52 protein-coding genes and 2 pseudogenes (1 of these 54 only partly in view) are annotated in these 55800 nt (G+C 71.6%); 27 read left to right on the top strand and 27 right to left on the bottom strand.

The window, feature by feature from the left end; genetic code table 11:
* The 3 genes from ACFY1J_RS43945 to ACFY1J_RS43935 form a co-directional block, all read right to left on the bottom strand.
* Positions 1-53 carry the 5' portion of a hypothetical protein gene (locus tag ACFY1J_RS43945; protein ID WP_390712782.1) on the bottom strand. Its footprint begins 79 nt before the window's first position, so the window shows 53 of its 132 coding nt (coding positions 1-53); its start codon is at positions 51-53; its stop codon lies beyond the left edge, outside the window.
* Between the two features lie 168 nt (positions 54-221).
* Entirely contained in the window at positions 222-1343 is a 1122-nt protein-coding gene (locus tag ACFY1J_RS43940; protein WP_390712783.1) for a lipid II:glycine glycyltransferase FemX, read from the bottom strand.
* Positions 1340-1528, bottom strand: a complete 189-nt coding sequence (locus tag ACFY1J_RS43935) for a hypothetical protein (RefSeq protein ID WP_390733170.1) — start codon at positions 1526-1528, stop codon at positions 1340-1342. Before ACFY1J_RS43935 ends, ACFY1J_RS43940 begins: the two co-directional genes overlap by 4 nt.
* A gap of 128 nt (positions 1529-1656) precedes the next feature.
* Between ACFY1J_RS43935 and ACFY1J_RS43930 the strand changes: the two genes are divergently transcribed.
* Positions 1657-2367 (top strand): MerR family transcriptional regulator, encoded by a 711-nt coding sequence (locus ACFY1J_RS43930; protein WP_390712785.1) that lies wholly within the window; start codon positions 1657-1659, stop codon positions 2365-2367.
* 17 nt (positions 2368-2384) lie between these two features.
* On the opposite strand, the gene ACFY1J_RS43925 is transcribed toward ACFY1J_RS43930, so the two are convergent.
* The gene (locus ACFY1J_RS43925; protein ID WP_390733169.1) at positions 2385-5354 is read right to left on the bottom strand and encodes an FAD-binding and (Fe-S)-binding domain-containing protein; all 2970 of its coding nucleotides are present in this window, start codon (positions 5352-5354) and stop codon (positions 2385-2387) included.
* Positions 5355-5497: 143 nt separating this feature from the next.
* Between ACFY1J_RS43925 and serC the strand changes: the two genes are divergently transcribed.
* Positions 5498-6616, top strand: a complete 1119-nt coding sequence (gene serC, locus ACFY1J_RS43920) for a phosphoserine transaminase (RefSeq protein ID WP_390712787.1) — start codon at positions 5498-5500, stop codon at positions 6614-6616.
* 122 nt (positions 6617-6738) lie between these two features.
* The gene (locus ACFY1J_RS43915) at positions 6739-7488 is read left to right on the top strand and encodes a hypothetical protein (RefSeq protein WP_390733168.1); all 750 of its coding nucleotides are present in this window, start codon (positions 6739-6741) and stop codon (positions 7486-7488) included.
* 26 nt (positions 7489-7514) lie between these two features.
* Here ACFY1J_RS43915 and ACFY1J_RS43910 read toward each other — a convergent pair whose 3' ends face one another.
* Positions 7515-8498, bottom strand: a complete 984-nt coding sequence (locus tag ACFY1J_RS43910) for a WD40 repeat domain-containing protein (RefSeq protein WP_390712789.1) — start codon at positions 8496-8498, stop codon at positions 7515-7517.
* A gap of 110 nt (positions 8499-8608) precedes the next feature.
* Between ACFY1J_RS43910 and ACFY1J_RS43905 the strand changes: the two genes are divergently transcribed.
* The 3 genes and pseudogenes from ACFY1J_RS43905 (at position 8609) to ACFY1J_RS43895 (ending at position 10458) form a co-directional block, all read left to right on the top strand.
* Positions 8609-9292: a GDSL-type esterase/lipase family protein gene (locus ACFY1J_RS43905; protein WP_390712790.1), complete on the top strand. Its 684-nt coding sequence runs from the start codon at positions 8609-8611 to the stop codon at positions 9290-9292.
* Between the two features lie 88 nt (positions 9293-9380).
* Positions 9381-9968 (top strand): Uma2 family endonuclease, encoded by a 588-nt coding sequence (locus tag ACFY1J_RS43900; protein WP_390712791.1) that lies wholly within the window; start codon positions 9381-9383, stop codon positions 9966-9968.
* Positions 9969-10015: 47 nt separating this feature from the next.
* Positions 10016-10458, top strand: a pseudogene (locus ACFY1J_RS43895) (Uma2 family endonuclease).
* Between the two features lie 16 nt (positions 10459-10474).
* On the opposite strand, the gene ACFY1J_RS43890 reads toward ACFY1J_RS43895, so the two are convergent.
* Positions 10475-11098 (bottom strand): hypothetical protein, encoded by a 624-nt coding sequence (locus ACFY1J_RS43890; RefSeq protein ID WP_390712792.1) that lies wholly within the window; start codon positions 11096-11098, stop codon positions 10475-10477.
* A 172-nt stretch (positions 11099-11270) separates the two neighbouring features.
* Between ACFY1J_RS43890 and ACFY1J_RS43885 the strand changes: the two genes are divergently transcribed.
* Positions 11271-12263 (top strand): aldo/keto reductase, encoded by a 993-nt coding sequence (locus ACFY1J_RS43885; RefSeq protein WP_390712793.1) that lies wholly within the window; start codon positions 11271-11273, stop codon positions 12261-12263.
* Positions 12264-12396: 133 nt separating this feature from the next.
* Here the strand turns inward: ACFY1J_RS43885 and thpR are convergent, their stop codons facing one another.
* Positions 12397-12969, bottom strand: a complete 573-nt coding sequence (gene thpR / locus ACFY1J_RS43880; RefSeq protein WP_363298348.1) for an RNA 2',3'-cyclic phosphodiesterase — start codon at positions 12967-12969, stop codon at positions 12397-12399.
* Between the two features lie 38 nt (positions 12970-13007).
* Between thpR and ACFY1J_RS43875 the strand changes: the two genes are divergently transcribed.
* The gene (locus tag ACFY1J_RS43875; RefSeq protein ID WP_390712794.1) at positions 13008-13523 is read left to right on the top strand and encodes a GNAT family N-acetyltransferase; all 516 of its coding nucleotides are present in this window, start codon (positions 13008-13010) and stop codon (positions 13521-13523) included.
* 21 nt (positions 13524-13544) lie between these two features.
* Here ACFY1J_RS43875 and ACFY1J_RS43870 read toward each other — a convergent pair whose 3' ends face one another.
* Together ACFY1J_RS43870 and ACFY1J_RS43865 are read right to left on the bottom strand one after the other, a co-directional pair.
* Positions 13545-14813, bottom strand: a complete 1269-nt coding sequence (locus ACFY1J_RS43870; protein WP_390733167.1) for an MFS transporter — start codon at positions 14811-14813, stop codon at positions 13545-13547.
* A gap of 155 nt (positions 14814-14968) precedes the next feature.
* On the bottom strand, positions 14969-15406 hold the full coding sequence (locus ACFY1J_RS43865; protein WP_390712796.1) for a MarR family winged helix-turn-helix transcriptional regulator: 438 nt from the start codon (positions 15404-15406) through the stop codon (positions 14969-14971).
* Positions 15407-15561: 155 nt separating this feature from the next.
* Between ACFY1J_RS43865 and ACFY1J_RS43860 the strand changes: the two genes are divergently transcribed.
* Positions 15562-15744 (top strand): ribbon-helix-helix protein, CopG family, encoded by a 183-nt coding sequence (locus tag ACFY1J_RS43860; RefSeq protein ID WP_390712797.1) that lies wholly within the window; start codon positions 15562-15564, stop codon positions 15742-15744.
* A gap of 7 nt (positions 15745-15751) precedes the next feature.
* Here ACFY1J_RS43860 and ACFY1J_RS43855 read toward each other — a convergent pair whose 3' ends face one another.
* On the bottom strand, positions 15752-17203 hold the full coding sequence (locus ACFY1J_RS43855; protein ID WP_390733166.1) for an NCS2 family permease: 1452 nt from the start codon (positions 17201-17203) through the stop codon (positions 15752-15754).
* 181 nt (positions 17204-17384) lie between these two features.
* Here ACFY1J_RS43855 and ACFY1J_RS43850 point away from each other — a divergent pair, with 181 nt between their 5' ends.
* Positions 17385-17651, top strand: a complete 267-nt coding sequence (locus ACFY1J_RS43850; protein ID WP_390712799.1) for a DUF2530 domain-containing protein — start codon at positions 17385-17387, stop codon at positions 17649-17651.
* Between the two features lie 111 nt (positions 17652-17762).
* A complete protein-coding gene (locus ACFY1J_RS43845; RefSeq protein ID WP_390712800.1) occupies positions 17763-20162 on the top strand; it encodes an HAD-IC family P-type ATPase in 2400 nt (799 codons plus the stop codon).
* A gap of 6 nt (positions 20163-20168) precedes the next feature.
* Here ACFY1J_RS43845 and ACFY1J_RS43840 read toward each other — a convergent pair whose 3' ends face one another.
* From ACFY1J_RS43840 to ACFY1J_RS43825, 4 genes are all read right to left on the bottom strand, one after another.
* Positions 20169-20999, bottom strand: a complete 831-nt coding sequence (locus ACFY1J_RS43840; RefSeq protein WP_390733165.1) for a hypothetical protein — start codon at positions 20997-20999, stop codon at positions 20169-20171.
* Between the two features lie 194 nt (positions 21000-21193).
* Positions 21194-22057 (bottom strand): hypothetical protein, encoded by an 864-nt coding sequence (locus ACFY1J_RS43835; protein WP_390712802.1) that lies wholly within the window; start codon positions 22055-22057, stop codon positions 21194-21196.
* 191 nt (positions 22058-22248) lie between these two features.
* Positions 22249-25380, bottom strand: coding sequence for a sacsin N-terminal ATP-binding-like domain-containing protein (locus ACFY1J_RS43830; RefSeq protein ID WP_390733164.1), 3132 nt, complete (start codon positions 25378-25380; stop codon positions 22249-22251).
* Between the two features lie 753 nt (positions 25381-26133).
* Positions 26134-27060, bottom strand: a complete 927-nt coding sequence (locus ACFY1J_RS43825) for a DUF3027 domain-containing protein (RefSeq protein WP_390712804.1) — start codon at positions 27058-27060, stop codon at positions 26134-26136.
* 358 nt (positions 27061-27418) lie between these two features.
* Here ACFY1J_RS43825 and ACFY1J_RS43820 point away from each other — a divergent pair, with 358 nt between their 5' ends.
* From ACFY1J_RS43820 to ACFY1J_RS43805, 4 genes are all read left to right on the top strand, one after another.
* A complete protein-coding gene (locus tag ACFY1J_RS43820) occupies positions 27419-28762 on the top strand; it encodes an MFS transporter (protein WP_390712828.1) in 1344 nt (447 codons plus the stop codon).
* A gap of 61 nt (positions 28763-28823) precedes the next feature.
* Positions 28824-29297, top strand: a complete 474-nt coding sequence (locus tag ACFY1J_RS43815) for a DUF2771 domain-containing protein (protein ID WP_390712805.1) — start codon at positions 28824-28826, stop codon at positions 29295-29297.
* Positions 29267-30013 carry a futalosine hydrolase gene (locus tag ACFY1J_RS43810; RefSeq protein WP_390712806.1) on the top strand — a complete coding sequence of 249 codons (747 nt, stop codon included), beginning with the start codon at positions 29267-29269 and terminating at the stop codon, positions 30011-30013. Before ACFY1J_RS43815 ends, ACFY1J_RS43810 begins: the two co-directional genes overlap by 31 nt.
* Entirely contained in the window at positions 30003-30857 is an 855-nt protein-coding gene (locus ACFY1J_RS43805) for a 1,4-dihydroxy-6-naphthoate synthase (RefSeq protein WP_390712807.1), read from the top strand. The genes ACFY1J_RS43810 and ACFY1J_RS43805 overlap by 11 nt, the downstream gene beginning before the upstream one ends.
* An 11-nt stretch (positions 30858-30868) precedes the next feature.
* On the opposite strand, the gene ACFY1J_RS43800 is transcribed toward ACFY1J_RS43805, so the two are convergent.
* On the bottom strand, positions 30869-31252 hold the full coding sequence (locus ACFY1J_RS43800) for a cold-shock protein (protein ID WP_390712808.1): 384 nt from the start codon (positions 31250-31252) through the stop codon (positions 30869-30871).
* Between the two features lie 165 nt (positions 31253-31417).
* Here ACFY1J_RS43800 and ACFY1J_RS43795 point away from each other — a divergent pair, with 165 nt between their 5' ends.
* The gene (locus ACFY1J_RS43795; RefSeq protein WP_390712809.1) at positions 31418-31669 is read left to right on the top strand and encodes a hypothetical protein; all 252 of its coding nucleotides are present in this window, start codon (positions 31418-31420) and stop codon (positions 31667-31669) included.
* 106 nt (positions 31670-31775) lie between these two features.
* Here the strand turns inward: ACFY1J_RS43795 and ACFY1J_RS43790 are convergent, their stop codons facing one another.
* The 3 genes from ACFY1J_RS43790 to ACFY1J_RS43780 all read right to left on the bottom strand — a co-directional run bounded on the left by ACFY1J_RS43790 (position 31776) and on the right by ACFY1J_RS43780 (position 33770).
* Positions 31776-31901 carry a hypothetical protein gene (locus tag ACFY1J_RS43790; RefSeq protein WP_390733163.1) on the bottom strand — a complete coding sequence of 42 codons (126 nt, stop codon included), beginning with the start codon at positions 31899-31901 and terminating at the stop codon, positions 31776-31778.
* Positions 31902-32044: 143 nt separating this feature from the next.
* Positions 32045-32680 carry an HAD family hydrolase gene (locus ACFY1J_RS43785; protein WP_390733162.1) on the bottom strand — a complete coding sequence of 212 codons (636 nt, stop codon included), beginning with the start codon at positions 32678-32680 and terminating at the stop codon, positions 32045-32047.
* An 88-nt stretch (positions 32681-32768) separates the two neighbouring features.
* Entirely contained in the window at positions 32769-33770 is a 1002-nt protein-coding gene (locus ACFY1J_RS43780; protein WP_390733161.1) for a hypothetical protein, read from the bottom strand.
* 156 nt (positions 33771-33926) lie between these two features.
* On the opposite strand from ACFY1J_RS43780, the gene ACFY1J_RS43775 reads away from it, so the two are divergent.
* Together ACFY1J_RS43775 and ACFY1J_RS43770 are read left to right on the top strand one after the other, a co-directional pair.
* Positions 33927-36479, top strand: a complete 2553-nt coding sequence (locus tag ACFY1J_RS43775) for a helicase-associated domain-containing protein (protein ID WP_390712812.1) — start codon at positions 33927-33929, stop codon at positions 36477-36479.
* Between the two features lie 117 nt (positions 36480-36596).
* A complete protein-coding gene (locus ACFY1J_RS43770; RefSeq protein ID WP_363298370.1) occupies positions 36597-38240 on the top strand; it encodes a DNA repair helicase XPB in 1644 nt (547 codons plus the stop codon).
* Here the strand turns inward: ACFY1J_RS43770 and ACFY1J_RS43765 are convergent.
* Together ACFY1J_RS43765 and ACFY1J_RS43760 are read right to left on the bottom strand one after the other, a co-directional pair.
* A complete protein-coding gene (locus ACFY1J_RS43765; protein ID WP_390712829.1) occupies positions 38198-39283 on the bottom strand; it encodes a glycosyltransferase 87 family protein in 1086 nt (361 codons plus the stop codon). The genes ACFY1J_RS43770 and ACFY1J_RS43765 overlap by 43 nt on opposite strands.
* 126 nt (positions 39284-39409) lie before the next feature.
* Positions 39410-39589, bottom strand: a complete 180-nt coding sequence (locus tag ACFY1J_RS43760) for a hypothetical protein (RefSeq protein ID WP_363298371.1) — start codon at positions 39587-39589, stop codon at positions 39410-39412.
* A 350-nt stretch (positions 39590-39939) separates the two neighbouring features.
* Between ACFY1J_RS43760 and ACFY1J_RS43755 the strand changes: the two genes are divergently transcribed.
* A complete protein-coding gene (locus tag ACFY1J_RS43755) occupies positions 39940-41988 on the top strand; it encodes a HelD family protein (protein WP_390733160.1) in 2049 nt (682 codons plus the stop codon).
* Here ACFY1J_RS43755 and ACFY1J_RS43750 read toward each other — a convergent pair.
* A complete protein-coding gene (locus tag ACFY1J_RS43750) occupies positions 41985-42707 on the bottom strand; it encodes a copper homeostasis protein CutC (protein ID WP_390712814.1) in 723 nt (240 codons plus the stop codon). The genes ACFY1J_RS43755 and ACFY1J_RS43750 overlap by 4 nt on opposite strands.
* 95 nt (positions 42708-42802) lie before the next feature.
* Positions 42803-43541, bottom strand: a pseudogene (locus ACFY1J_RS43745) (maleylpyruvate isomerase family mycothiol-dependent enzyme).
* 49 nt (positions 43542-43590) lie between these two features.
* Here ACFY1J_RS43745 and ACFY1J_RS43740 point away from each other — a divergent pair.
* Together ACFY1J_RS43740 and ACFY1J_RS43735 are read left to right on the top strand one after the other, a co-directional pair.
* Complete coding sequence (locus ACFY1J_RS43740; RefSeq protein WP_390712815.1) at positions 43591-44253, top strand: hypothetical protein; 663 nt, start codon at positions 43591-43593, stop codon at positions 44251-44253.
* A gap of 10 nt (positions 44254-44263) precedes the next feature.
* Positions 44264-45334 carry a GNAT family N-acetyltransferase gene (locus ACFY1J_RS43735; protein ID WP_390733159.1) on the top strand — a complete coding sequence of 357 codons (1071 nt, stop codon included), beginning with the start codon at positions 44264-44266 and terminating at the stop codon, positions 45332-45334.
* A 6-nt stretch (positions 45335-45340) separates the two neighbouring features.
* Here the strand turns inward: ACFY1J_RS43735 and ACFY1J_RS43730 are convergent, their stop codons facing one another.
* Positions 45341-45625: a DUF4031 domain-containing protein gene (locus tag ACFY1J_RS43730; RefSeq protein WP_390712817.1), complete on the bottom strand. Its 285-nt coding sequence runs from the start codon at positions 45623-45625 to the stop codon at positions 45341-45343.
* Entirely contained in the window at positions 45622-46005 is a 384-nt protein-coding gene (locus tag ACFY1J_RS43725; RefSeq protein WP_390712818.1) for a hypothetical protein, read from the bottom strand. The genes ACFY1J_RS43730 and ACFY1J_RS43725 overlap by 4 nt, the downstream gene beginning before the upstream one ends.
* 55 nt (positions 46006-46060) lie before the next feature.
* Here ACFY1J_RS43725 and ACFY1J_RS43720 point away from each other — a divergent pair, with 55 nt between their 5' ends.
* The 4 genes from ACFY1J_RS43720 (at position 46061) to ACFY1J_RS43705 (ending at position 50170) form a co-directional block, all read left to right on the top strand.
* Entirely contained in the window at positions 46061-46993 is a 933-nt protein-coding gene (locus ACFY1J_RS43720) for a MurR/RpiR family transcriptional regulator (protein WP_390712819.1), read from the top strand.
* Positions 46994-47128: 135 nt separating this feature from the next.
* A complete protein-coding gene (gene murQ / locus ACFY1J_RS43715) occupies positions 47129-48064 on the top strand; it encodes an N-acetylmuramic acid 6-phosphate etherase (protein ID WP_390712820.1) in 936 nt (311 codons plus the stop codon).
* Between the two features lie 16 nt (positions 48065-48080).
* A complete protein-coding gene (locus ACFY1J_RS43710) occupies positions 48081-49529 on the top strand; it encodes a PTS transporter subunit EIIC (protein WP_390712821.1) in 1449 nt (482 codons plus the stop codon).
* 71 nt (positions 49530-49600) lie between these two features.
* A complete protein-coding gene (locus ACFY1J_RS43705) occupies positions 49601-50170 on the top strand; it encodes a hypothetical protein (protein ID WP_390712822.1) in 570 nt (189 codons plus the stop codon).
* A 21-nt stretch (positions 50171-50191) separates the two neighbouring features.
* Here the strand turns inward: ACFY1J_RS43705 and ACFY1J_RS43700 are convergent, their stop codons facing one another.
* The 3 genes from ACFY1J_RS43700 to ACFY1J_RS43690 form a co-directional block, all read right to left on the bottom strand.
* The gene (locus ACFY1J_RS43700) at positions 50192-51667 is read right to left on the bottom strand and encodes an MFS transporter (RefSeq protein ID WP_390733158.1); all 1476 of its coding nucleotides are present in this window, start codon (positions 51665-51667) and stop codon (positions 50192-50194) included.
* Positions 51668-51823: 156 nt separating this feature from the next.
* Positions 51824-52951 (bottom strand): NADH:flavin oxidoreductase, encoded by a 1128-nt coding sequence (locus ACFY1J_RS43695; RefSeq protein WP_390733157.1) that lies wholly within the window; start codon positions 52949-52951, stop codon positions 51824-51826.
* 118 nt (positions 52952-53069) lie between these two features.
* Positions 53070-53489 (bottom strand): hypothetical protein, encoded by a 420-nt coding sequence (locus ACFY1J_RS43690; protein ID WP_390733156.1) that lies wholly within the window; start codon positions 53487-53489, stop codon positions 53070-53072.
* Positions 53490-53604: 115 nt separating this feature from the next.
* Here ACFY1J_RS43690 and ACFY1J_RS43685 point away from each other — a divergent pair, with 115 nt between their 5' ends.
* Together ACFY1J_RS43685 and ACFY1J_RS43680 are read left to right on the top strand one after the other, a co-directional pair.
* Positions 53605-54444 carry a Scr1 family TA system antitoxin-like transcriptional regulator gene (locus ACFY1J_RS43685; protein ID WP_390733155.1) on the top strand — a complete coding sequence of 280 codons (840 nt, stop codon included), beginning with the start codon at positions 53605-53607 and terminating at the stop codon, positions 54442-54444.
* Positions 54428-54628 carry a DUF397 domain-containing protein gene (locus tag ACFY1J_RS43680; RefSeq protein WP_390733154.1) on the top strand — a complete coding sequence of 67 codons (201 nt, stop codon included), beginning with the start codon at positions 54428-54430 and terminating at the stop codon, positions 54626-54628. The genes ACFY1J_RS43685 and ACFY1J_RS43680 overlap by 17 nt, the downstream gene beginning before the upstream one ends.
* Positions 54629-55800 lie beyond the last annotated feature (1172 nt).

The raw sequence follows: 55800 nt of genomic DNA, 5'->3' as shown, positions 1-55800 counted from the left end.
AGCTGCTTCGACTTGGGCTTGGGGGGCAGCGGGGCAAGCTTCTTGAAGCTCATTCCGACTCCTAGTGTTTCGCAGTTCAGGTGATTCGAGAATTCCGCGTCCGGCTCCCGATGAACAAGAAGCTACACGGCCCACATGTGCCGTGACGGCAAAAATGGCAAAGGAGCGCTGTGAATACCCTGGGAAAAGCTGGGAGTTGGTTTGGCAGGCTGAGTATTTCTTCAGCGGCGGGCCATGTAGACGTCCAGTGCCTTGTGCAGCAGCCGGTTCAGCGGGAAGTCCCACTCCCCCAGGTACTCGACGGCCTCGCCGCCCGCGCCCGCCTTGAAGCGGAGCAGGCCGAGCAGGTGGTTGGACTCTTCCAGGGTGTCGGTGATGCCCCGGAAGTCATAGACGGCCGCGCCCAGTTCGTGGGCGTCCGTCATCATGCGCCACTGCATGGCGTTGTTGGGCTGGACCTCGCGCTTGCGGCTGGTGGAGGCGCCGTAGGAGTACCAGACGTGGCCGCCGACGGTGATCATCGTGGCCGCGGCGAGGACGTCGCCCTCGTGGTGGGCGAGGTAGAGCCGCATACGGTCGGGGTGTTCGGCGGCCAGGGCGGTCCACATGCGCTGGAAGTAGGCCAGGGGGCGGGGGATGAACCGGTCGCGCTCGGCCGTCTCGGCGTACAGGCCGTAGAAGGCCGGCAGGTCCTCGTAGCCGCCGCGGACGACCTCGACCCCCGCCTTCTCCGCCTTCTTGATGTTGCGCCGCCACTGCTGGTTCAGGCCGCGGTGGATGTCGTCCAGGGACCGCCCGGCGAACGGCACCTGGAAGACGTACCGGGGCTGCCCGGCGGCGAAGCCGTCCTCGCCGCCGGGCTCGGTCTGCTGCCATCCCATGCGGCGCAGCCGGTCGGCGACGTCGAAGGCGCGCGGTTCGTACGAGGTCGCCTCGGCGTCCCGCAGCCGTCTGGCCTCGGGGTCGGCGATCGCCGCCTTGACCGCGTCCGCGCTCCAGCGCCGTATGACCACGGGCGGCCCCATCTTCACCGAGAAGGCGCCCCGCCCCTTGAGATACGCGAGCATCGGGTCCAGCCAGCGCTCCAGGTCGGGCGCGTGCCAGTCGATGACGGGGCCCTCGGGCAGATACGCGAGATACCGCTTCACCTTCGGCAGGGGCCGCAACAGCACCAGCCCCACCCCCACGAGGTGCCCCTCCGCGTCGAACCAGCCCAGGCTCTCCGCCTGCCAGTCGGGCTTCACATCGCCCCAGGACGGCAGTTGCATATGGCTTGCGGAGGGGCGGCTCGCGATGAAGGCAAGGTGCTCCGCACGGGTTGTCGGCCGGAGAGTGAGTTTCATGAATCCATGATCCGCCAGCGGCCGACCTCCTGGTATTCCGAGTCGTACACCGGCGAGCCGTCGCCCGGCCGGAGGGGGTAGTGGTGCAGGTTGCCGGCCCAGCAGCGGAGGATCCGGCCCAGTTCCCGGGCGAGGTCCTCGGTCACGCGTCCGGCGTCCACATCAACTTCCAGCAGGAACTTCACAGTTGACTCCTCCTGTCGGGTCTGCCGATATCTGCGGTATCAATTGTTTCATTCAAGTGCTATTCACTAAATTTGAGATGATCAATGCAGGTTCGACGATGAATATGTCCGGGAAGTCTCAACCGCCGATGAGGCTGCGCGTCGCCGACCTCGCGCGGGCGGCCGGGATCTCGGCCCAGCAGGTGCGGAACTACGTGGACACGGGGCTGCTCCCGCCGGTCGACCGCACCGCCGGCGGATACCGCGTCTTCACCGACGCGCACGCCAAGGCCCTCACCACGGCCCGGGAGGTGGCCGCCGGGCACGGCTGGCCGACCGCGCGGATCGTCATGCGTGCCGTGCACGACGGTGACCTGGAGGCGGCGCTGGCCGAGCTCGATGCCAGTCATGCCCGGCTGGACCGGGAGCGGGGCGAGTTGGCGGCCGTGCACGAGGCGCTGGAGACGGTGCTCGCCGGCGGGCCGGTCGCTCCGGGCCCCACCCGGCACGCCCTGCGCATCGGCGAGGTCGCCCGCGCCGTGGGCGTCCGACCCCCGGTCCTGCGGCTGTGGGAGGCCCGGGGGCTGCTACGGCCGGACCGGGAGCCGTCCACGGGATACCGCCGCTACACCCGCTCGGAACTCCAGGCGGCCCACGTCGTCGCCCTGCTGCGCCGCGGCCACTACCCCCTCGACGCCATCCGCACGGTCCTGGAGGAACTGCGCACCACCGACAACCCCGAGCGCCTCCGCGGCGAACTGACCCTCCGGGGCAAGGACCTGCACCACCGCAGCCTCCACCGGCTGAGGGCCTCGGCCGCCCTGCACACCTATCTGCGCTGCCTCGGCCACGCCGACTGACTCATGCCCAGGCCTCCTCAACTCCCCTCTCCCTCCAGCGCATCCGCCAGCACCTCCGCCAAGTGCCGCCCCCGTACCCCGGCCAGTTGCTCCAGCTGTGTGCGGCAGGAGAAGCCGTCGGCCAGGATCACCGTCCCCTCGGGGGCCGTTCGTACCGAAGGCAGCAGTTGTTCCTCGGCGCAGGTCTTCGACACCTCGAAGTGGCCCTTCTCGAAGCCGAAGTTGCCCGCGAGGCCGCAGCAGCCGCCGGTCAGTTCGCCGGTGAGGCCCGCCGCCTCGCGCAGGCTGCGGTCGGGGGCGTCACCCAGGACCGCGTGTTGGTGGCAGTGGGTCTGGCCGGCCACGGGGCGGTCCACCGGGGGCGGGGTCCACTCGGGCGCGTACCGCGCCAGGGCCTCCGCGAAGGTGACGACCGCCGACGCCAGGCGTGCCGCGCGCGGGTCGTCGTGCAGCAGCTCGGGCAGGTCCGTACGGAGGGCGGCCGCGCAGCTGGGCTCCAGGACGACGACCGGCGGGATGTCGTCGCCGAGTTCCGGCAGCAGATACGGCTCCATCAGGTCGAGCGTGCGGCGCAGCACCGCGCGGGCACGCTCCAGTTGGCCCGTAGAGACGTACGTCAGACCGCAGCAGACGCGCATGCGGCGGCCCGGCGCCCACAGGTTCATGCCCACCCCCGCCACCTCGCCCCGCGCCGACCGCCGCACCGTCATCCGTCTCGTCGGCGGGAGCATCACGACCAGTCCCGCCGCCTCCAGGACGCGTACGGCCGCCTTTCCCACCGACGGCGAGAAGTGCTCGGTGAAGGTGTCCGGCCACAGCAGGACGGTGGTCGGGGGCGCCTCGGCCTCGCGCTCGCCCGCTCGTCCCACTGCAGCCCACTCCCGCAGCTTCGCCCCGAACCGCCGCGCCCACCAGCGACTGAACGGCTCCCCCGCCACCCGCGGAATCTCCCGCTCCGGGGCGATCCCGCCCAGCCTCTTCGCCGCCCGCGCCAACGGCCGGACGGAGGCGAGCGCGTTGAGCACCGGCGCGGTGCGCGTGCGGGCCACCCAGCGCAGCCACAGCGGCAGCCACCCCATCGCGTAGTGGGCGGCCGGGCGCCGCCGTCCTTCGTAGTGGTGGTGCAGGAACTCCGCCTTGTACGTGGCCATGTCGACCTCGACCGGGCAGTCGGAGCGGCAGCCCTTGCAGGACAGGCACAGGTCCAGCGCGTCGCGGACCTCGGTGGAGCGCCAGCCGTCCGTCACGAGCTCTCCCGCGAGCATCTCGTGCAGCAGCCGGGCCCGCCCGCGCGTGGAGTGCGCCTCCTCGCCGGTCGCCCGGAAGGACGGGCACATGACGGAGGGGCCGGCCGCCGTGGTCGTACGGCACTTGGCGACCCCGACGCACCGGCGCACCGCCGCCGAGAAGTCACCGCCGTCGGCCGGGTAGCCGAAGGCCACGTCGACCGGGCGGCGGGGCAGTACGGCGAAGCGCAGGTTGGCGTCCAGCGGGGCGGGGCGGACCAGCATGCCGGGGTTGAGCAGGTCGTCCGGGTCCCATACGCCCTTGGCGCGCTCGAAGAGGGCGACCGTCTCCGCGCCGTACATCCTCGGCAGCAGCTCCGCGCGGGCCTGTCCGTCCCCGTGCTCCCCGGACAGCGAACCGCCGTGCGCCACCACGAGGTCGGCCAGTTCCTCGGAGAAGCGCCGGAAGCGGCCCACACCCGCGTCGGTCATCAGGTCGAAGTCGATGCGGACATGGATGCAGCCGTCCCCGAAGTGCCCGTACGGCGTGCCGCGCAGCCCGTGTGCGGACAGCAGCCCCCGGAAGTCCCGCAGATACGCGCCGAGCCGCGCGGGCGGCACCGCGCAGTCCTCCCAGCCCGGCCAGGCCTCCGCCCCGTCCGGCATACGGGTCGCCGTGCCGCTCGCGTCCTCCCGGATGCGCCACAGGGCCCGCTGGGCGGCATCCTCCGTCACCACCAGGGAGTCCACGACGTCGGCCGCGCGGACGATCGCCTCCGCACGCGTGCGTGCCTCTCCCGGGGACTCCCCGCCCGTCTCCACGAACAGCCAGGCGCCGCCCCCGGGCAGCCCGGCCGCGGAGGGCACCAGGTCGGCCGCCATGCCCTCGACGGTCAGCGGGCCTCCCCCACTCTCGGCTTCGCTCGAGCGGGGGGACCCCCATGGCAGCAGTCCCGCCGCGGCCTCGGCGGCCGCGCTCTCGTCGGCGTACCCCAGCACGGCCAGGGCACGCGCGCGGGGCGCCTCGACGAGTCGTACGACCGCCTCCGTGAGGATGCCCAAGGTGCCCTCCGAGCCGCAGAAGGAGCGGGCGACATCGGCGCCCTTCTCGGGCAGCAGCGCGTCCAGCGCGTACCCGGAGATGCGGCGGGGCAGGTCCGGGAAGCCCGTGCGCAGCCGGGCCAGTTCGCCCTCGGCCAGCGCCCGCAGGCCCTGCGGCGCGCCGGCCCAGTCCTGGCCAAGGCGCAGCCGTTCGCCGCGCGCGGTGACCACGGCCAGCTCCCGCACGCTGTCCGCGGTCGTCCCCCAGGCCACCGAGTGGGAGCCGCACGAGTTGTTGCCGATCATCCCGCCGAGCGTGCACCGGCTGTGTGTCGCCGGGTCCGGGCCGAAGCGCAGGCCGTGCGGGGCGACGGCCTCCTGGAGCCGGTCGAGGACGAGGCCCGGCTGCACGACGGCCGTGCGCGCCTCGGGGTCCACCGAGAGCACCCGGTTCATGTGCCGGGTGAAGTCCAGCACCACGCCCGTGCCCGTCGCCTGTCCCGCGATCGACGTGCCGCCGCCGCGCGCGACCACCGGCACCCCGTGCGCCCGGCACACGTCGAGGACCGCCGCCACGTCGTCAACATCGCGTGGCGCCACCACCCCCAGCGGGACACGCCGGTAGTTCGACGCGTCCATGGTGACCAGCGCCCGGGACGTGACGTCGAAACCCACCTCGCCCCGGACGGCTCCCCGCAGCTCCGCCGCCAGATCCGTCATGCGTCCAGGATGCATCCGACCACTGACAGTGACGGACCCCGCCATGACGTCGTAGCTCTTCACAAGTCCACGGGTCGGCGGAGGTCGTCTCATCGAACGGACACGTTTCCGCAGGGTTTCACCGAAGGGATACGCTCCGGCTCGTGGCTGAGATCCAGATTCCCTCTGACATCAAGCCCGCGGACGGACGTTTCGGCGCGGGTCCCTCCAAGGTGCGGACGGAGGCGCTGGACGCCCTCGCCGCCACCGGCACGTCCCTCCTCGGCACCTCCCACCGCCAGGCTCCGGTCAAGAACCTGGTCGGCAAGGTGCGCGAGGGCATCTCCGAGCTGTTCTCCCTGCCCGAGGGCTACGAGGTCGTCCTGGGCAACGGCGGGTCCACCGCGTTCTGGGACATCGCGACCCACGGTCTGATCGAGAACAAGTCGCAGCACCTCACGTTCGGCGAGTTCTCCTCCAAGTTCGCCAAGGCCGCCAAGCTCGCCCCGTGGCTCGCCGAGCCGACCGTGATCTCCTCCGACCCGGGCACCCACCCGGAGCCGCGGGCAGAGGCGGGCGTCGACGTCTACGCGTTCACCCACAACGAGACCTCCACCGGTGTCGCCACCCCGATCAAGCGGGTCGCGGGTGCCGACGAGGGCGCGCTCGTCCTGGTCGACGCCACCTCCGGCGCCGGCGGCCTCCCGGTCGACGTCGCCGAGACCGACGTCTACTACTTCGCCCCGCAGAAGTCCTTCGCCTCCGACGGCGGCCTGTGGATCGGCGTCTTCTCGCCGGCCGCGATCGAGCGCGCCGAGCGGATCCACGCGTCCGGCCGGCACGTCCCGGAGTTCTTCAGCCTGCCGACGGCGATCGACAACTCCCGCAAGAACCAGACGTACAACACCCCGGCCCTCGCCACCCTCTTCCTGCTGAACCAGCAGCTGGAGTGGATCAACGGCCAGGGCGGCCTCGCCTGGTCCACGGCCCGTACGAAGGACTCCTCGACCCGCCTGTACGGCTGGGCGGAGGAGTCCAAGTACGCCACCCCGTTCGTCGCCGACCCGGCCAAGCGCTCCCAGGTCATCGGCACGATCGACTTCGCGGACGAGATCGACGCGGCGGCCGTGGCCAAGGTGCTGCGCGCCAACGGCATCGTCGACACCGAGCCCTACCGCAAGCTCGGCCGCAACCAGCTGCGCATCGCGATGTTCCCGGCCGTCGACCCGGCCGACGTCGAGGCGCTGACGAAGTGCGTCGACTACGTCATCGAGAAGCTGTAGTCGTTCCTCGTACGGCCCTGAGGGCGCCCGGCACCTGCCGGGCGCCCTTTGCGTGTGCGGCAATCGCCCTTTGCGCATGCGACAATTACGGCATCGGACCATGAAACGCGCGGAGCTCTCCCATGCCGACCGTGCACGCAAGCCAGCGCCGCTTTTTCCTGGCCGCCCCGGTACTCGTGGGCGCCCTGGTCGCCCCCGCCCTTCTGCCGGTGGCGACCGCCTCGGCCACCCCCGCCACCCGCCCGGCTGCCGGTGCCCCGGCCGCCGGCGACCCGGCCGCCCGTTACGCGGGCAAGTCCGTCGCCATCGGCCAGAACATGGTGGCCGTCCTGCGCAACGACCCCGGCGCCGGCGGCCCCGAAGCGTGGATCCGCGCCGTGGGGCCGAACTGGCGGCAGGGCGACGCCTACATGTACCGCGTCCTGGACAAGCTCGACCGCTCGCACAGGACGGCCGAGCAGCGCGGTCTCTCCCTGAGTCTGGTGGGTGCCGAAAGCTCCGCCCCCGAGCTCAAGGTGACCGGCGCGGTGGCCGGCGCCAAGAGCGGGACGCACACCTACCCGCTTCCGAAGGCCGGCACCCCCGACGCCCGGGGCTGCACCCTCGTCGACGAGAGCTTCATCGGGGCCGGAACCGTCGCCGTGCTGAGCAACGGTCCCGGAGGACCGTCGGCCTACTTCAAGAACGAAGGCGACGGCACGCGCGTCGGCGGCGTCGTCGACCGGGCGCACCCCGCGCTGCCGAAGAGCGCCGGCTTCGTGGCCCGCATCATCGACCCCTACGGGCAGGCCCCCGAGCTGCTCACCAACATGGAGGGCGGCGGCCACCCCGCGGGCACGACGGCCTTCCCGGCCCCCGGTTGTGTGCGGTGACCCGGCCTCTCAGGTGACCCGGCCCCTCAGCCGCGTCGCCGCAGCCGTCGTAGGCCGAACACGGCGGCCGCGGCGACGGCCACGGCGAGGGCTCCGAACTTGACGCCGTCGCCCGTAGCGCCGCCACCGCTCCCGGCAGCCGCGGAACTCCCGCCTCCGGACGGCGACTTGTCGGACCCGGCTCCGCCGCCCGGCGCGCTCTGCGCCTCCACCGTGCTGTCCGCGCCCTCGCTGCCGTACATGAGCTTGGTGCCGTCGGCGGAGTAGGTGATCGACTCGCCCTGCCCCTGAAGGGGCACGTCCAGCCGCCCCTTCCGCTCGATCTTCCCGCCGTTCCAGTCGTAGTAGATGCCGCCGAAGTAGCCGCGCACGGCGAGCTGTTCACCGTCGGGGGAGAAGGCGGCGTCCGTGGCCCAGAGGTCGACGGCGGCGACGGGCTTGAAGATGTTGGCGCCGGAGGGCGACAGCTGGGCCGGGCCCTCGTACAGGTGCCCGCCGTTCTCCTTCTTGTCGATGATGTACACCCGGCCGGTCTTCGGATGGACGACGAGCGACTCGGCGTTCCGCGCCCCGTTGGAGTACTTCACGACGTACTGCGTGGCCTTGATCGTCTGGTTCTTGAGCACCTTGGGCTCGGGCAGCCGGTAGATCCAGACGTACGGCCAGCTGCCGTCGAGGTTGTCGCCGATGTCGCCGACGTAGATCTGGTTGCCGGGCCCGATGGAGATGGCCTCCACGTCGCGCGGCGAGCCGATGCCGCTGAGCGTGACCGTGGCGACGGTCCTGCCGGTGCTGCTGTCCACGGCGTAGATGTACGGCCCGTCGTCGCTGTCGTTGTGCGTCCAGTAGATGCCCCGGTGCAGGTGCGAGGCGGCGAGACCGCTGGACTCGGCGATCCGCGAGTCCTTGATCGTGAACCCTTCGTCACCGTCACCGCCTGCGGCGGAGGCGGGCAGGGCGAGGGCGCCCGTGAGCAGGACTCCGGCGAGGAGGGCGAAGGATCGACGCATGCCCCCAAGCCTGCCATCCCGCAGGGAGGTTCACCGGACGAGGTGGCCCGGTGGTGGGACGTGGTGGGCCTCACACCCCACCCGCCCCCGTGATCGTCCATCATGAGCGGATGCTCAGGTTCATGCCCGTCGGTGACTCCATGACGATCGGAAGCGCGGGCGAACACACTTGGCGCTACCGGCTGTGGCAGCACCTGTGCGCGACGTACGACGGCCCGTTCACGCTGGTCGGCCCGCGCGAGACGCTGTACGACAAGATGGCGGACGCCCCCACGTCGTACTACTACGCCGACCCCGACTTCCCTCGCGCACATCTGGCCGGCTGGGGCGAGGGCTGGCAGCACATGGCTCCGCTGATCGGCGACGCGGTGAAGAAGTGCCGGGCGGACGTCCTGCTGGTCTCCCTCGGCCTGATCGACCTGGGCTTCTACACGAACGCGGAGCAGACGGCGGAGAACGCACGGGCCTTCGTCGCGGCCGCCCGTGCGGCCAACCCGCGTATCCGTATGGTCCTGCTCCCGGTGATCCCGAACATCCGCGCCGCGGCCGACCCGCCCTTCGCCGAGCAGGTGGACCGGTTCAACGTCCTGCTGGCAAAGGCGGTCGCCGACCTGGACGAGCCCCGCTCACCGATCCTGCTGGCGTCACCACCGCAGTCGTACGACATCCACGCCGACACCTACGACGGCACACACCCCAACGAAAGCGGCGAGCACCGGATCGCGGAGGCGTTCGCGGGGGCGATGTGGGAGGCGTGGGGGGTCGGACAGGCGTACGTGGCTGGAACGAATTGACCTGATTCCGGCGTCTCCCGGTCACCGTGCGTATCGTTGAACCGCGCGGCCGCACTCATCGACGGAGCGGCCGGGGAGGAGCGCCACGATGACCGTCCTCGAAGACAGGATCGCGATGGCCGAGAGCGACAACGAGAGCACGCTGGACGAGATGTTTGAGCGGCTCGAGACGATGCCCGTCCCCGAGGGATACAAGGTCGAGATCGTCGAGGGGACCGTCTACATGACGCCGCAGCGGGACACCCACTGGGAAATCATCCTGGACATCGTCGAGCAGTTGCGGCCCAAGTACCCCCGGAAGCGGGTGAAGTCCGACGTCCGGATCGACTACCCGGGCCACCTCAACGGCTTCGCCACGGACGTGACGGTGATGGCTGAGGGTGCCACGAAGACGGAAACCGGCCATTGGCGCCACGAGGACGTCGAGTTCGTCGCCGAGGTCATCTCCAAGGGCACCGCGGCCAACGACTACGGCCCCAAGAAGACCGCCTACGCCACAGCCGAAGTCCCGGTCTACGTCATCGCCGACCCCTACCAGCGCAGGTGTCACATCTACACCCAGCCCAAGGAAGGCGACTACGAGATCGAGACCACGGTTCCCTTCGGCAGCGACCTGGACCTCACCAACACGGTCGTCGGCCTCACCCTCAGAACGGACGAGTTCCCGCGGGACTGATCGCCGTCAGGGGCCTTCGGGAGGACTCAGACAGGATCGAGATCCACATGGCCGACGAGAATGCCATGCGCTTGGACGACTGGTTCGAGCGCCTTGAGCGGATGCCCGTCCCCGAGGGTTACAAGGTCGAGATCGTCGGGAGCACCGTCCACATGACTCCGCAGCGAGACATCCACTGGGATACCGTTCGCCGGATCCTCCGGGCTCTCGAAGACCACTTCGGACGGCGGGGCACTCGGGACTTCTCGGACGTCCGTATCGACTTCCCCGGTCACCAGAACGGCTTCTGCCCAGACGTGGCGAGGCTCCGCGCCGGTGCCACGAAGAACGAGGAGGGCCGCTGGCGGTACGAGGACGTCGAGTTCATCGCGGAGGTGATCTCGGCGGGGACCGCGCAGAACGACTGCGTGTCGCCTACGGCACCGACGTCGACCTGACCACCACGCCCCTGGGCCTCACCCTCGAAACCGACGAGTTCCCGCGGGACTGATCGCCATCGGGGGCGTTCAGGAGGACTCGGTGTCGGTGGGGGCCGGCATGTGGAGGCTGTCGAGGAGTTGCTGGTACGTCGGGGCCATCGACGCCGCCTGCTTCTTTGAGCTGATGCTCAGCAGCTGGACGTAGTGCCTGCCGTCGTCGATGAAGCGTGTGGAGCCGACGGTTCCGTTCTTGGCGGAGAGCCGCGCGTCGAGGGTACGACGGCCGTTCATGTCGGTTTCCTTGGTGACTGTGCTGGTGAGCTTGACGCCGGGGGACCGGGAGTACTGGTTGTAGCCGTCCAGGAAGGCCCGGAGGTTGTCCTTGAGGTCCTTCGCGCCGTGGACGTCGAAGACCGCGAAGCCGGTGACCTGGTTGTCGTTGCCCGCCATGTAGATCCGACCGTCCATGCCGTCCTTGGCCTTCGTGTACTTCTGGACCTTGGGTTTTCCGGGCAGCTCGACCTTGATGCCGCTCGGGGCGTCGGTGACCACCACCCAGTGATCGGCCGTGACGGCACTGGCGGGCGGCGGTGACTCCGTGGCGGCGAGCGCGCTGCCGGGCAGCAGTACGCCTCCGGTGACGGCGACCGACGCGGCGAGCAGCGCATGGCGGTGGAATCGAGTACGAACAGTCCGAGTACGAAGAGTCATGGGGATGCACTTCCTGCAGTGGTGGGGTTGGGGGAGAGGCCGCCGGCCTCGTGTCCATTAGGCCGGGAGCCGCCCCGCCCGGTCATGCCACTGCATGCCGTGGCACGCGGGCTCGGGACTTGACACCGAGCGGCTTGCATAGAGCGCACTCCAAGTCGTTGGCTTGTGGACCATGAAGTACACGCAGCTAGGACGCACGGGACTCAAGGTCGGCCGACTCGTCCTCGGCACCATGAACTTCGGCCCGCAGACCGATGAAGCCGACAGTCACGCGATCATGGACGCGGCGCTGGACGCGGGCATCAACCTCTTCGACACCGCCAACGTGTACGGCTGGGGCGAGAACAAGGGCCGTACCGAGGAGATCATCGGGAACTGGTTCGCCAAGGGCGGCGACCGACGTGACAAGGTCGTGCTCGCGACCAAGGTGTACGGCAACATGGCCGCCGACGGCGAACCCTGGCCCAACCACGACAAGCTCTCCGCGCTCAACATCCGGCGCGCGGTGGACGCCAGCCTGAAGCGGCTGCGGACCGACCACATCGACCTGTACCAGTTCCACCACGTCGACCGCAGCACCCCCTTCGAGGAGATCTGGCAGGCCATCGACGTCCTGGTCCAGCAAGGGAAGATCCTCTACGCCGGTTCCAGCAACTTCCCCGGTTACAAGATCGCCCAGGCCAATGAGATCGCCGCCCGGCGCGGCGGCGCCATGGGGCTGGTCAGCGAGCAGTGCCTGTACAACCTCGCCGAGCGTCGCGCCGAGATGGAGGTCATTCCGGCCGCGCAGGAGTACGGCCTCGGGGTCATCCCCTGGTCGCCGCTGCACGGCGGGCTGCTGGGCGGTGTGATCAAGAAGGAGGCGCAGGGCGGACGGCGCTCCTCCGGCCGGGCCGCCGACTCGCTCGCCAACACCGCCATCCGCGGGCAGGTCCAGGCGTACGAGGATCTGCTCGACAAGCACGGGGTGGAGCCGGGTGAGGCGGCGCTGGCCTGGCTGCTGACCCGGCCCGGCGTGACCGGCCCGATCGTGGGGCCGCGCACGGCCGAGCAGCTGGAGTCGGCCCTCAGGGCCGTGGAGCTGGAACTGTCGGAGGAACTGCTGGCGGGGCTGGACGAGATCTTCCCCGGTCCGGGGCCCTCCCCCGAGGCCTTCGCCTGGTAGCCGCCACCGACGGCAGGGCGAAGCGGCGGCGGTCTACTTTCCGAGGGCCGCCGCCAGCGCCACCACCACGAACATCAGCACAAGCGCACCGGCCATGATCCGGTTCCGGGTTTTCGGGTCCACGCGGTCGAGCCTAACCGGCCCCGCCGAGTGGCCAGCGGGCGACCGCCTCGTACCGGGGTTCCTCACCGGGCACCCCGGACCTGGGCAGGTTGCTGCGCACCAGGGCCAGGTCGGCCACGGTCCAGGTGCGGCTGGTGAAGCCGCGGAGGTTCTCGACGTACGGCCGTACGTCCACCGAGTCCCGGCTGCGCGCCACCGTCAGATGGGCCTTGTACCGGCGGTGCTCCCCCATCGGCACCCCCGCCCTGCGCGCCGCGGCCTCCGCCCGGTCGGCGAGCAGCCGCAGTGTCTCCAGGTCGCCCTCGGCTCCGGCCCACAGGGCCCGTCCGTGCCCGAACTGGCCGCCGCCCGCGATGGCGAGGGGGAAGGACGCGGTGCGGTGGGCCGCGCGCTCCAGCCGGTCCGACAGGTCCGGCAGGAGTTCGTCGTCGACCTCGCCGTAGAAGGCGAGCGTGTAGTGCCAGCCGGGGCGGCCGGTCCAGCGCAGCCCGTCGGCGCCGGGCAGGCGGCGCAGTGCGTCCACCTCCGCGGCGAGTTCGTTCGTCACGTCCTCCGGGGGCAGTACGGCGGCGAAAAGTCTCATGCGGTCACCCTCCCAGACGGGGCGGGCATGATGGGTTCATGGTGATCGACATACGAGAAGGCAGCCTCGACGACGTTCCGCTGATCCTCGGCATGTTCGACAGCTCCGTGGCCTGGCTGGTCGCCCAGGGAAGGACCCGGCAGTGGGGCGTCGAGCCCTTGTCGGAGAACCCGCGTGCGGTGGCCATGATCGAGCGGACGGTCGGCGAGGGCTCCCCGTACATGGCCGAGGTGGACGGCGTCCCGGCCGCGACCCTCACCCTCACCGACTCGCCCGGCCCGTACCTGGCGCCCGCCGGCGAGCCCGAGCGCTACATCCACATCCTCGCCTCCGACCGCCGTTTCAAGGGCATGGGCGTCGGCGCCGCGCTCCTCACCCACGCCGCCGAGGAGACCCGCCGAGCCGGGATCTCCCTCCTCCGCGTGGACTGCTACGCGGGCGACGACGGCAAGCTGGTCGCCTACTACGAGAACAACGGCTTCACCCGAACCGAGGCCTTCACCTTCGGCAAGGACAAGTGGCCGGGCCAGGTGCTGGCCCGAAGGGTCCGGTAGGGACCTCCCGGACCGGGCACCTCATGCCGCAGTCGCCAGCTCCTGCTCGCGTGGTACGAACCGGACCCGGGGGTGGCCGTGGTTCCAGCCCACCGACAGGCGGAGGCCGCCCACGCGGGCGAGGATCAGGCCGACGGTGACCGCCGCGGCTGCCGCGATGGCGCCGCCGAGGGCGAAGCCGATGCGGGGGCCGTAGGTGTCGGTGACCCAGCCGACGACCGGTGCGCCCAGTGGCGTACCGCCCATGAAGACCATCATGAACAGGGCCATCACCCGGCCGCGCATGGCCGGGTCCGTGCCCATCTGGACCGCGGAGTTCGCGGTGACGTTGACCGTCAGGCCGAAGCTGCCGATCGGGATCATGAGCAGCGCGAAGAGCCAGTACGAGGGCGCCAGCGCGGCCACGATCTCCAGGGCGCCGAAGGCCGCCGCGGCCGCGATCAGGATGCGGAGGCGGGCCGTGCCGCGGCGGGCGGCGAGCAGCGCCCCGACCAGGGAGCCGACCGCCATCAGGGTGTTGAAGAGGCTGTAGGCGCCGGCGCCGCCGTGGAAGACGTCGTCGGCGTAGGCCGACAGCCACACCGGGAAGTTGAAGCCGAAGGTGCCGATGAAGCCGACCAGGACGATCGGCCAGATCAGCTCGGGGCGGCCGGCGACATAGCGCAGGCCTTCCCGCAGCTGGCCCTTGCCGCGCGGGGCGCGCTCGACCACATGCAGCTCACGGGCTCGCATCAGCAGCAGGCCGGCGATGGGGGCGACGAAGGACAGGCCGTTGAAGAGGAAGGCCCAGCCCGTGCCCACGCCGGTGATCAGCAGGCCGGCGACGGCGGGGCCGATCAGCCGGGCCGACTGGAAGTTGGCGGAGTTGAGGCTGACCGCGTTCTGCAGCTGCTCGGGGCCGACCATCTCGGAGACGAAGGACTGGCGTGCCGGGTTGTCGACGACCGTGGCGAGGCCGACGGTGAACGCGGCGAGGTAGACGTGCCAGACCTGGACGTGTCCGGTGAGGGTCAGCGCGGCGAGCGCGAGGCCCGTGAGCGCCATGGACGCCTGGGTGACGAGCAGCGTGGGGCGCTTGGGCAGGCGGTCGACGAGGACGCCGCCGTAGAGGCCGAACAGCAGCATCGGCAGGAACTGCAGGGCCGTCGTGATGCCGACGGCAGCGGAGGAGCCGGTGAGGCTGAGCACCAGCCAGTCCTGGGCGATGCGCTGCATCCAGGTGCCGGTGTTGGAGACGACCTGGCCGATGAAGAAGAGTCGGTAGTTCCGGATCCCCAGGGAGCTGAACATCGAGGATCTGCGGGTACGGCCAGGGGAGGTGGGAGTGGTCGGTGCGGGGGCGGAAGCTGCTCCGGATCCCGTACTCAAAGTGGGTTCGCCTCCTTATTCGTTTGCTCGTTCGCCTCCGGCGCGCCCCTCCGGCTCGTTCGCGGAGGGATACGTCCTTACAGGTGTGCGAGCTTCTCCAGCACGGGGGCGGCGGCGCGGAGTTTCGCCCACTCGTCCTCGTCGAGGCCCTCGACCAGGCCGGCCAGGAACGCGTTGCGCTTGCGGCGGCTCTCTTCGAGCATCGCCTCGGCCTGCTCGGTCCTGGTGACGACCTTCTGGCGTCTGTCCTCGGGGTGCGGCTCGAGACGGACCAGGCCCTTGGCCTCCAGCAGCGCCACGATGCGGGTCATCGACGGCGGCTGGACGTGCTCCTTGCGGGCGAGTTCGCCCGGTGTGGCCTTGCCGCAGTTGGACAGGGTGCCGAGCACCGACATCTCGGTGGGACTCAGCGACTCGTCGACCCGCTGGTGCTTGAGCCGACGGGACAACCGCATCACGGCGGAGCGCAGGGAGTTCACGGCGGCAACATCGTCGCCATGGGTAAGGTCCGGCATGTTCTTTAGCGTAACTCATTACTCTCGCTAAAGACCACCGGCGACACGCCCGAATGCCCGTGACCCTGGCCACTGAACCCTCGACTCACCCGTACGAGTGAGTCGAGCGCGGAAAGTGACGCGCCGGGCCTCCCCCTGTGGCGACCCTCATGTGCATGGGGACCACAGTGCTCAGCGTGCGGATGGACGGGGAACTGCTCGACCGGCTCCGGCACCACGCGGCGAAAAGGGGCATGAGCGTCCAGGACTATGTGGTCCGGACGCTCATACGGGACGACTTCGACGAGCGGTTCCAGGCCGCCGTCGAGGAGACGGAGAAGTTCTACGGTCTCACCTGAGCGCGGCTCAGGTGAGACCGAGGGCGGGCATCAGGTAGTAGAAGGTGAAGACGGCGGCGACGACGTACATCGGGGCCGGGATCTCGCGGGCGCGCCCGACCACGAGCCGCATCAGCACGAAGGTGATGAAGCCCATGCCGATGCCGTTGGTGATCGAGTAGGTGAACGGCATCATCACCATCGTGATGAAGGCCGGGACCGCGATCGTGTAGTCGGCCCAGTCGATCTCCTTCACCGAGCCGGCCAGGATCAGGAAGCCGACCGCGAGCAGCGCGGGGGTGGCGGCCTGGGACGGGACCATCGTGGCGACGGGGGTCAGGAACAGGGCGACGGCGAACAGCCCGCCGGTGACGACGTTGGCGAAGCCGGTGCGGGCGCCCTCGCCGACGCCGGCCGTGGACTCCACGAAGGCGGTGGTGGCCGAGGAGGAGGTGGCACCGCCCGCGGCGACCGCGAGACCGTCGATGAAGAGCACCTTGTTGATGCCGGGCATCTCGCCCTTGGCGTCGGTCAGCCTGGCCTCGTCACTGACGCCCATGATCGTGCCCATGGCGTCGAAGAAGCAGGACAGCAGGACGGTGAAGACGAAGAGGACGCCCGTCAGGACACCGACCTTGCCGAAGCCGCCGAAGATGCTGACCTGGCCGATGAGCCCGAAGTCGGGGGTGGAGACGGGGTTGCCCGGCCACTTCGGGGTGGTGAGACCCCAGGAGGGCACATGGGCGACGGCCTCGATGATCAGCGCGAGCACGGTCATGGCGACGATCGAGATCAGGATCGCGCCGGGGACCTTGCGCACGATGAGCGCGAGCGTGAGCAGCGCGCCGAGGATGAAGACGAGGACCGGCCAGCCGTTGAGGTGCCCGTCGGCGCCGAGCTGGAGCGGGACGGTGGTGTGGGCGGCGTCCGGGATGCGGGTGATGAAGCCGGAGTCGACGAGGCCGATCAGCATGATGAACAGGCCGATTCCGATGGAGATGGCCTTGCGCAGCCCGTAGGGCACGGCGTTCATGACGCGCTCGCGCAGCCCGGTGGCGACGAGCAGCATGACCACGAAGCCGGCCAGGACCACCATGCCCATGGCGTCGGGCCAGGACATGCGCGGCGCGAGCTGCAGGGCGACCACGGAGTTCACCCCGAGACCGGCGGCGAGCGCGATCGGCACGTTGCCGATGACGCCCATCAGCAGGGTCGTGAAGGCGGCGGTGAGGGCGGTGGCCGTGACCAGCTGCCCGTTGTTGAGCTGGTGCCCGTAGATGTCCTTGGCGCTGCCGAGGATGATCGGGTTCAGCACGATGATGTAGGCCATCGCGAAGAACGTGGCGAAGCCGCCGCGGACCTCGCGAGGCAGGGTGCTGCCCCGCTCGGAGATCTTGAAGAAGCGGTCGAGGGCGCCGTAGGACGGCATGCTCCCCGGCTGTTCGGGGGCGGGAACCTTGGCAGGTGCCGGGGTGGACATGCGGGACCTCATCACCAAAGGGACTCCCCCAAGACCCTTTGGACTTTCATACGAGCAGAAGTGGCCAGTGACAAACGGTTTCAGTATGAACGTATGAGAACCTGAACGCTATCTCCGCGCGTAGATCCAGCCGCCCCGGTCGCCCGGTGAGCCGCTGCCGGTCGCCTCGTAAGCTGTGCGCATGACGAAGTGGACCCCCAAGCACGAGGCGCCGGAGCCGCTGGAAGGCCCCGTGGTCGCCACCATCACCGGCGGCACGATCGTCTGGTTCGTCCTCTTCTTGGTCCAGCTGCCGTTCTACGGCTGGTTCGGCGACCACGGCCACACCTGGTGGCTGTGGACCTGCCTGGCCGGCGGCGGCCTGGGGCTGATCGGCATCTGGTACGTCCGTAAGCGTGACGCGGCGCTCAAGAGGGCGGCGGCGCTCAAGGAGGCAACGGCCAAGTAGGCCGTGCCACGAGCAGGCCGTACGACCAGCGCAGGACTCCCCTCCTCCCCAGGTCGGATCTTCCTGCCACTCGGCAGGTGAAGCCGTACATACGCACGTACCGTCGAATGCATGACGCACATCGGCGCGGGAGCGGAACTGGACCCTGTGCACCCGGTACCGGCCCCGTCGGCGCCTGAGTCGAGGGGGCTGACGTCCGCCGAGGTCGCGGAGCGGGTCGCCCGCGGTCAGGTGAACGACGTCCCGGTCCGCAGCAGCCGCACGCTCTCCGAGATCGTCCGCGCGAACGTCTTCACCCGCTTCAACGCGATCATCGGCGTCCTCTGGCTGATCATGCTGTTCGTCGCCCCGATCCAGGACAGCCTCTTCGGCTTCGTGATCCTCGCCAACACCGGCATCGGCATCGTTCAGGAGTGGCGGGCCAAGCAGACCCTCGACTCGCTGGCCGTGATCGGGGAGGCCCGGCCCACCGTCCGCCGTGACGGCGTCGCGACCGAGGTCAGCACCTCGGAACTCGTCCTCGACGACGTCATCGAGATAGGCCCGGGCGACAAGATCGTCGTCGACGGCGTGTGCGCCGAGGCCGACGGGCTGGAGATCGACGAGTCCCTCCTCACCGGCGAGGCCGACCCCGTCGTCAAACACCCCGGCGCCGAGGTCAGGTCCGGCAGCTTCGTCGTCGCCGGCGGCGGCGCCTTCAAGGCCACCAGGGTCGGCCGCGAGGCGTATGCCGCCCAGCTCGCCGAGGAGGCCTCCCGCTTCACGCTCGTCCACTCCGAGCTCCGCAGCGGCATCTCGACGATCCTGAAGTACGTCACCTGGATGATGATCCCGGCCGCCATCGGCCTGGTCGTCACCCAGCTCTTCGTCAAGAACAACGAGCTCAAGGACGCCATCGCCCGCACCGTCGGCGGCATCGTCCCCATGGTCCCGGAGGGGCTGGTCCTGCTCACCTCCGTCGCCTTCGCGATCGGCGTCATCCGCCTGGGCCGACAGCAGTGCCTGGTCCAGGAGCTCCCCGCCATCGAGGGCCTCGCCCGCGTCGACACCGTCTGCCTGGACAAGACGGGCACGCTGACCGAGGGCGGGATGGACGTCACCGAGCTGCGCATGCTGGGCGACAGCGACGAGACGTATGTGCACAAGGTCCTCGGGGCGCTCGGCGAGTCGGACCCCCGGCCCAACGCCTCCCTCCAGGCCGTCATCGACGCCTACCCGGACAACGACGAATGGCGCTGCGTCGAGTCGCTGCCCTTCTCCTCCGCCCGCAAGTACAGCGGCGCCACCTTCAGCGAGGGCGACGGCGAGACCAGCACCTGGCTCCTGGGCGCCCCCGACGTGCTCCTCGCCGACGGCGCACCGTCCCTGGCCGAAACCGAACGGCTCAACCGGGAGGGACTGCGCATCCTGCTGCTCGCCCGCGCCACCCGGGACCTCGACGACACCGACGTCGCCAAGGGCGCCCGGCCCACCGCCCTCGTCGTACTGGAGCAGCGGCTGCGCCCCGACGCCGCCGACACCCTGCGTTACTTCGCCGACCAGCACGTCCGTGCCAAGGTCATCTCCGGCGACAACGCGGTGTCCGTCGGCGCGGTCGCGGCCAAGCTCGGGCTCAGCGGTACGACGGTGGACGCGCGCCGGCTGCCCGAGGAGCGGGCGTCGATGGCGTCCGCCCTCGACGAGGGCACCGTGTTCGGCCGCGTCACCCCGCAGCAGAAGCGGGACATGGTCGGTGCGCTCCAGTCGCGCGGGCACACGGTCGCGATGACCGGCGACGGCGTGAACGACGTGCTGGCCCTGAAGGACGCCGACATCGGCGTGTCCATGGGGTCGGGTTCCGAGGCCACCCGCGCGGTCGCCCAGATCGTGCTGCTCAACAACAGCTTCGCCACCCTGCCCTCGGTGGTCGCCGAGGGCCGGCGGGTCATCGGCAACATCACCCGGGTGGCCACGCTGTTCCTGGTGAAGACGGTCTACTCGGTGCTGCTGGCCCTGCTGGTGGTGTGCTGGCAGGTGGAGTACCCCTTCCTGCCGCGGCACCTGACCCTGCTGTCCACGCTCACCATCGGCGTCCCCGCCTTCTTCCTCGCCCTCGCGCCGAACAAGGAACGCGCACGGCCCCACTTCGTACGGCGGGTGATGCGGTACTCGATCCCGGGCGGTGTGGTGGCCGGGGTGGCGACCTTCGTGACGTATCTGATCGCCCGGCACTACTACACGGGCGAGGGCTCGCTGGACGCCGAGACCAGCGCGGCCACGCTCACGCTCTTCCTGATCTCGATGTGGATCCTGGCGATCATCGCCCGCCCCTACACCTGGTGGCGGGTGTTCCTGGTGGCCTCGATGGGCGTGGCGTTCGTGTTCGTGCTCGTGGTGCCCCCGATGCAGAGCTTCTTCGCGCTGAAGCTGGTCGGGGTGACGATGCCGTGGACGGCGGTGGCCATCGCCGTGGTGGCGGCGGTCGCCCTGGAGTTCTTGTGGAAGTGGGTCGACCGCCGCTTTCCCGCGTGACGCGGATTACTGCACGTCGACGAAGTCACCCGTGGCGTTGACCGCCGGGGTCGTCGAGGTGCCCGCGAAGGAGAGGCGCCAGTAGCCGTCGTACTGGGCGGTGGCGGTGGCCTTCACGTTGCCGTATGAGTCGGAGTAGACCGTCTTGACCGTGGTGTACGTGGTGCTACCCGCCTTGCGGAACTGCAGCTTGACCGGCTGGCTGGTGTAGCCGTGGTACAGGCCGTCCTCCCAGTTGGCGCGGATCAGCCTGCCCGTGGTGGTAATGGTCTTGCCCTTGGCGACCGGCTCCGGGCCGGCGTTGGCCGTGAGCTTGGAGTAGCGCTGCAGCAGAGTGGTGGCGAGGCCACCCTGGTCCTTGAAGCCGACCTTGCTCAGGTCGGGGTTGTTCTGGTCCTGGCCGTTGAAGGCGACGGCCTCGGCGGCGACCGACCAGCTGCCGGCGTCGGCGTTCTTCAGCTCGCCCTCGCCCGGGTAGATGTCGACCGTGCCCTTGCAGGTGGCGGTGGTCGGCGAGGTAACCGTGCAGGTGGCGGGATTGTCACCCTCAAGCGTCTTGGTCGGGTCGTCCAGCGAGCCGCGGTAGAGGTAGGCGTCGCTGTAGAAGTCGGACGCGGTGACGTCGACGTCGGCGCCGTGGGTCAGCGTGTAGGTGTACGTCGTGCTGACCTTGTTGGTGGTGCCGACCTTGATCGCCGAGGCGATCTTGAGGTTCGAGAAGCTGACGTCCATCGTGTACGGCGTACCGCTGGACTCGGTGGCGTGCGCGGCCGGCACGGCGAAGGCGGAGAGAGCCAGAGCACCGGAGACGGCGGCCACAGTGGCACGTATGCGCATTGCGTTCCCCTGGAGGGAGAAGTGATCAAGGAGTCGGTTGACTCACGCGATCAGATCCGTGGGGGGTGTGACTGGTTGTACCGCAAGAGGCGTTCCCAGCCAGATTTTGTGGGTGCATTGCCAGCCCGTGGCACAAGTGAGAGAGAGCCTACCGGCCCCGGGAGCGGGGGGCTCCCGGGGCCGGAACTCAATGCTTACTGCACGTCGACGAAGTCACCCGTGGCGTTGACCGCCGGGGTGGTCGAGGTGCCCGCGAAGGAGTAGCGGTAGTAGCCGTCGACCGTCGCGGTGGTCGTGGTCTTCAGGTAGCCGGTCGAGTCCGACTTGATGGTCTTCAGCGTCGTGTAGGTGCTGGAGCCCTTCTTGCGGAACTGGAGCTTCACGGACTGGTTGGTGTAGCCGTGGTACAGGTGGTCCTCCCAGTTGGCACGGGACAGCTTGCCCGTGACCGTGATGGTCTTGCCCTTCTTCACCGGTTCCGGCGAAGCGTTGACCGTCAGCTTGGAGTAACGCTGGACCTTGGTGCTGCCCAGGCCGCTCTGCACGGTGCTGTCGCTGGTGCTGTACTGGATGGCCAGTGCGCCGGCCGACCAGGTGCCCGCATCGGAGTTGATCAGCTCGTTGTCACCGGGGTAGATGTCGATGAGGCCCTTGCAGGTGGCGGTCGTCGACGAGGTGGCGGTGCAGTCGGCCGGGGCGTCGCCGAACAGGACCTTGTCCGCCGTTTCGGGCGAGGAGCCCTTGTAGATGAAGGGGCCGTTGTCGAAGTCGTCCGAACCGATGTCGTAGTTGGCCCCGTGGGTCAGCGTGTAGGTAACCGTGGTGGAGACGTGGTTGGTCGTACCCACCTTGATCGCGCCGGTGATTTTGAAGTTCGAGAAGCTGACGCCCAGGTCGGCCGCCGTGGAGGCGGTGAACGCGGACTTGCCGGAGGCGGAGAGCGCCTTCACGGCCTCCGTCCTGTAGGACGGGGCATCGGCGGCGTGCGCGGCCGGCACGACGAAGGCGGAGAGAGCCAGGGCGCCGGAAGCGGCGACCACGGTGGCACGAATGCGCATGCGTTCCCCTGCAGGGAGAGGGGCCCCGGCGGCAGTCGTTCCTCACGGCTCGTCGCCGCCGCCAGGCCCAAGTGATCATGGAGTCTGTTGACTCACGTGATCAGATCCACGGCCGGTGGGGATGGTTGTACGGAAGTTGAATCTTTCGTAGATGATTTTCGAACGACTCTCGTCCCACCGGCGCACGGCCCTCAGTCGAACCAGCGGTCCCGCGCCAGCTCCTCCGTGCGGGACGTGTCCTCCAGCAGGGCCGCGACCTCGAAGCGCCGCGGCCACTGCCCGGCCGCCCAGGCCAGACCGGCTGCCACGCCCTCCAGGGTGGCCGCGTGCAGGACGCCGTCGCCGGTCAGCCGCCAGTCGATCTCGACGCCGTCCACGACCAGTTCCTCGTGCTCGACGTAGGTGTCCGGGGTGCGCGGGCCGAGCAGCACCCGTACCGACTCCGATACGTCGTGCTCGGTGCCCTCGGAGTCCACGGACCCCGTGACGGACTCGCTCAGCCGCCGCACCTGGAACAGCTCGGCCAGCTCGGCGGCCCGGGACGGGCGGACCGGCAGCAGCGGGACACCGGAGGTGAAGGGCAGCAGGTCGGGCGAGTCGACGACCACCGCGTCGGCCGCGTCCACGACCTCCACCCGTCCGTCGACGACGGCCCGCAGCTCGTCCGGCAGGGTCACCTGCTCGGGGTCCAGATCGGCCAACGCGCTGTACAACCCGTGCAGTTGGGCGGGCGTGACCGGGCGCTCCGGGTCGGCGAGCCGGTCCAGCAGCTCGGCGGCACCGCCGGGCTCGTCGAGCAGCGCGGCGACGGAGGTGCGCACGCCGAGGGCCCGCAGCACCTGCTCGTCCTCGAACCCGGTGGCGTCGGCCTCGTCGTACAGCCCGCGCAGCAGCGGGTCGCCGCCGGCCGCGAGCAGACCGGCGGGCCGGCGCCCGTCCAGGACCGGGTGCCCGCGCAGCCACCATGCGGTGTACGGGCGTACGACCTCGTGCGTGCCGTCCGCCAGCAGGACCCGCACCGGCTGGGTGAGCGCGTCGCGCAGCGGCGGGCGGGCGAGCAGGGCGAGGGCCTGCGGCCAGTGCTCGTCGTCGACGAGGTCGAGGTCGCGCACGGCGACGAGTTCGGTGGCCACGGGTGGCACCGGGCTGTCCGGGAAGCGGTCCAGGATGTCCTCGCACCACACGTCGACGGCGTCGAGCAGACCGGCGTCGTCGGGCTCGGCGAAGTCCCCTTCCCTGGGTTCGAGTTCGTCCGGGTCGAGGACCACGTCCGTGGCGCGCACCAGAGCGAAGTCGGCGAGCACACCACAGGCGGCCAGCGGGCTCTCGCCCCACTTCTCGGCCAAGTCGGCGTCCACGGCGGCCAGTTCGCCTTCACGGATGACGCGCGCGAAGGAGCTGCCGGGGAAGACCAGCTCACCGGCGGGGGCGAGTTCGCCGTCCTCGTCGGGGAGGGCGAGGGCGCCCAGCCAGGGCTCGTCACCCGGTTCCAGGCCCGCGTCACGGACGAGGGCGAGGACGATGTCGGCCAGTTCCTCGGCGTCCGGGGCGTCCTCCTCCCAGCTCGCCCCGCCCTCGTCGTCCAGGGAGGCGGCGACGGCGGCACGCACCTGGGGCGTGGTGAGGACGGCCCGGGGGGTCGCGGGCAGGGCGCCGAGCTTCTCCAGGAGCGGATGGGCGGCGTCCGGGTGGGCGACCTTCAGCCCGAGCCGGGCGAGGACCTCGGGGTCGATCCGGGTGGCGTCCGGCGCGGGCAGCAGGACCTGCCGGGGGCCGATCGTGGTCCGCCCGTCGGCGAGCGGCACGGGCAGGCCGGAGAGCCGGTCCGGGTCGACCCCGGCGAGGCTGTCGTAGAGCCGGTGCCACCAGTCCGGGTCCTTCTCCAGCCCGGCCAGCCGGTCTACCGCGTCGGCCAGCGGGAGGCGGGCGACTCCCAGCGTACGCAGTTCGACGCGGCGTTCCAGGCCGGCGGGCAGGAGGGTGGGCAGGACCTCGGCCAGGACACGGACGGTGTCGCCGCCCGCGCCCTCGACGACCTCGGCGTCCCGGGGGCGCAGGGCCTCGGGGAGGTCCTCGGCGTGCGGCTCGGGCTCGACGGCGGGCGGGAGGAAGGCGGTGCGCGGGAGGCGGTCGAGGATCGCCTGGCGCAGCGCGCCGTCGAGCTCGCCCTTGCCGAGGGGGCCGGGCACGAGGCCGATGATGCTCTCGGCCACCGGGCGCCATTCGGCGAGGAGTTCGGTGTACGCGTCCGCCGCGCGCTGCACCAGGAAGTCGGTCAGCGGGCCGGGGGCGGCGTGCCGGCGGGTGGTGTCCAGCGGGAAGGAGGCGATGAGCAGGGCGGGCACGCCGAGGGGCTCGTCGCTGGGGGTGGGGGCGTGGACGACGGGGGTGGTGCGGGGGTGGACGGGGCTGCCGTAGGCGTCGACGGGTACGGCCCAGGTGACGGACCAGTGGGGGCGCAGGCGCTCCTCCACCGGGCGGTCGGCGAGCAGGACCGGGGTGAGCGGGCCGTGCGTGGCGGAGGTGCGCCAGTGGGTGACGCCGTCGCGTGAGTCCTCCACGATCGTGAAGGGGCCGTCGGTGCGGCGGGTGAGCGTGCGGGGGGCCTCGCCGTTGATCTCGACGACGACTTCCGCCAGGCCGGGGAGGGCCAGCAGGAGAGCGTCGTCGACCGCTTGCAGGAGCCGTTCGGCCAGATCGGTGGCGGCCGTGTCGCGCAGCGGGAGGATGACGACCGTGTCGTACGGGTCGGGGGCGGTGCCCTCGGCGGCGAACGGGAGGCGCAGCAGGGGGACGTGTCCGTCGCGCCGGCGGATCTCGTCTCCCAGCCCGGGGCTGTGGCGGGCGGCTTCGGCGGTGTGTTCCCGGGCCTCGGCGAGGGACCAGCGGACGCCGCCGTGGCGTCCGACGACCGCGGGCTCGTCGGTGACGGCGAGTACGGCGGCGAAGCCGACGCCGAAGCGGCCGACGGTGCCCTGGCCTTCGTGGGCCTCGCGCTTGGCGGAGGCGCGCAGGGTGGCGAGCGACTCGACACCGGCCGCGTCCAGGGGGGCGCCGGTGTTGGCGGCGAACAGGACGCCGTCGCGGAGGGTGAGCCGGAGGCGGCCGGGTGTCTTCGCCCGGGCGGCGGCGTCGGCGGCGTTCTGGGCGAGCTCGACGACGAGCCGGTCCCGGTAGCCGCCGAGGACCAGGTCCTCCTCGGCGTTGGCGTCCTCGCGGAAGCGGGCGGGGCTGGTGGCCCAGGCGTCGAGAACACCGCGGCGCAGACGGGCGGTGCCGAAGGGGTCGGCACCCTCGGCAGCGGGCCGCACGAACTTGCTCACGTTCACTCTCCTCATCGGCGTGACGATGCAAGGTACCGCGCCACTGCCCATGCCTTTCCGCGCCCGGACTCCGCCCACAGCCCCACTCGCCCGTCCCCCGGACCGGAACTCACCCCCGAGAGGGCCAAGACGCCGCTGCCACCGGGGTGCAGCCCCCGCGCCCAGCCCACGGCCCTGCTCGCCCATCCCGGTGGCCTGTCGTCCTGGAGAGGGACCACGCACCGCTACCACCAGGGCCCAGCCCCTGGACCCGGTCCGACGACCCGCAGGCCCGAGACCCCTCCCCGAACCGGACCACGCACCACTGCCACCAGAGCCCAGCCCTGAACCCAGACCAACGACCCACTCACCCACCCCGCCGGGCGAAACACGCCCCCGACAGGAACCACGCACCGCTACCACCAAGGCCCAGCCCTGCACCCCACCCGACGACCCGCAGGCCCGAGACCCCTCCCCGAACCGGACCACGCACCACTGCCACCAGAGCCCAGCCCTGAACCCAGACCAACGACCCACTCACCCACCCCGCCGGGCGAAACACGCCCCCGACAGGAACCACGCACCGCTACCACCAAGGCCCAGCCCTGCACCCCACCCGACGCCCACTCAACCCGCTCTGCCGGGCCAGGGCACGTCCCCGACAGGGGCCACGCACGGCTGCCACCGGGGCCCAGTCCATCGACCCCGCCCGACGACCCACTCACCCGCCCCGCCGAGCCGTAACTCCCCCCGAGAGGGGCCCGCAGCGCCCGCCTACGAGTGGCCGAGTTCTGCCGTCTCCTCGTCGCCCAGTGCCGGGACCGAGCCCGAGTCCGGTGCCGGGCGCAGGGGGAAGGGGTCCACCTTCGTCTCGTCGATGACCGGTGCCGCCGGCTGGGGCGGCTTGGGCATGACCGCGGCCTCCGAGTGGCCGCCGCAGCCGTACGTGAGCGAGACGACCCGCCCGTCGGCCGGTGAGAACTCGTTCGCGCAGAGGCCGAAGGCCTGGCCGAGGGAGCCGCCGAGGGGAACCAGGAAGCCACAGCTGACGCAGGAGGCGGGGGCCGCCTGGGCCATCGGGGTCTTGGCGCCGAACGCCTCGTCCCAGCGGTCGGCGGCGACGTGCAGGCCGTAGCGGGACAGGACCCGGGCCCGGCGCATGCCGAGTTCCTCCGCCACCGACGCGATCGAGCCCCGGGAGGGGATCGTGGGCAGTGTGGCGGGCGCGCCGGGGGTGACCTCCGCGTCCTCCGCCTCCGCCAGTTCCGCCATCTCGTGCGACACGGGGGAGCTCGGCAGGGGCTGGTCCTCGCCGGAGTAGCCCGGCTCCAGCCGGAGGTCCTCGGCGTCCGTGGGAAGGAGGTCGCCGGGGCCCATGTCGCCGGGCCGCAGCCGCTCGCTCCACGGCACCCATTCCGGGGCCAGGAGCGCGTCGGGGCCGGGCAGCAGGACGACCTCGTCCAGCGTCACCACCTTCGCGCGGGACGCCCGGGTCACGGTCGCCGCCCAGCGCCAGCCCCGGTACCCGAGCTCCTTGCACTCGAAGAAGTGCGTGACAACGCGGTCGCCCTCGGACACCAGGCCGACGTGCTCGCCGACCACACCCGGGGCGGCGGCCTCCTCGGCTGCGGCGCGGGCGAGGTCGACGGCCTCGGCGCACAGGCGGTCGGGGGTGCGGCTTCGCGTGCTCGCTGCGCTCACAGGTATCGCTTCTCTCCTACGCCGTCTCACGGGTGCGCCTGCCTTTGGCGGTGGGGCGGACGGAGCGGACCTGTGGGCCGCATCGACGTCCGCGTCCGATCGCTCTCGGGCGCACCTCTGCCATCCATTCTGCGGGATGGCTGAGATACGCACGCTACCTGTTCGTAGGCGCTGGGCCTACACCGACGGGACAGTACGCCGTTTCAAGCCGGTGTTTGACCCGCCGGACGCGCCGTAACCGCACTACGGACCATCATCTCAGGGCACTATGAACGTCGTGGCAGCCGCGAAGTCGTCCCAAGGCGCCACCGGGGTCGGTGGGGTCAAGGGGAGCAGTCGAAGTGGCGGTGCGGGCCGGATGCGCGGTGCCGTCCGCTCCGTCGGCCGTGCCCTGCACTTCCCGGTGACCGGAACCGCCCGAGGCATCCGGAAGGCGACGCATGCGCACGGCGCGGGCGAGTCGGGGCTCGGGAAGCTGATCGAGCTGCACGCGGTGAACGGCGCCGGCGATGTCATGATCACCGTAGCCCTCGCCTCCACCGTCTTCTTCTCGGTGCCGACCGACGAGGCCCGCGGCCGCGTCGCCCTCTATCTCGCCATCACCATGGCCCCCTTCACGGTCCTCGCGCCCGTGATCGGCCCCCTTCTCGACCGTCTGCCGCACGGCCGGCGCGCCGCGATGGCCGGCGCGATGTTCGCCCGTGCCCTGCTCGCGCTGATCATCTCGGGGGCGGTGGCCGGCGGCAGTCTCCAGCTGTATCCCGCCGCGCTGGGCGTCCTCGTCGCCTCGAAGGCGTACGGGGTGGTGCGCAGCGCCGTCGTGCCCCGGCTCCTCCCGCCCCGCTTCTCCCTGGTGAAGGCGAACTCCCGGGTAACGCTCGGCGGGCTCCTCGCCACCGGCATCGCCGCGCCCGTCGGGGCGGGACTGCAGGCCCTCGGCTCCCGCTGGCCGCTCTACGGCGCCTTCGTGATCTTCGTCGCAGGCACGTTCCTGTCCTTCTCCCTGCCGCCGAAGGTCGACTCGGCCAAGGGCGAGGACATCGCGCTGCTCGCGGCCGACGAGGAGCATCTGCACGGGCCGCACCTCAAGCCGGTGAAGCGTCCGGGGCTGCGCACGGTCGGCCCGGCCGTCACCCACGCCCTCGGCGCCAACGCCGCCCTGCGCTGTCTGTCCGGCTTCCTGATCTTCTTCCTCGCGTTCCTGCTGCGCGAGCACCCGCTGACCGGGGAGAGCGCGGCGGTGTCCATGGGGATAGTGGCCGTCTCGGCGGGCGTGGGCAACGCGCTCGGTACGGCGGTCGGGGCCTGGCTGCGGTCGAGGGCGCCGGAGATCATCATCGTGACCGTGGTCGCGGTGGTGCTGGGTACGGCGATCGTCGCGGCGGTGTTCTTCGGCGCGTTCCTGGTGGCCTGTCTGGCGGCGGTCGCCGGGTTCGCCCAGGCCCTCGCCAAGCTGTCCCTGGACGCGCTGATCCAGCGGGACGTGCCGGAACTGGTGCGTACGTCGGCGTTCGCGCGCTCCGAGACGCTGCTGCAGATGGCGTGGGTGTTCGGTGGCGCGGTCGGCATCGTGATGCCGCTCAACGGCACGCTGGGCCTGACGGTGGCCGCCGTGATCGTGGCCGCCGGCTGGCTGACCACCCTGCGCGGTCTGCTCAGCTCGGCGCGCCAAGGGGGCCGGACACGGCCGCGAGTGGCGTAACGAACCGGGCACGCCGCACCCCACATGGGGCGACGGCCCGAGTGCCCGATAGCCTTCGGCCATGACCACGCTGCAATCCGCCTCGCGACGCCGCCGCGCCGTCGCCGCTGCCGGCGCCGTTTCCGCCGGACTGCTCGTTCTGTCGGCCTGCGAGAAGCCGACGCCCATCGCGACGATCACCGTCGGCACGAGCTCGGTCAACTCAGAGGCCACCTGCTACAACGACGGCAAGGCCCTGAGCACGGCCATCCTGGCCAATTGCCTCAAGGACACCGACATCAAGTCGATCAAGGTGGACCCGGACGAGACCGTGCGCTTCGGCGTCGACCCGGCGGTCGCGGACAGCGGGTGGACGATCCTGATGAACGGTCAGCCGCTCACCGACTCCAGCAAGAAGACCTACCGCACCATCCCGGGCAGCGTGTTCTTCAACGCCCAGTACGGCGCCCAGGGCAACTCGACCCTGGTCTCCATCAAGGAGGGCGAGAAGGACGTCAAGGGTCTGTGGTCCTTCAAGCTCAAGAAGGACTCCTGACCACGTCTTCCGCACGTGTTCTCGTAGCCACCGCGGTACCCGCCGAACGGGACGCGGTGGCACGGGCGTTCACGGGGCCGGAGCGTGAGGTGCGGCTTGCGGGGGTGACCCTGCGCAGGCTGCCTCGGCTCGATGTGGCCGCCGCCGGGGTCGGCCCGGCCCGCGCCGCCGCCTCCACCGCCGCCGCCCTCACCGCGGCCGCCCTCGAAGGCGCCCCCTACGCCCTGGTCGTCTCCGCCGGGATCGCCGGCGGTTTCCAGCCCGGGGCCCCGGTCGGTTCGCTGGTCGTGGCCGACGAGATCACCGCCGCCGATCTGGGCGCCGACACGCCCGACGGCTTCCTTCCGGTCACCGAGCTGGGCTTCGGGACCGTCAGCCACCGTCCGCCAAAAGCACTCGTACGAGACATCGCCGCCGCGACCGGAGCTCGCCCGGGAGCCGTACTCACCGTCTCGACGGTGACCGGCACGGCCGCCCGCGCCGCCGAACTGCGCACCCGTCACCCGCGTGCCCTCGCCGAGGCCATGGAGGGCTTCGGGGTGGCCGAGGCGGCCGCCGCGCACGGCGTGCCCGTCCTGGAGTTGCGCGCGGTCTCCAACCCCGTCGGCCCGCGCGACCGCGCCGCCTGGCGCATCGGCGACGCCCTGGCGGCCCTCACCGAGGGCTTCGGGAAGCTCGCGCCCGTACTGGAGAGTTGGAATCCCCATGAGCCCTGAGAGCCGACCCCTGCAGATCGCCTACTCCCCCTGCCCCAACGACACCTTCGTCTTCGACGCCCTCGCCCACGGCCGCGTGCCCGGCGCGCCCGCGCTCGACGTGACCTTCGCGGACATCGACATCACGAACGGCATGGCCGAGCGCGGCGAGTTCGACGTGCTGAAGGTGTCGTACGCGGTGCTGCCGTACGTCCTCGACGAGTACGCGCTGCTGCCCTGCGGGGGCGCGCTGGGGCGTGGCTGCGGGCCGCTGGTGCTCACCCGGAAGGCCGGGGCCGACCTGACGGGTCGTAGGGTCGCCGTGCCGAGCGAGAAGTCGACGGCCTATCTGCTCTTCCGGCTGTGGGCGGCGGACACGCTGCCCGGCGGGGTCGGTGAGATCGTCGTCATGCCGTTCCACGAGATCATGCCGGCCGTGCGGGACGGCAAGGTCGACGCGGGGCTGGTGATCCACGAGGCGCGCTTCACGTACCAGAACTACGGGCTGCACAAGCTCGCGGACATGGGCGAGCACTGGGAGAACACGACCGGGCTGCCGATTCCGCTGGGCGCGATCATCGCCAAGCGGTCGCTGGGCGCGGACACGCTGCGGCAACTCGCGGCGTCCATCCACACGTCGGTGCACGCGGCCTGGGACGACCCCGAGGCCTCCCGGCCGTACGTCATGGAGCACGCCCAGGAGATGGACCCGGCCGTCGCCGACCAGCACATCGGGCTGTACGTCAACGAATTCACGTCGGATCTCGGCGAGGACGGCTACGCGGCGGTCAGGGGTCTGCTGACGCGCGCCGCGGCCGAGGGACTCGTCCCGCCCCTCGGCCCCCGGGCACTCGACTTCCCCTGACCGGACAGGTCCTACACGTCCAGCTGGTCGGCGACCGCCCGCAGCAGGCCGGCGATCTTCTTGCCGGAGGCCTTGTCGGGGTAACGGCCCTTTTCGAGCATCGGAGTGATGTTCTCCAGGAGGGTCGTCAGGTCCTGCACGATCGAGGCCAGTTCGTCCGGCTTCTTGCGCTGGGCGGCCGCGACCGAGGGCGCCGGGTCGAGGACGGTGACGGAGAGCGCCTGGTCGCCGCGCTGGCCGGCGACCACGCCGAACTCCACGCGCTGTCCCGGCTTGAGTGAATCGACTCCGGCGGGAAGAACCGAGGAATGGACGAAGACGTCACCGCCGTCGTCGCGGGAGAGAAAGCCGAAGCCCTTCTCGCTGTTGAACCACTTGACCTTGCCGGTAGGCACGTCTGTCCTCGTCCTCGTTCTCGTCGGAAAACTGCTTCTGAAAACGGCTCTTGATAGCACTGGGGCGGGTCGTCCATGACCCGCCGGTACCAAGGCTAATGGTCTTCGGGCGGGTGACAAGACGTCGCCCGGTTGTTCCTTCGCGCTGGGAACTACCCTGGTCCGGTGCGTGACAAAACCCAAACGAATTCCGCCGGGCCCGGTGACGGACTGATCCGTACCGGTGCCGTCGTCTTCTTCATCGGTGCCGTGGCCACTCTCGTCACCGTGGCACCGCTGTTCCTCGGTGCGAAGCCTTTTCCGACGTACATGTTCGGCCTGAGCATGCTGATGGCCGTCGGCTTCCTCGTCGCGGGCGCCGGAGTACTCCGATCGATCGCGGCAGGACGCCGCCAGGCCCGCGACGCCTCGCGGTAGCCGACCGGCCGGCACGGGAACGCGACCAGGCCATCGAGCACAACGTCCGCCCCTGCCCTGCCCAGCTCGCACGGACCAGTGCCCACGACGACACGGCAGGACGACGTCAGACGCCCGAAGCCACGCGGTAGCCCGCCAGCCAGCGCGGGAACGCCGCCAGGCCGCCGAACACGACGTCCGCCCCTGCCGACCGCAGCGCCCCCGTCGCACGGACCAGTGCCCACGACGACACGACAGGACAACGTCAGACGCCCGGCACCCCGCAGTAGCCCGCCAGCCAGCGCGGGAACGCCGCCAGGCCGCCGAACACGACGTCCACCTCTGCCCTGCCCAGCTCGCACGGACCAGTGCCCACGACGACGCGACAGGACGACGTCAGACGCCCGGCGCCCCGCGGTAGCCCCTCAGCCAGCGCGGGAACGCCGCCAGGTCGTCGAGTACGACGTCCGCCCCTGCCGTGCGCAGCTCGTCCGCGTCGCAGGGGCCGGTGGCCACGGCGACGGAGAGTGCTCCGGCGGTGCGGGCACCGCGGACGTCCCCCACGTGGTCCCCTACGTACACGGCGGCTCCGTGCTCGCGCAGGGCCTCCGCCTTCTGTTCCGCCCACAGGTCGCCCACGACCACGTCCGGCTCCAGGCCGAGGTGACTCAGGTGCAGCTTGGCGTTCGGCTCGTACTTCGCGGTGACCACGATCGCCCGTCCGCCGACCGCCTGCACCGCCGTGATCGCCTCCCGGGCACCGGGCATCGCGGGCGTGGCGGCCACAGCTATGTCGGGGTACATCTCCCGGTACAGATCGCTCATCGGCCCGACCTGCTCGGCCGGGAACCAGTTGATCAGCTCCTCCGCGAGCGGCGGCCCGAGCCGGGTGATCGCCAGGTCGGCGTCGATGAAGGTCCCGGTCCGCTCGGCCAGCGCCAGGTAGCAGGCATGGATGCCCGGCCGGGAGTCGATCAGGGTCATGTCGAGGTCGAAGCCGACGGTCGGCGCGGGAGCAGTCATATGGGCCATTGTGCCCAGACGGCACACCGGCCAGGCCGCGCGGGAATGTGAGGTGGGCGACGCCACACGGCGCGAAACAGCACGGGGCTCGATACAGCTAGCCCCGGCGCTGGGAGCGCCAGACCAGGTAGAGGGCCGAGGCCACGGCCGCGCCGCGCACCACCCATGGCCAGGTCTCGGCGACGGCGGTGTTCATATGGCCCTGGGCGATGGGGGCGCCCCAGCGGCCCTCGTTCCTGCCCCACAGCCAGGCCACTCCCGCCGCCAGCGCCAGTCCGGGCATGCCCATGACCGCCCACTTGGTCTCCGCCGGGGTCAGCCGGCGTGAGCCGTACGCGATGAGCCAGCCCAGGATGAGCCCGAACCAGTTGCCGAGTACGGCTCCCGCGACGAGCAGCCCGGCGGCGAGCAGGAGGAGTGGGTTGGTCCAGCCGGCGGCCGGCCGGGGCAGGGCGAGCCGACGGCGCCGGGCCGGCGCGGGGGCGGCGGCCGCGGCGCCGGCGTCCTGTTCGACCGGCGCGGTCTCCTCCTCTTTGGTCTCCTTGGTGTCCTTGGTGTCCCGCTCCGGCGGCTTCTCCTTCAGCGGCGGCTTGAGCAGCTCGGGGATCTCCACACCGCCGACGAACCCCGGCACGCTGTCGCCCTCCCCGAACGGGCTGCTGTCCACCCGCCACCAGTCCGGCTGCAACGCGCTGTCGCCGAGCTCGTGCTCCCCGGCCAGATGCGGCGGGGACGGCGCGTCCGGGCGGGCGGGCGGCTCCGGTTCGGCGGGGCGCGGCCGCGGTACGACCCGGCGCAACCGCTTCGGCTCGGGCTCCGGGCGCGCCGGCTGTACGGGCACGGAGGCGGGCGGCGCCGACGGCGCACCGGCGGTGGCCCCGGCGGCCGCGACGACCTCGTCCGGGGTGCCCAGGCGAGCGATGATGCGGCGGACGGCGGCGGGACTGTCGACGGTGGCCTTGGCACGGCGCCGGTCGATCTCGTTCCGCAGCTCCGAGACCAGACGCATCCGGACGGCCGACGACAGCTGCCGCTGCTGCGCCACATCGCCGACGCGGCTCAGATACTCGTAGACGACCTGGTCGCTTTCGATACCCACGAAGTCCCCTCCGGGGCTGACATGTTGGTAACCGGCGGGACGAAGGTAGCGCAGGTCGGCATCGACCGTTCCGTCCGGCATTCGGGGACAAGGCACCCCCACCGGCCCGCACCTCATCGGCGAAAGCGCCGGGGGCGACCCGCTACCGTGGGTCAGATGAGCACCGAGGACCGCACGGCGCCCCGCTCTCTCGCGGAGGCGCTCCGCGCCAGGGACGACGTCTCGCTGGCCGCGCTCCTGCGCAGCCGCCCCGACCTCATCACCCCCGTCCCCACCGATCTCACCCAGCTCGCCACCCGCGCGGGCACCCGTGCCTCCGTGCTGCGCGCCCTGGAACGGCTGGACCGCTTCGCGCTGCAGACCGCGGAGGCGCTGGCGGTGGCGGCGGACCCGGCGACGTACGGCGCACTGCTCGGCCTGATGGCCGGGGACACCGGTGAGAAGGGTGATCCGGCCGTGGCCGCCGCCCTTCCCCGCGCCCTGGCCACCCTCCGCGAGCAGGCCCTGGTGTGGGGCGGCGACGACCGGCTGCGCCTGGTGCGCACGGCCCGTGAGGTGCTGGCCCCGTCGCCGCAGCACCCGTCGCCGACGGGCCTGGGCCCGACCGTGCAGGAGGCGACCGCCGGGATGTCCCCGGGCCGCATCCAGGAGATCGTCGCCGCCCTCGGCCTGCCCTCGACCCATGACGCGGTCTCCGCCGCGGCCTCGCTGACCGGCCTGTTCACGCACCGCAAGAAGATGGCCGCACTGCTCCGCGAGGCACCCGAGGAGTCCCTCGAAGTCCTCACCCGGCTGGTCTGGGGCCCGCCGTACGGCCAGGTCACCCCCGACCCGGCGCCCCGGCTGCGCTGGCTGCTCGACCGCGGTCTGCTGCTGCCGACGGCGCCCGGCACGGTCGTACTCCCCCGTGAGGTCGCCCTGCACCTGCGCGAGGGCCGCGCCCACCGCGCGCCCGAGGCCGTACCGCCCGCCGTCGAACCGGCCGCGACGCACGCTCCGCAGATGGTGGACGCGACGGCCGCCGGTCAGGCGTACGGCGCCCTGGCGACCGTCGAGGAGCTGCTGAAGGACTGGGACGAGGGCGGCCCGGCGGTGCTGCGGGCGGGCGGTCTGAGCGTCCGGGACCTGAAGCGGACCGCCGTCGCACTCGACGTGCCCGAGCCCGTCGCCGCCTTCTGGGTCGAACTCGCGTACGCGGCGGGCCTGCTGGCCTCGGACGGCGAGGCCGACGAGCGGTACGCGGCCACCCCGGCCTACGACGAGTGGCTGGAGCAGCCCCCGGCCGAACGCTGGGCGCGGCTCGCCGAGGCATGGCTGACCGCGACCCGGACGCCGGGTGTGGTCGGCGGGCGGGACGCGAAGGAGCGTGCGCTGTCGGCCCTGGGGCCGGGGCTCGACCGCTCCGCCGCGCCCGAGGTACGCCATCGCGTCCTGTCCCTGCTGGCCGCCCTGCCGGAGGGCGCGGCTCCCGCCCCCGACTCCGTGCTGGCCCGGCTGCGCTGGGAACGCCCGCTACGCGGTCCGCAGAGGGACGACGACCTGCGCTCCCGCCTCGCCGAATGGACCCTGTCGGAGGCGGAACTGCTGGGCGTCACCGGACGCGGGGCGCTGTCCGCCCAGGGCCGGGCGCTGCTGGGCGCACCGGCGCCCGGCCGCCCCGCGCACGGCTCGGCGGCCGCCGAGCCGTCCGGACCCGGCGACAAACTCCCCGTCCACCACCACCATCACGCGCCCGCGCCCCACGAACCCCTCTCCGCGCCGGAGCAGGCGGTGGCGTCCGCCGCGGCCGCCCGGCTCCTCGCCCCGCTGCTGCCCGAACCGCTGGACCATGTGCTGCTCCAGGCGGACCTGACGGCGGTGGCGCCCGGCCCGCTGGAGCGCCCGCTCGCCGACATGCTGGGAGTGCTCGCGGACGTGGAGTCGAAGGGCGCCGCGACGGTCTACCGCTTCACCCCCGCCTCCGTACGCCGTGCCCTGGACGCCGGCCGGGCCGCCTCCGACCTGCACGCCTTCCTGGCCGCGCACTCCCGCACGCCGGTCCCGCAGCCGCTGGCCTATCTGATCGACGACGTGGCCCGCAAGCACGGCCATCTGCGCGTCGGCGCGGCCTCCGCCTATGTCCGCTGCGACGACGACGCCGTCCTGAACGAGATCCTCGCCGACAAGCGGGCGTCCGCTCTGCGCCTGCGCCGCCTGGCCCCGACGGTGCTGGCGGCCCAGGCCGCCCCGGCGACGCTCCTCGACGGCCTGCGCTCGATGGGCTACGCCCCCGCCGCCGAGTCCGCGGAGGGCGACGTCCTGATCACCCGCGCCCACGCCCACCGCACCCCGCCCCGCACGGCCCCCGAGCCGGTCCCGGACGGCCCGCCCACGCCCGACGCCACACTTCTGTCGGCCGCGATCCGCGCCATCCGGGCGGGCGACCTCGCCGCCACGACCCCGCGCAAGCCGGCCGGTGCCCCGGCCGCGAGCGGCGACCTGCCCCGGACCGGTTCCGCCGAGACCCTCGCCACCATGCAGGCCGCCGTGCTCACCGGCGAGGCCCTGTGGATCGGCTATGTCAACGCCGAGGGTGCCGCGAGCCAGCGCGTGATCGCCCCCATCCGGGTCGAGGGCGGCTTCGTCACGGCGTACGACCACACGGCGGACGAGGTACGGACGTATCCGCTGCACCGGGTGACGGGGGTGGCGGAGCTCGCCGAGGACTGATCCGGCCGACGGTTGCGATGATCCCACCGGTCCGTCCGCGGCCGGCCGTGATCGTCGGCCCGTAGGGCACACTGGACGTTTGGGCCATGACGATGGCCGTACGGAAAGGGTGCCCGCGTGAACGGTCCGCTGATCGTCCAGTCCGACAAGACCCTGCTCCTCGAGGTCGACCACGAGCGAGCCGACGACTGCCGTCGGGCCATCGCGCCGTTCGCCGAGCTGGAGCGGGCGCCGGAGCACATCCACACCTACCGCGTGACGCCGCTGGGACTGTGGAACGCGCGGGCCGCCGGACACGACGCCGAGCAGGTCGTCGACGCGCTCGTGCAGTACAGCCGCTACCCCGTGCCGCACGCCCTGCTCGTCGACATCGCCGACACCATGGACCGGTACGGGCGGCTGACCCTCAGCAAGCACCCGGCCCACGGTCTGGTGCTGACGACCACCGACCGCCCGGTCCTCGAAGAGATCCTCCGCTCCAAGCGGATCGTTCCTCTCGTCGGGGCCAGGATCGATCCGGACTCCGTCGTGGTGCACCCCTCCGAGCGCGGGCAGATCAAGCAGGTACTGCTCAAGCTGGGCTGGCCGGCCGAGGACCTCGCCGGGTACGTGGACGGCGAGGCGCACCCGATCGAGCTGCGCGAGGACGGATGGGCGCTGCGGGCCTACCAGAAGCAGGCCGTGGAGAACTTCTGGCACGGCGGCAGCGGTGTGGTCGTGCTGCCCTGCGGCGCCGGCAAGACGCTGGTCGGCGCCGGGTCCATGGCCCAGGCCAAGTCCACCACGCTCATCCTCGTCACCAACACCGTCTCCGCCCGGCAGTGGAAGCACGAACTGGTGAAGCGGACCTCGCTGACCGAGGACGAGATCGGCGAGTACAGCGGTACGCGCAAGGAGATCCGGCCGGTCACCATCGCGACCTACCAGGTGCTCACGACGAAACGGAAGGGGATCTACCCCCACCTGGAGCTCTTCGACTCCCGTGACTGGGGGCTCATCGTCTACGACGAGGTGCATCTGCTGCCCGCTCCCGTCTTCAAGTTCACCGCCGACCTCCAGGCGCGCCGGCGTCTCGGTCTGACCGCGACCCTGGTGCGTGAGGACGGGCGCGAGTCGGACGTGTTCTCCCTCATCGGGCCCAAGCGGTTCGACGCGCCCTGGAAGGAGATCGAGGCGCAGGGGTACATCGCGCCCGCCGACTGCGTCGAGGTACGGGTCAATCTCACCGACTCCGAGCGGCTCGCCTACGCCACCGCCGAGACGGAGGAGAAGTACCGCTTCTGTGCCACCACGGAGACGAAGCGGAAGGTGACGGAGGCGATCGTCCGGCGCTTCGCGGGACAGCAGATCCTCGTCATCGGCCAGTACATCGACCAGCTCGACGAACTGGGCGAGCATCTGAACGCCCCCGTCATCAAGGGCGAGACGTCCAACGCCCAGCGCGAGAAACTCTTCGACGCCTTCCGCGAGGGCGAGATCAGCGTCCTCGTCGTCTCCAAGGTCGCCAACTTCTCCGTCGACCTGCCGGAGGCGACGGTCGCCGTCCAGGTGTCGGGCACCTTCGGCTCCCGCCAGGAGGAGGCCCAGCGTCTCGGCCGGGTGCTCCGCCCCAAGGCCGACGGCCACCAGGCCCACTTCTACTCCGTGGTCGCCCGCGACACCATCGACCAGGACTTCGCCGCCCACCGCCAGCGCTTCCTGGCGGAACAGGGCTACGCCTACCGGATCGTCGACGCGGACGAGATCCTGGCCGAGGGCTGAGAGTCGAGGCGGGCCCGGCCGCTCTGCCGACGCTGCCCGAGGACGGCCGATCCCATGAGCAGCGCCAGTGCCAGCAGTGGGTACGGCGCCGCCAGCGGCTCCTGCCACCAGGGCAGTCGCAGGTCCAGGTCGCCCTGGTGCGGCAGCAGCCACATCGTGCGGGCGGTGAAGACCGTCAGGGTCAGCGCCGCCAGGCGGACGCGGCCCTCCGCGAGGAGTACGGCGGTCAGCGGGACGCACCACACCCAGTGGTGGGACCAGCTGATCGGCGAGACGAGCAGCGCGGTGAACGCCGTCAGCAGGATCCCGTGCCGTTCCTCCGCGGCCCGCGCCGCCAGCCACAGGCCCAGCGCCCCCACCACGGCCGCCGGGAGCAGCCAGGCGAGCCCCGGCGCCGGGTCGCCCGACACCCGCGCGACGAGCCCCTGCAGGGACTGGTTGTCGACGATCCAGCCCTTGCCCACCCGGCCGGTCTCATAGAGGCGTCTGGTCCAGAAGTCCACGCCGGCGGCGGGGAGCATCAGCGCGCCCAGCAGGGCCGTGCCGCCGAACGCCGCCGAAGCCGTGGCCGCCTCCCGGCGGCGCCCGGTCAGGAAGAGGTAGGCGATGAAGACGGCCGGGGTGAGCTTGATCCCGGCCGCCAGGCCCAGGGCGACGCCCTTGCCCCGGGCGCCCGGGGCACGCGTGAGGTCCCACAGGACCAGGCAGGCGATCAGCAGGTTGATCTGGCCGAACAGGAGCGTCTGGAAGACCGGTTCCAGCCACAGGGACAGGGCGGTGGCGGTGCAGAGCAGAGGTACCGGGGCCGTTCTTCCCGCGAGGCGGGCGGAGAGGTGGACGAGACCGGCGAGCAGGAGCGCGTTGCCCGCGAGGAACGCCACTTTCAGGGCCGGGACGGGGATCCACGTCGTCGGGACGAAGAGGACCGCCGCGAAGGGCGGATACGTCGCCGGCAGCCGCCACTCGGTGACCGTGAAGCCGTAGAGGTCGCCGCCGTGGGCGACGGCCTCGCCCTCGGCCCGGTAGACCAGCAGGTCGGCCATCGGGATGCGCTGCAGGACGCAGAGGGCGGCGAAGGAGCAGAGGGAGAGCGTGAGGAGAAGGGGCGGAAGGAAGGGCGGAAGGGCAGGCTTCACCGTCCGAGGCGTCACGGAGGTGAACCTATGCCATTACTTACGGCGTATGCCCGCTTCCTCGCCGTACTCCCCGAGGACGACCACGCTGAACGCCGCCTCCGCGAACACCTTGATGGCGCGAAGGGCGTTGCCCAGGCGGTGATGGTGGATGCCCGCGACGGAAGTGGCACCGGACGGACGGGCTGGGACTGAGTGGACGGTTGCTGCGCTCATGTCTCCATGGTCGCTCCGTCGGCCCGGGAACGGCATCGGTCTCCAGAGCCAACCCTCGCGGCCTCCCCGTCCACCCACAGGCGGACCCCTCCCCCTACGCCGGGTGGCCCCGTCCCCTAGGGGACGGGAGTCCGGGGGCGGAAGTCCGGAGAGGCAGAAGTCCGGGAGGCAGAAGTCCGGGAGGCGGAAGTCCGGGAGGCGGAAATCCATTGGCCCCCACCCGGCCCGGCTCACTAGAATCTCCGCTCTTGCCCGCCTCCCCATCGGAGTGCCGCCGCCCGGCCGGAAACCGGACGGCACCCCCCTCAGCACACAGCAGCAGCCGCAGCAGGCCCACCGGAGGCACCCCCTTGTCCACGTCCGCCGACGACCCCCTCGCGCGTGAGCGCTCCCACCTCGCCGAGTCCCGCTCCGCCCTGCGCGCCATGCGCCAGGACGTGGAGTCGCTCGACATCAGCGACGTCACCGCGAACTGGGTGAACGCCGAGGTCCTCGCCCGTCAGATCGACGAGCGCATCAAGGCGCTGGCCGACCTCAGCGACACCCCGCTGTTCTTCGGCCGCCTCGACTATCTGCACGCTCCGGGCGGCGACCAGGCCGAGGGCGCGGAGGGCGAGCGCTTCTACATCGGGCGCAGGCATGTGCACGACGGCGGCGGCGACCCGATGGTCATCGACTGGCGCGCGCCGGTCTCGCAGCCGTTCTACCGGGCGTCCAAGAAGGACCCGATGGACGTCGGGCTGCGCCGCCGCTTCGGCTACACGGGCGGCGACCTCACCGCGTACGAGGACGAGCACCTCTCCGACCCGGCCGATCCATCGGGGGCCGCCGCCACCAGCAAGCTGCTCCAGCAGGAGATCGAGCGCCCCCGCGTCGGCCCGATGCGCGACATCGTGGCCACCATCCAGCCCGAGCAGGACGAGATCGTACGGTCCGGTCTGTCCGGCACCGTGTGTGTGCAGGGCGGCCCCGGCACCGGGAAGACCGCGGTCGGCCTGCACCGGGTCGCGTATCTGCTGTACGCGCACCGGGAGCGGCTCGCCCGCACCGGCACCCTCGTCATCGGCCCGAACAAGTCCTTCCTGCATTACATCGAGCAGGTGCTGCCCGCGCTCGGCGAGTTGACGGTGCGCCAGGCCACCGTCGACGACCTGGTCGCCCATGTGGAGGTGCGCGGCACGGACGACGCGGCCGCCGCGATCGTGAAGGGCGACGCGCGCATGGCGGACGTCCTGCGCAAGGCCGTGTACACGCACGTGACCATGCCCACGGAGCCGGTCGTGGTGGTGCGCGGCTCACGGCGGTGGCGTGTGCCCGCGTACGAGCTGGAGGAGATCGTGCGGGAGCTGCTGGCCCGGGACATCCGCTACGGCGCCGCCCGCGAGGCCCTGCCGCAGCGCATCGCGCACGCCGTGCTGGTGCAGATGGAGCGGTCGGGAGAGGCCCCGGACGACCGGGTGCAGGACGCCGTCGCCCGCAACAGCGCGGTGAAGGCCGCGGTCAAGGAGATCTGGCCGCCCGTCGACCCGGCGAAGCTGGTGCTGCGGCTGTTGACCGAGGCGGACTTCCTCGCCGAGCACGCCGAGGGGATCCTCGACGAGGACGAGCAGAAGACGATCCTGTGGGCGAAGCCGGTGCGCAGCGTCAGGTCCGCCAGATGGTCGCCCGCGGACACGGTGCTGATCGACGAGGCCGCCGACCTCGTGCAGCGCACGCACTCGCTCGGGCATGTGGTGCTCGACGAGGCGCAGGACCTCTCGCCCATGCAGTACCGGGCCGTCGGCCGCCGCTGCACCACCGGCAGCGCGACCGTCCTCGGCGACCTGGCGCAGGGCACCACGCCGTGGGCGACCCGGAGTTGGGACGAGGCGCTGACCCACCTGGGGAAGGCGGACGGGGTCGTCGAGGAGCTGACCGCCGGTTTCCGCGTGCCGACGGACGTCATCACGTACGCCTCCCTGCTGCTGCCGCACATCGCGCCCGGCCTCACCCCGGTCGCGTCGGTCCGTGAGAACCCGGGCTTCTTCGAGGTCCGTACGATCGCCGGCACCGCCGAAGTGGTTGCGGCCTGCGCGGAGTTGCTGGGCAACGAGGGCTCGATCGGCCTCATCGCCGCCGACGCCCGCGTCCCGGCCCTCGCTCAGGCGCTCAGCGCCGCGGGCATCGGCCATCTGAACCCCGGTGAGGAGACGACCCTGGACACCCGGCTGACCCTGGTCCCGGCCTCGCTCGCCAAGGGTCTGGAGTACGACTACGTCGTCCTGGACGAGCCCCGGGCCGTGGTCGACGGCGAACCGGACGAACGCACCGGCCTGCGCCGCCTGTACGTGGCCCTGACCCGAGCGGTGTCCGGCCTGATCGTGACCCACACGGCTCCGCTGCCGGAGCAGCTGGGCTAGGACCGGCCGGTCCGGGGGATCTCCGTGGGGGCGAGATCCAGCGCCTGCCGCCACTCCGCCACCGCCGCCGACGACACCGGTCCCGTCCAGCCCTCCGGCCGGGCCGCCCCGCCGATGTGGAAGGCGTCGATGCCGGCGTCGAGGAGCGCCGGCACGTGGTCGAGGCGGAGGCCGCCGCCGACGAGGAGCGTCTGCTCGTACCCGGGTTCCCCGCGCCGCGACGCCTCGGCGCACAGCGTGGGGAGTCCGTCGTCCACGCCGGACGCGGAGCCGGCGGTGAGGTAGGTGTCGAGGCCGGGCAGGTCCGCGAGCTGCTTGCGCAGCGCGTCCCGGTCCGCCGCCCGGTCGATCGCCCGGTGGAAGGTCCACCGGCAGCCCTCCAGCTCGGCGACGACCCGCTCCACCGCGGCCAGGTCCACTTCGCCGTCCGCACCAAGGAAGCCGAGCACGAACTGGTCGGCTCCGGCGCTGCGCAGCTCCCCGGCCGTCCGCACCAGGCCCTCGACGTCCCCGGCGGCGAATCCGTCCGCCAGCCGCAGCATCACGCGCAGGTCGATGTCGACGGCGGCCCGGATGCCGGCGAAGGTCCGGGGTGGCGGGGTCAGCCCGTCCGCCGCCATGTCGGTGACCAGTTCGAGGCGGTCCGCGCCTCCGGCCTGGGCGGCGACCGCGTCCTCGGGGCCGAGGGCGATCACCTCCAGGACTGCACGCGTGCTCATAGGACCCCTTCCGTCGGTGTTCCCTGGAGCGGCTACAGGTCTAGTCCAATCTCAGGGTACGTGGGACGGCACCGGCCCGCGAGAAGGCCCCCCTGTCAGCCGAAGATGCTCATCTCCGCGATCTCCGCCCCCCACCAGCTCGTAAGACGCCCCTTCGACCGTCCGCCCCGAGTACAGCCGCACGAGCGTGGCGGCGTCCCCGATGAACCGCGCCGGGGTCCGCACACCGCTCGTCGCCCCCAGCCGCAGCGGCTCGTCCACGTCGTCGAGGTCGGCGTGCACCGGCAGATGCCCCTTCTCCCGGGTCGTCCGGGCCGGCAGGGTGAGCGCGTACGGCACCCCGGCACCGGAGTAGGCACCCGGCTCGCCGAAGGTGTCGCGCACGTCACCGGCATGCACCCTCCCCAAGCTCTCGACTTCGCTCGAGCAGGGGGACCCCCATCCCAGCGCAATCAGGTCCAGCACCCCGCCCGCCCTGGCGATCACCGGCCCCGCCTCGGTCATCCCGCGCTCCAGCTCGTCGACGACCCGCGCATTCGTCCTCCCCCGCTGCCGCAAAGGCGTGGGAGGTGCCCCCACGGCCCGCTCGGCGATGTCGCGGTCGTTCGACTCGGGCGAGAACACGCCCTCCTCGAAACGGCTCTCCACCACCCGGATCAGCGCGGCGGAACAGTGCGCGAGCACATCCCGCACCGTCCACCCCGGACACGCGGCGGTGGGCGGGGCGAAGTCCGCGTCGGGCCGGGCCCGCAGCAGGGGTATCAGGGCATCGCGCTCGACGGTCAGCAGGAGTCCGGGCAATTCGAGGTCGCGTACATCCTGAACGTCAGTCATGGCGACCGAGCCAGGGCGCCACCCACGACGTACGCGGGAGAATGAGCCCATGGCCGATCTCGACGCCCTCCGCTCCCGCTGGACCCGTGCCCTGGAAGGAGCCCGTGGCCCCGGCGGCGGTCCCGACCCGGTCCCGTACGCCGACAACCTTCTCGCCCGCTGGCAGGAGCCCCAGCGTCACTACCACACGCTCACCCACCTCACCGCGGTCCTCGACCACGTCGACGTGCTGGCGGAGTACGCGGCGGACCCGGACGTCGTACGCCTGGCCGCCTGGTTCCACGACGCCGTCTACCTCCCCGACCGCTCCGAGAACGAGGAGCGCTCGGCCCGGCTCGCCGAGCGCGCGCTCACCGAGGCCGGGGTTTGCGAGGAGCGGACCGCCGAGGTGGCCCGCCTGGTGCGGCTCACCGTCACCCACGACCCCGCCGACGACGACCGCGACGGCCAGGTCCTGTGCGACGCCGACCTGGCGATCCTCGCCGCGGCCCCGTCGGTGTACGCCGCCTACACCGCGGCCGTCCGCGAGGAGTACCACTTCGTCCCGAGCGACGCGTTCCGTGCGGGCCGCTCGGCGGTTCTGCGCCAACTCCTCGATCTGCCACGCCTGTTCAGGACGCCGTACGGGGAGGCGAAGTGGGAGGCGACCGCCCGCTACAACCTCCGCTCCGAGCTGGAAATGCTGTCGACCCCCGCGGACCCGACCGCCTAGTCTGCGGCCCATGCGTGCATTGGGCGGGGAACAGGTGCAAGAGGCCGTCGCGGGCTGTACGGCGGTGCTGCGGACGGTGGCGGACCGGGACTGGACGGAGGTGAAGGCCGGTCGGCTGGAGTGGAGTTGCCACAGGACGGCGCTCCACATCGCCTCGGACCTGATCGCGTACGCCGGCCAGCTCGCGGGGCGCGCCCAGGACACCTATGTCCCCTTCGAGATCACCCTCGACGAGGGCACCGACAACGCGGGCCTGCTGCATGTGATCGAGACGACCGGCGCCCTGCTCGCCGCCACGCTCCGCGCCACCCCGCCCGGCGTCCGCGCCTGGCACCCCCATCCCTTCCGCAGCGCGGACCGCGAGGGCTTCGCCGCGATGGGCATCGCCGAAGTACTGCTGCACACGCACGACATGGCCGAGGGACTCGGCATCTTCTACGAGCCCTCCGAGGAACTGGCCGAGTCCGTCCTCGCCTGGCTCTTCCCGCACGTCCAGCCCGGCCCGGCCGCCTGGCCCACGCTGCTGTGGGCGACCGGCCGCGGTGAGCTGCCCGGCCGCGCCCCGGTGACCGAGTGGCGCTGGCGCAACAACCTCGTCGTCCCGGCCGAGCGCCTGACCCTGACCGGCGTCCGCCCGGCCGCCGCCCGCGACCTGCGCCTCGGCGGCGACGGCGGCTTCGACTGGATCGAGGACGGCCCGTACGAGGGGACGCGGGAGGCCGCCGGGATGACGGTCAAGGCGTACGAGGCGGGCGTGCACCGGCCGGAGTTCGGGCTGTTCGTCCTCGTACGACGGGAGGACGGCCGGGCGATCGGCGGCATGGGCTTCCACGGCGCCCCGGACGAGGACGGCCGGGCGGAGATCGGCTACGACCTCGTCGAGGGCGCGCGCGGCCAGGGCTACGCCACCGAGGCGCTGCGCGCGCTGTCCCGGTGGGCGCTGGCCCGGGACGACGTACGCACCCTGTTCGCGACCGTCGACCGGGACAACACCGCCTCCCAGGGCGTCGTCACCCGGGCCGGGTTCAAGCAGGTGAGCGAGGGCGAGGAGGAGCTGGCCTACGAACTGCGGCGCGCGTAGGGGCGGTTACCGGGCCCGCCCGATGTCACGGGCCCGCCGCTTGCGTCTGCGCAGCCCGGAGGCGTGCAGCAGCCGCACCACCTCACGGCTGTCCACCTGAACCGCCCCGGCGGCCACCACGTCCGCGTACCGGTGCGACGGGATGTCGTAGTGATCGCGCTCGAAGGCCCGCCGGGGCACGCCCAGTTCCGCGGCGAACAGATGCAGTTCCTCGTACGACACGTCGCTCACGAGGTGCGACCACAGGCGCCCGTGCCCCGGCCAGGTCGGCGGGTCGATGTACAGCGTCACGAGGAGGACGCCCCGCCGGTCGCCCGCGCCAGCGACCCGACCGCCGCGACCTTCACCCCGGCCTGGTGGCACACCCAGTGCGGGTCGGGCCCGAGTTCCGGTTCGACGTCCAGCGCGTGCGGGTCGCCGGAGCCGCAGACGGGGCACAGCGGCCAGCGGCCGTACCGGTCCAGCAGCGCGTCCTGCACGTCCTGCGCCACCAGCCCGGCCAGATAGCCCGCACCGTCCGGCCACTGTTCGACCCACCAGCGGCGCTGTACGACGGAGTCCTCGACCAGGGAGACGACATCCGACTCGGCGACCTCGCCCGCTGCCAGATCGGCGAGCACCAGGGCGCGGGCCGCGTGCAACGCCTGTTCCAGGGGGCTTACGGGATCCATGGTCCCATTGTGCGCGGTCTTGACCCCGACACCGAGCCGAAAATATCTTTCATATGTGACCCAGGACGTGAAGGAAATTTTCGGCAGCCCGGGAAAACCCGGCAGCACACCGCCGGCCCCGGCCGCCCTCGCCGCCAAGGTGCGCACGCTCGGCCCCTCCATGACCCGCTCCATGCAGCGCGTCGCCGAGGCGGTCGCGAGCGATCCGGCAGGCTGTGCCGCCCTCACGGTCACCGGTCTGGCCGAACTCACCGGCACCAGCGAGGCGACGGTCGTCCGAACGGCTCGTCTGCTGGGCTATCCGGGCTACCGCGACCTGCGCCTCGCCCTGGCCGGCCTCGCCGCGCAGCAGCAGTCCGGCCGCGCGCCCGCCATCACGACCGACATCGCGGTCGACGACCCGATCGCGGACGTCGTCGCCAAGCTCGCCTACGACGAACAGCAGACCCTCGCCGACACGGCCGCCGGCCTCGACACCGCGCAACTGGGAGCGGCCGTGACCGCGCTGGCCGGGGCGCGGCGCACCGATGTGTACGGCATAGGCGCGTCGGGGCTGGTCGCCCAGGACCTGACCCAGAAGCTGCTGCGGATAGGGCTCATAGCCCACGCACACAGCGACCCGCATCTCGCCGTGACCAACGCGGTCCAACTGCGGGCCGGGGACGTGGCGATCGCGATCACGCACTCGGGCTCGACGGGGGACGTCATAGAGCCGCTGCGGGTGGCGTTCGAGCACGGGGCGACTACCGTCGCGATCACCGGGCGGCCGGATTCTTCCGTGACTCAGTACGCGGACCATGTGCTGACGACGTCTACCGCGCGGGAGAGTGAGCTGCGGCCGGCGGCGATGTCCTCGCGGACCAGTCAGCTGCTGGTGGTCGACTGTCTGTTCGTGGGTGTTGCGCAACGGACGTACGAGTCGGCTGCGCCGGCGCTGGCCGCTTCGTATGAGGCGTTGGCTCATCGGCATCGGAGTTCGCCGCGATAGACCGTAGGACTGACCATTTGTGGGGATGCGCGCGTCCGATGTGGCTGGTCGCGCCCACGCGGCGGAGCCTCAAGATGTCACCGCCCCGCGCCCCTTGGGAACTGCACTGACCCACGCTGAAAAGAGCCGCCCCCCATGACTTCCACGTCCGACCCCCGTGACCTCCGTGCCGAGCTGGAGGCCCTGACCACCGAGGCCTTCCGGCCGGAACTCGCCGGTATCGACCAGTTGCCCACCCTCGAAATCGCTCGGCTGATGAACGGTGAGGACTCGGGTGTCCCCGGTGCCGTCGCCGAGTGTCTGCCGCAGATCGCCGGTGCCATCGACGCCATCGCCTCGCGCATGTCCCGGGGCGGCCGGCTGGTCTATGCCGGCGCGGGTACCGCCGGACGGCTCGGCGTGCTGGACGCCTCCGAGTGCCCGCCGACCTTCAACACCGAGCCCTCTCAGGTCGTCGGTCTGATCGCGGGTGGGCCGGAGGCGATGGTCACGTCCGTCGAAGGTGCCGAGGACTCGAAGAAGCTGGCCCGCAAGGATCTCGACGCGCTGGTGCTGACGCCCGAAGACACGGTGGTCGGGATTTCCGCCTCCGGGCGGACCCCGTACGCGATCGGCGCCGTCGAACACGCCCGCGCCCTGGGTGCCCTGACCGTGGGTCTGGCCTGCAACAGGGACAGCGCGCTGGCGGCGGCCGCCGAGCACGGCATCGAGGTCGTCGTCGGACCGGAGCTGATCACCGGCTCCACCCGGCTGAAGGCCGGTACGGCCCAGAAGCTGGTCCTCAACATGCTGTCGACGATCACGATGGTCCGTCTGGGCAAGACGTTCGGAAACCTGATGGTCGACGTGCGCGCCTCGAACGACAAGCTCCGGGCCCGCTCCCGCCGTATCGTCGCCCTGGCCACGGGCGCGCCCGACGAGGAGATCGAGAAGGCGCTGTCGGAGTCGGGCGGCGAGGTGAAGAACGCCGTCCTGACCATCCTGGCCGGTGTCGACGGCCCGACGGCCGCCCGCCTTCTGGAGGAGTCCGGCGGCCATCTGCGTGCCGCGCTGGCGGACGCGGGGCGCTGACGCGCACGCTCGGTGGGTGCGCAACGACCCCGCCTCCACCGCCGCCGCGATCCTGCCCCTGGTGGGCGGCCCCGCGAACGTCATCTCCGTCGCCCACTGCATGACCCGGCTGCGGCTCGGCGTCGCCGACCCGTCGGCCGTCGACGGGGAGGCGCTGCGGGCGGTGCCCGGAGTGCTCGGGGTGGTCGTGGACGGGGGCTCCTACCAGGTGGTGCTGGGGCCGGGGGTGGTGGCGGAGGTCACGGCCGAGGTGGAGGCGCTGGTGGCGCCGACCGCCGCCGACCGGCTCGCGCGGAAGGGCGCCGAGTTGCGGGCGGCGCAGCGGCAGCGCAGCGCGACCCCCGTCAAGACCGCGCTGCGCCGCATCGCCAACGTGTTCGTCCCGCTGATCCCCGCGCTGATCGGCTGCGGGATCCTGGCCGGCGTCAACGGGCTGCTGGTCAACGCCGGTTGGCTGCCGGGTCTGACCCCCGCCCTGGCCGCGATCGCCTCCGCCTTCATGGCGCTGATCGCGGTGTTCGTCGGGTACGGCACGGCGAAGGAGTTCGGCGGCACGCCGGTGCTGGGCGGGGCGGTCGCGGCGGTGACCGTATATCCGGGCGTGGCCAAGGTGACGGTGTTCGGCATGCATCTGGCGCCCGGACAGGGCGGGGTGCTGGGCGCACTGGCGGCGGCGCTGCTGGGGACGTATGTGGAGCGGTGGTGCCGGGGCCGGGTGCCGGGCGCGCTGGACGTCCTGCTGACCCCGACGGTGACGGTCCTGGTGTCGGGTCTGGCGACGCTGTACGGCCTCATGTACGCGGCCGGGGTGGTCTCGGCGGCCATCGGTACGGCGGCGGACCGGCTGCTGGCGACGACGGGCGCGTTCGCCGGGCTGGTCCTCGGCGGACTGTTCCTGCCCCTGGTGATGCTGGGCCTGCACCAGGCCCTGATCCCCATCCACACCACCCTCATCCAGCAGCAGGGCTACACGGTTCTGCTGCCCCTGCTGGCCATGGCGGGCGCGGGCCAGGTGGGTGCGGCAATGGCGGTGTACGTCCGTCTGCGCCACGACGTCTCCATCCGTACGACGATCAAGTCGGCCCTCCCGGCCGGGCTGCTGGGCGTGGGCGAACCGCTCATCTACGGGGTGTCCCTGCCGCTCGGCCGGCCGTTTCTGACGGCCTGTGCGGGCGGGGCGGCGGGCGGGGCGTTCGTCGGGTTCTTCGCGATGCTCGGGGACAAGGTGGGGGCGACGGCGATCGGGCCGTCGGGCTGGGCCCTGTTCCCGTTGCTGGCGGGCAACAGGAGCCCGGTCCTGACGGCGGCGATCTACGGCGGAGGCCTGCTGACCGGTTACGTCGTCGGCTTCCTGGCGACGTACGCGGTGGTCAGGCCCGGCGGCGGAGACCCGGGCGAGCCACGTGACGCCCCGGCCGCGCACAAGGCGGATCCCTCGGCTGATTCCTTGGCGGATCCACACTGATCCAATGGCGGACCCATACTGAGGGCGTACTCGAAGGCGTACCGCCGCGCCGCCGGAAGACGGGAGCGCTCTTGAACCACGCCCAATTGACCGCCCTGGGCCGGGCCCTGCGGCTGGTCGGCGAGCACGGGGAAGCGCTCACCGCCGACACCCCGGACGCGCGGCTGCACGAGGTGAAGGCCGATCTGCGCAGGGCCCTGGACCTGCTGGACGAGAGCGTCACCACGGGCGCGGTCACCACACGTTGTCCCGAGCATCCGAACGGGCCCGTCGACGAGAGCGCGCCGGATCTGTGTCTGCTGTGCGAGACACGGCGGCGGGCCGCGCGCCGCTCCGAGTTGCACGGCAGCCGCCCGCAGTCCGACCCCGCCTCCCCGGCCCCCTCCCGCTACGGCGTCCGCTCCGACCGCCCCCAGCCCCAGCAGCGCTGGCTGCCCGAGCTGTGGAACGGGCGGGAGTGGCAGTTGTGCGGTACGCCGCGACGGGACCGGCGCGAGGCCGAGCAGTATCTCGCCGCCCAGCGGCGCGGCTCCCGGCCCGCCATGGCGTACCGGCTCGTGCACGAGTTCACGGACTACGAGGTGCTGCGGATCTGGGGCACGCCGGTACAGGTCGACATCGAGCCCATGGGCAACCTCTAGGGCACGAGTGCTCGTGCCCTGTTACGCCTTCGCCCCGGCGGCCTCCACCGCCTCCCCCACAGCCGCCGTCTGCGCCGCGGCGGACCGTCGGCCCGGGAGGAAGGACGCGAGGAGGAAGGCCAGCGCGGCGGCGCCCGCGCCGATGGCCATGACGACCTTGAAGGCGTTCTCGGCCGGGAGGGCGTGGCCGCCCAGTTCGATCGTCATCTGGGCGAGGATCACGCCCGCGGCCGCACTGGCCACCGAGGTGCCGATCGAGCGCATCAGGGTGTTGAGGGAGTTCGCGGCGGCCGTCTCCGACGCCGGGACCGCGCCCATGATCAGGGCGGGCATCGCGCCGTAGGCGAAGCCGACGCCCGCGCCGATGATGGAGGACACCAGGACCAGGTGCCACACCTCGGACATGAGCACGATGTTGAGGGCGTAGCCGGCCGCCACGATCACCGCGCCGATCATCAGGGTGATCTTCGGGCCCTTGGTCCTGGTGATCGCCGCCGACACCGGGGCCATCGCCATCATCACCAGGCCCTGGGGGGCCATGACGAGTCCGACGGTGAGCATGGAGCGGCCGAGGCCGTAGCCGGTCTGCGTGGGCAGCTGGAGCAGCTGCGGCAGGACCAGCGACATCGCGAACATCGAGAAGCCGAAGGCGATCGAGGCAAGGTTGGTGAACAGCACCTGCCGGCGGGCCGTGGTGCGCAGGTCGACCAGTGGCTGGGCCGTGCGCAGCTCCCAGCGGCCCCACGCCGGCAGTACGACGACCGCGGCGGCGAACAGGGTGAGGGTCAGCGGGTCGGTCCAGCCCCAGTCGGCGCCCTTGGAGATGGCGAGGAGCAGGGAGACGAGCGCGACGGAGAGACCGAGCGCGCCGACGATGTCGAAGCGGCCGCCCGTGCGCACCCGGGACTCCGGAATCAGCGTCAGGACGAGGGCGAGGGCCACGACACCGAGGGAGGCGGAGGTCCAGAACAGGACGTGCCAGTCGAAGTGGTCGGCGATGAAGGCCGCGGCGGGCAGTCCGAGGGCGCCGCCGACGCCGAGGGAGGCGCTCATCAGGGCGGTCGCGCTGGCGAGCCGATGAGGCGGGAGTTCGTCGCGCATGATGCTGATGCCGAGCGGGACCACTGCCGCGGCCAGGCCCTGGAGCGTACGGCCGACGATCATGGGTGTCAGTGAGTCGCTGAGCGCGCAGACGACGGAGCCGACCACCAGCAGCACCAGGCTGACCAGCAGCAGGCGCCGTTTGCCGAGCATGTCGCCGAGGCGGCCGACGACGGGGGTGGCCACGGCCGCGGCCAGGAGGGTCGCCGTCACCGCCCAGGCCGCGTTCGACGCGGAGGCGTGCAGATAGCCCGGCAGCTCCGGGACGATCGGGATCACCAGGGTCTGCATCAGTGAGACGACGATTCCGGCGAGGGCCAGCACCGCCACCACGACGTTCGACCTCGGCGGGGCGGCACCCCCGGCGTCGGCGGGCCGGGCAGGGGCTTCGGGCATGGCGGGGCCTCCCTCGGGAACGGATGATGCTTGACTTACGCAACCGTATTCCGATTGATTGACTTAAGCAAGTTAAATCCTCCCGAGATGAGCCCCTGCGATCCGTCCGGCAAGGGCCCGGGGGCCAGGGCATTTCCCTGGCCCCCGGGCCTGGGCTCAGCTGAGCGTCTTCAGCGAGGCCGCGTCGTACGGCTTCAGCTCGTCGAAGCGGTCCGCGAGCACCTTCGCCGCCCACTCCGGGTCCTGGAGCAGCGCGCGGCCGACGGCGACCATGTCGAACTCGTCGGCCTCCAGGCGGTCGAGCAGATTGTCGATGCCCTTGACCGGGGAGCCCTCGCCCTGGAAGGCGTTGATGAAGTCACCGTCGAGGCCGACCGAGCCGACGCTGATGACCTGCTTGCCGGTGAGCTTCTTCGTCCAGCCCGCGAGGTTCAGGTCGGAGCCGTCGAACTCGGGGAGCCAGTAGCGGCGGGTGGAGGCGTGGAAGACGTCGACACCGGCGGCGGCAAGCGGGGTGAGGATCGCCTCCAGTTCCTCGGGGGTCTCGGCGAGGCGGGCACCGTAGTCCTGCTGCTTCCACTGCGAGTAGCGGAAGAGGATGGGGAACTCGGGGGAAACGGCCCCGCGGACCGCGGCGACGATCTCCGCCGCGAACTTGGTGCGGGCCACCGGGTCGCCGCCGTAGGCGTCGGTACGGCGGTTGGTGCCGGCCCACAGGAACTGGTCCACGAGGTAGCCGTGGGCGCCATGGAGTTCGACGCCGTCGAAACCGATCCGCTCGGCGTCGGCAGCGGCCTCGGCGAACGCGGCGACGACGTCGTCCAGGTCCTGCTGGGTCATGGCCTTGCCGGTGGGCTCGGCGCCGGCGGTGACGAGGCCGGAGGGGCCCATCGCGGGAGCGTCCGGGAAGGGAGCCTCGCCGTCCTTGCGAACCATGCCGATGTGCCACAGCTGCGGGACTATGGTGCCGCCCGCCGCGTGCACGTCCTCGGCGACCTTCGCCCAGCCCGCGAGCTGCTCCTCCCCGTGGAACCGGGGGACGCGGTCGCTCTGCCCCGCCGACTCGTGGCCCACGTACGTGCCCTCGGTGACGATCAGGCCGACCCCGGCGGCGGCCCGGCGCGCGTAGTACGAGCGCACGTCCTCACCCGGGATGCCGCCCGGGGAGAACATCCGGGTCATCGGCGCCATCACGATCCGGTTGGGGACGGTGAGGCCGTTGAGCGCGATCGGGCGGGACAGCATCTGGGCCGCGCGGGAGGCGGGGGGCGTCGTGTCGGTCACGTGGGGGGCTCCTCGTGAGTGGGGGCCGGGTTAACCGGCCGGTATGTGAGCATGCATTGTTGCAGCCCCTTAAGTAATCGCCTATGCGCTGCCCCACATTCCGACCCCGGGAAAGCCTCTACGTGACGCCCCTCACACTCTCCCTGTTCAGTCGCCGCACCCGCTCCCGCAGCACGTCGTCCGGCGGCGCCGGCTCGGCCGACTCCGGCGGACAGTCCCACTCCCGCCCGCCGCCGATGGGGCGCAGCTGCACCCGGCCACCCACCCGCCCCATCACCTCACCGAGCCGCCCGCTTCGCGTATCGACGGCGTAGACGGGCGTACGGCTCAGGGCAGCCGCCAGCCGGGAGGCCACGCCGAGATTGCAGCGTCCAAGGTCGACCAGGGCGTACGGGTCCTCGGCCGGGACGCTCAGCGGGTCGACCTGGAGGGACGGGAGCACGACGCCGACTCCACGCAGGGCCGCGCGCAGTCGCTCGACCGCTTCCTCGGCCGTCCGGGCGGGCCGCTCATCTCCTGCCCTTTCCTTCATCTCCATAGGGCCAATTCCTCCACGCTGAGTGCTGCTGTTCGCCACACAGCGTGTCCGTCGGCGCCCTAACCTGGCCAGATACGGCGTCCCAACAGACTCTGCTGTCGGACCAGGAGTTGCCATGGCAGGACCGAATGACCTCGACCCGTCGTCATCGCCACGCGCCTTGCTGGGGGCGGAGTTACGGCATGCCCGCGAGCGGATGGGGCTGAGCCAGGAACAGCTGGGCCAGCGGCTGTTCGTGAGCGGGTCGTTCATCGGACAGCTGGAGGCGGGGACGCGGCGGATGCAGCCGGAGTATGCGCGGATGCTGGATGAAGTACTGGAGACGGGGGGCTTCTTCACACGGAACTGTGGGGCGTCGGCGAAGTCCAAGTATCCGGAGCACTTCGCGGAGGCGGCAGAGGCAGAGGCTCAAGCGGCTGCGATCAGGGAGTACGCGCCGCTGCTCATCCCCGGGCTGCTACAGACACGCGCGTACGCACGGGCCGTGAACCGCGCGTACGATCCGACAACGCCGGAGGAGACCATCGAGGAGTGGGTGGAGGGCCGACTGGAGCGCACCCGCCTGCTCGATCATCCAACAAGGCCGTTGTTGTGGGCTGTACTTGACGAGGCCGCGCTGCGACGGGAGACCGGTGGTCGAGCGGTGATGGCAGACGCCTTGCGCCATGTTTCGGACCTGGCCCGCCGGAGCCGGGCCATCGTGCAGGTACTGCCGTTCAGCGCGGGAGCGCATACGTCGATGGAAGGCGCCCTCAAGCTGATGGAGTTCGAGCACGCACCTCCACTGGTCTACTTCGAGGGCGTGCGCACCGGGCGACTGGAGGACGACCCGGCCACCGTCGCCCAACTGAGGTTCACGTTCGACCTCCTCGTGGCGTCCGCCCTCTCACGGGAGAAGTCCCTGGCCCTGATCGAGGCGCTGGCGCAGGATTACACCCATGAGGAACATCCCTGACCTGAGCGCGGCCGTATGGCACAAGTCGAGCTACAGCGGCGGAGGCGGAGGCAACTGCCTCGAAGTCACCCACGACTTCCCCGCCCTCGTCCCCGTCCGGGACTCGAAGGACCCCCACGGCCCGAAGCTCACGTTCCGGCCGGAGGCCTGGTCGGCGTTCGTCGAGGACCTGAAGCGCGCCTAGCCGTCAAGTGACCGTGGGGGCCGCCCGCTTCTTTGCCAGTGTCGTGCTTCCACGCCCCGAGTAAAGGGCGCTCCGCTCCACTGCGTTCCGCTCCGCGTCGCCTTCGGCGATGGCCCTCCGGGCCACCCTTGACTAGGGGCGTTCCAGCACGGGTGAGAAGCGAGCGAGCGGCCCGGAAAGACGGGTGGCCAGACGGAGTTCGCGGGCAACAGTCGGCTGCGTTCCGGGCCGGGGTCCGCGGGCGCGGCCGCACCTCGCCAGCACGCCGGGCGGGCTCAGCGGCTTGCGGCCGGTGGGGGGTGGGGGGTGGAGCGCGGGGGCCGAGTGGCGGCACACCGGGCAGGCATAGCGGCGAGCGGCCGGTGGGGGAGTGGAGCGCGGGGGCCGAGTGGCGGCACACCGGGCAGGCATAGCGGCGAGCGGCCGGTGGGTGAGTGGAGCGCGGGGGCCGAGTGGCGGCACACCGGGCAGGCATAGCGGCGAGCGGCCGGTGGGGGAGTGGAGCGCGGGGGCCGAGTGGCGGCACACCGGGCAGGCATAGCGGCGAGCGGCCGGTGGGTGAGTGGAGCGCGGGCGCCGGGTCGGCTCAGCGACTCACGGATTGGTGTGCCCTCCTCCCCCGCCGGATGAGGCCAATGTGACGAGGGAAGCGCAAATCCCGGTCCATGCCGGGTGATTGGTACTTGTGGGCCACTCTGGGCGCATGCAGACTGCGGGCTTGCACCCGGGCGGTGGCCCAAACAGCCCAATCACTGCCAGCCAGCCCCCTCGCAGCCCTCACCCAGCCCCCAACCGGACCCCAACCGGGCCCCCAGCCGAGCACCATCCGGGTCCCGCCCGCTCCGGTCCCACCCCGCTCCGGTCCCACCCCGCTCCGGTCCCACCTCCCCCCACTGCTGATCCACCACCCACCAGCCGCAAGCCGCTAAGCCCACCCGGCGTGCCACCACCCAGCTGACGCGCCCCCGCTCCCCACCGGCCGCTCGCCGCTAAGCCCACCCGGCGTGCTGGCGAGGCGCGACCGCGCCCCCACCACCCCGGACGCGAACGCAGCCCACCCAAGGGGCCCTCACCCCAAGCCGGCCACTTTCCCCGGGCCGCCCGCTCGCTTCTCACCCGTGCTGGAACGCCCCTAGTCAAGGGTGCCCCGCAGGGGCATCGGCGCAGCCGAC

The sequence above is a fragment of the Streptomyces sp. NPDC001406 genome (assembly GCF_042895285.1).
GTDB lineage: Bacteria > Actinomycetota > Actinomycetes > Streptomycetales > Streptomycetaceae > Streptomyces.
The sequence above is the reverse complement of the archived record's forward strand: the minus strand, read 5'-3'. Positions and strand labels throughout refer to the sequence as shown.

Excerpts from the sequence above, each read along its gene's own strand:
- ACFY1J_RS43805 (WP_390712807.1), top strand. The coding sequence starts at position 30,003 with ATGAGCCCTGAGAGCCGACCCCTGCAGATCGCCTACTCCCCCTGCCCC.
- ACFY1J_RS43900 (WP_390712791.1), top strand. The coding sequence starts at position 9,381 with ATGACCGTCCTCGAAGACAGGATCGCGATGGCCGAGAGCGACAACGAG.
- ACFY1J_RS43930 (WP_390712785.1), top strand. The coding sequence starts at position 1,657 with ATGAGGCTGCGCGTCGCCGACCTCGCGCGGGCGGCCGGGATCTCGGCC.
- ACFY1J_RS43905 (WP_390712790.1), top strand. The coding sequence starts at position 8,609 with ATGCTCAGGTTCATGCCCGTCGGTGACTCCATGACGATCGGAAGCGCG.
- ACFY1J_RS43860 (WP_390712797.1), top strand. The coding sequence starts at position 15,562 with ATGGGGACCACAGTGCTCAGCGTGCGGATGGACGGGGAACTGCTCGAC.
- ACFY1J_RS43700 (WP_390733158.1), bottom strand. The coding sequence starts at position 51,667 with ATGCCCGAAGCCCCTGCCCGGCCCGCCGACGCCGGGGGTGCCGCCCCG.
- ACFY1J_RS43775 (WP_390712812.1), top strand. The coding sequence starts at position 33,927 with ATGAGCACCGAGGACCGCACGGCGCCCCGCTCTCTCGCGGAGGCGCTC.
- ACFY1J_RS43850 (WP_390712799.1), top strand. The coding sequence starts at position 17,385 with ATGACGAAGTGGACCCCCAAGCACGAGGCGCCGGAGCCGCTGGAAGGC.
- ACFY1J_RS43815 (WP_390712805.1), top strand. The coding sequence starts at position 28,824 with ATGACCACGCTGCAATCCGCCTCGCGACGCCGCCGCGCCGTCGCCGCT.
- ACFY1J_RS43740 (WP_390712815.1), top strand. The coding sequence starts at position 43,591 with ATGGCCGATCTCGACGCCCTCCGCTCCCGCTGGACCCGTGCCCTGGAA.
- ACFY1J_RS43835 (WP_390712802.1), bottom strand. The coding sequence starts at position 22,057 with ATGCGCATTCGTGCCACCGTGGTCGCCGCTTCCGGCGCCCTGGCTCTC.
- ACFY1J_RS43910 (WP_390712789.1), bottom strand. The coding sequence starts at position 8,498 with ATGCGTCGATCCTTCGCCCTCCTCGCCGGAGTCCTGCTCACGGGCGCC.
- ACFY1J_RS43840 (WP_390733165.1), bottom strand. The coding sequence starts at position 20,999 with ATGCGCATACGTGCCACTGTGGCCGCCGTCTCCGGTGCTCTGGCTCTC.
- ACFY1J_RS43845 (WP_390712800.1), top strand. The coding sequence starts at position 17,763 with ATGACGCACATCGGCGCGGGAGCGGAACTGGACCCTGTGCACCCGGTA.
- ACFY1J_RS43940 (WP_390712783.1), bottom strand. The coding sequence starts at position 1,343 with ATGAAACTCACTCTCCGGCCGACAACCCGTGCGGAGCACCTTGCCTTC.
- ACFY1J_RS43915 (WP_390733168.1), top strand. The coding sequence starts at position 6,739 with ATGCCGACCGTGCACGCAAGCCAGCGCCGCTTTTTCCTGGCCGCCCCG.
- ACFY1J_RS43865 (WP_390712796.1), bottom strand. The coding sequence starts at position 15,406 with ATGCCGGACCTTACCCATGGCGACGATGTTGCCGCCGTGAACTCCCTG.
- ACFY1J_RS43785 (WP_390733162.1), bottom strand. The coding sequence starts at position 32,680 with ATGGCCCATATGACTGCTCCCGCGCCGACCGTCGGCTTCGACCTCGAC.
- thpR (WP_363298348.1), bottom strand. The coding sequence starts at position 12,969 with ATGAGACTTTTCGCCGCCGTACTGCCCCCGGAGGACGTGACGAACGAA.
- ACFY1J_RS43750 (WP_390712814.1), bottom strand. The coding sequence starts at position 42,707 with ATGAGCACGCGTGCAGTCCTGGAGGTGATCGCCCTCGGCCCCGAGGAC.
- ACFY1J_RS43925 (WP_390733169.1), bottom strand. The coding sequence starts at position 5,354 with ATGACGGATCTGGCGGCGGAGCTGCGGGGAGCCGTCCGGGGCGAGGTG.
- ACFY1J_RS43765 (WP_390712829.1), bottom strand. The coding sequence starts at position 39,283 with ATGGCCGACCTGCTGGTCTACCGGGCCGAGGGCGAGGCCGTCGCCCAC.
- ACFY1J_RS43885 (WP_390712793.1), top strand. The coding sequence starts at position 11,271 with ATGAAGTACACGCAGCTAGGACGCACGGGACTCAAGGTCGGCCGACTC.
- ACFY1J_RS43855 (WP_390733166.1), bottom strand. The coding sequence starts at position 17,203 with ATGTCCACCCCGGCACCTGCCAAGGTTCCCGCCCCCGAACAGCCGGGG.
- ACFY1J_RS43875 (WP_390712794.1), top strand. The coding sequence starts at position 13,008 with ATGGTGATCGACATACGAGAAGGCAGCCTCGACGACGTTCCGCTGATC.
- ACFY1J_RS43760 (WP_363298371.1), bottom strand. The coding sequence starts at position 39,589 with ATGAGCGCAGCAACCGTCCACTCAGTCCCAGCCCGTCCGTCCGGTGCC.
- ACFY1J_RS43735 (WP_390733159.1), top strand. The coding sequence starts at position 44,264 with ATGCGTGCATTGGGCGGGGAACAGGTGCAAGAGGCCGTCGCGGGCTGT.
- ACFY1J_RS43685 (WP_390733155.1), top strand. The coding sequence starts at position 53,605 with ATGGCAGGACCGAATGACCTCGACCCGTCGTCATCGCCACGCGCCTTG.
- ACFY1J_RS43890 (WP_390712792.1), bottom strand. The coding sequence starts at position 11,098 with ATGACTCTTCGTACTCGGACTGTTCGTACTCGATTCCACCGCCATGCG.
- ACFY1J_RS43680 (WP_390733154.1), top strand. The coding sequence starts at position 54,428 with ATGAGGAACATCCCTGACCTGAGCGCGGCCGTATGGCACAAGTCGAGC.
- ACFY1J_RS43820 (WP_390712828.1), top strand. The coding sequence starts at position 27,419 with ATGCGCGGTGCCGTCCGCTCCGTCGGCCGTGCCCTGCACTTCCCGGTG.
- ACFY1J_RS43870 (WP_390733167.1), bottom strand. The coding sequence starts at position 14,813 with ATGTTCAGCTCCCTGGGGATCCGGAACTACCGACTCTTCTTCATCGGC.
- ACFY1J_RS43725 (WP_390712818.1), bottom strand. The coding sequence starts at position 46,005 with ATGGATCCCGTAAGCCCCCTGGAACAGGCGTTGCACGCGGCCCGCGCC.
- murQ (WP_390712820.1), top strand. The coding sequence starts at position 47,129 with ATGACTTCCACGTCCGACCCCCGTGACCTCCGTGCCGAGCTGGAGGCC.
- ACFY1J_RS43690 (WP_390733156.1), bottom strand. The coding sequence starts at position 53,489 with ATGGAGATGAAGGAAAGGGCAGGAGATGAGCGGCCCGCCCGGACGGCC.